Below are 56,748 nucleotides of genomic sequence, written 5' to 3' on the forward strand. Positions count from 1 at the left end.
GCAAAGGCCCATCCACCCGGCATAAGCTATCAGCAAAAGATCCCGCGTCTGGGAAAAAAGCCCTGTTATGGAAATGGAAACCGCTACGCCGATAATCGTTGCGAGCACACGAAAGACTGCCTTATCAAGGGCTTGGCCGCGAGTTGGTTCGGCGACGATTGCGACCGTTATTAACGCCATCGACGGCATCTCGATCGAAAGCCAGAAGCTTACGTGCAATGCCAGGATTGCCGCCAGCCAGATCCGGATCGCGAAAGCCCAGGAAGTAAGGGGAAAACCTAACGGCAGCAATTGCGCTTGTTGAAGCGGCATCAAACAAATCTACTCCGTGACTTCGACCGTCCGCTTCGATGGAAGAAGCGGTAAGCGGTGTTGTTCGTGTCGGGAATGAAATCGTGCACCCGCATGCGCTGCACGCCCTGGCAGACGAGGTGGGACGGCGTAGCAGTCAGATCGTGCATCGACGCGCGTTTCCTCAGATGGCCTACACGGGAGTGCCGCGGGCGGGCCGCATGCCGCCGCGCTGGGAAGAGTAAGTCTGCGGATCGCGCCGCGAATCCACAATCCGTCGCCGTTCGTCCAGACACATGACTCGCCCGCTTACCAACCGTATCCGGGACAAGGCGGCCGAGCTGCAACGGCCAGGAGGCGCCCGGCAGCGGCGCATACGAAACGGCAGGGTGGCCGTTTGCGGGAGGGCGGAATCCTAAGTTGGACGGGAGGTCTCCCGCGAGAAGCCGGCTTTCGCCTGGACGGCCAAGCCCTGGCTTAGGTGAGATCATGAGCGAGGCAGCATCGTCGCTGGTCATGCCCGCTGGCGGGGGAGCCGTTGCCAGCGTCTCATCAAACCGGTCGCGTGGCTGCTGCCTGAAGCGCTTGCGGTTGCGCACGAGTTCCTAGCTGACTGGTTCGGTGAGCGTGGAACAGGCCAAAGCGGCGTTGAGTTCTAGGCAGCCCTTGGGGGTCCGCTCGCCGTTATGCAGCTCAGTCATTCCGTAGAGCAGCCGCTCGGCGATGCGACGCGGCGTCGGCTCAGCAAGCGCGTCCAGCCGAACTTGCCGAGACCGTGGCCCCGCGCGTGCGGCGGCAGCGCGGCTGATGGTAACGGCGGCCCAGACAGGGTTCGGCCTGATGTGTCGGCCCCTACGTCGCCCGAATACGGCGCACTCCTTGAGGGCTGGTCGCTGATCACGGCCCGACGGGCCGCCGGCGCGCACAGCGCTTTTGGACGATGATACCCCACGCCTATCGAATGCATGTCCAAAGGGAATTTCTAATTTCGCCGGCTGCGTCCGATCCTAAGGTCACTGGGGCTGGCCGAACAAGCGCCTGTGTCGACATTGATTTGAAGCCATTGCACTGAGCCGCCCTGCGGCCCGTGGGCAGCAAAGGAGCCCCCATGAAATTATCGAGGACTGTCGGCCTGGCTGTCGCCGTCTCGCTGGTCGCAGCCGCCGTGGCGACGCTCGCGTAGATCAGCGAGGCGGCTCCAGCGGACCCGACGGCGAACGTGGTGTATGCTGATGGGTCACTGCTCAAGCCCTGCCCCCCACCGAACTGTTCGAGAAGCGAGGGCATGCTTCGGACACTAGCCATGGCCCCGGGCATGAGATGTCGAACGAGCTTTCTATTGCTGGATCATTTCCACAAACAGACAAATACCCGAGGAGACAATTCCCATGAAAGCGATCGTGGTGACTGACCAGGCCGCGGGAACGGCCGGGATGAAGCTGGTGGAGCGGCCCGAGCCGCAGGCAGCGATAAACGACGTCGTCGTTCAGGTTCATGCGTCGGGCTTCACCTCGGGTGAGCTGACCTGGCCCTCGACCTGGACCGATCGCCTCGGCCGTGAGCGGACGCCGTCGATTCCCGGGCAGGAGCTGGCCGGAATGGTCACCGCTCTCGGCTACGGCACGACAGGGCTGTCGGTGGGACAGCGGGTGTTCGGCCTCTCGGACTCGTATCGCGGCGGCACTCTGGCAGAGTATGTGGCCGTCGAGGCACGCAACCTCGCGCCGCTGCCGGGCGACATCGACTTCACGGTGGGCGCGAGCGTGGCGATGCCGGGCCTGACCGCATGGCAGGGACTGTTCCAGCACGGACGCCTTCAGGCGGGACAAAGCGTCCTCGTGCACGGCGCGGCCGGGGCAGTCGGTTCGATGGTGACGCAACTCGCAGGTGAGGCCGGCGCCTACGTCATCGGCACCGGACGCGTCGCCGACCGTCAGAAGGCGCTCGATTTCGGTGCCAATGAATTTGTCGACCTCCAGAACGACATCCTGGAAGACGTGCGCGGCGTCGATCTGGTGTTCGACGTCATCGGCGGCGACATCGCGAAGCGGTCCGCAGGCCTGATTCGAGCCGGAGGAACACTGGTGACCATCGCCGGGCCGACCGAGGCGCGGCCCGCCGACGGCCTGACGGTCGACTTTGTTCTCGTGCCCGATCGTGTCCAACTGGGTGAGATCGTCCAGCGGGTGCGGGTCGGACGACTGCGCACGAACATCGGCAACATCGCGACCCTCGGCGATGCCGTCGCCGCCTTCAACCCGACCGAGCGACGCACGGGCAAGACGATCGTCCGCATTCGTCCGTGAGCGACATTGCGCCATCCCGCAGCATTTCCACCAAAGAGACAAGTAACCGAGGAGACAATTCACATGAAGGCAATCGTTGTGACGGACCAGGCCGCGGGAACGGCAGGGATGAAGCTGGCCGAGCGACCCGAGCCGCCGGCAGCGATAAACGACGTCGTCGTTCAGATTCATGCTTCGGGATTCGTCGGAACTGAGTTGGCGTGGCCCTCGACCTGGACCGATCGCAGCAACCGTGAACGAACACCGTCGATTCCGGGTCACGAGCTGGCTGGAGTGGTCATCGCTCTCGGCTACGGCACGACGGGGCTGTCGGTAGGACAGCGGGTGTTCGGCCTCGCGGACTGGCATCGCGACGGCACCCTGGCGGAGTATATAGCCGTCGAGGCACGCAATCTCGCGCCGCTGCCGGGCGACGTCGACTTCACGGTGGGCGCGAGCCTGCCGATCTCGGGCCTCACCGCGTGGCAGGGACTGTTCCAGCACGGCCGTCTTCAGGGGGGCCAGAGCGTCCTCGCGCACGGCGCGGCCGGCGCAGTCGGATCGATGGTGACGCAACTCGCACGAGAGGCCGGTGCCTACGTCATCGGCACCGGACGCGCCGCTGACCGTCAGAAGGTGCTCGACTTCGGCGCGCAGGAGTTCGTCGACCTCGACAAGGACATCCTGGAAGACGTGCGCGGCGTCGATCTGGTGTTCGATGTCATCGGCGGCGAGATCCAGAAGCGGTCCGCGGCGCTGATCCGAGCCGGAGGTACGCTGGTGACCGTCGTTGGACCGGCCGACGCGCGGCCCGTGGATGGCTTGGCGGTCGACTTCGTTGTCGAGGCCGATCGTGCCCAACTGGGTGAGATCGTCCAGCGGGTGCGGGACGGACGACTGCGCACGAACATCGGCAACATCGCGACCCTCGACGGGGCGATCGCCACCTTCAACTCGACCGAGCGACGCGCGGGGAAAACGGTCATCCGCGTTCGTCCCTGAGCGGCACGCTCCCATCGATCCACGCAACCGGCCGACCGTTGTTCATGTCGGCCGGCTGCATCCCATCAGCGCCAGCCCCGAGAGGCATGCATGGCTTTCACGTTAAGGATCAACGGCACACCCCGTGAGGTCGATGTCGACGGCGACATCCCGCTTTTGTGGGTGCTGCGCGACGTATTCGGCATGACCGGCACCAAGTTCGGCTGCGGCCAGGCACTGTGCGGCGCCTGCACCGTGCATCTCGACGGTCAGCCGGTCCGCTCCTGCCAGACGCCGGTTGACAGCGTCGGCGATAGCGCGGTCACCACGATCGAGGCGATCGGCCAGGCGCCACAGGGCGCGGCCTTGCAGAAGGCATGGCTGGAACTGGAGGTGGTACAGTGCGGCTACTGCCAGTCCGGCCAGATCATGTCGGCAGCGGCGCTGTTGAAGGACACGCCGAAGCCGACGGATGACGACATCGACGCCGCCATGTCGGGCAATGTCTGCCGATGCGGCACCTATCAGCGCATCCGCGCTGCGATCAAGCACGCTGCGGGAGTTTGAGATCGTGAACAGGCTTATCCCGAGAGAGCAGATTGCCGAAGAAACAGCGATGTCGCGGCGCGCCTTCCTTCAGGGCACAGGTTTGGTGCTTGGCTTTGCGCTGACCGGCGCAAGCACGACGTCCGTCTTCGCGGCGCCTGCGTCGCAGGTGGTCGAAAACGAGGTCACGGGTACTTTCGCGCCGAACGGATTTATACGGATCAATCCAACTGGCGCCGTGGCCCTGGTCATTCCGATGATCGAGATGGGACAGGGGGTTTACACGTCGCTCTCGATGCTTCTCGCTGAAGAACTGGAAGTGAAGCTTGACGAAATTGAGGTTCAGCATGCGCCGCCAAATCATGCGCTTTACGTCAATTCGATCATAGGCATTCAAAATACAGGTGGTTCCGCCTCTGTGCGCGCCTTCTGGACACCGCTGCGTCAGGCAGGGTCAGTGGGTCGTAATCTGCTGATTGCGGCAGCCGCAAAGCGCTGGAATGTCGATCCAGCGACTTGCCGCGCCAAGGACGGCACCGTGTTCGATGCGTCGGGCTCGAAGCATCTGAGCTACGGCGAACTTGCGAAGGCCGCGGCGAAATTGCCTGTGCCGCCTGCGGCAGACGTCAAATTGAAGGATCCGAAGGATTTCACCCTGATCGGCACGCGTGCCAAGCGCGTGGATTCGTCGATAAAGGTCGATGGACGCGCGCTCTACGGCATCGATACGCGGCTGCCAGGTTTGAAAATCGCAGCGGTTGCTATTTCGCCCGTGCTCGGAGGCGAGGCGAAAACAGTGAACGAGAAGGCCGTGCTGACGGTGAAGGGCGTCCGGCAGGTGGTCAATATCGGTGAAGCTGTTGCCGTGTTGGCGGACCACACGGGTGCGGCGAAGAAGGGGCTCGAGGCCGCCGCCATCACCTGGGACGACGGGCCGAACGGCAAGGTCAGCAACGCCGATATCGTCAAACAATTGGAGGAGGAATCCAAAAAGCCGGGCGCGGTTGCCCGGAACGATGGCGATGCAGGGAAGGCTCTTGCGGAGGCGGCGCAACGGGTTGACGCCATCTATCAGGTGCCTTTCCTGGCCCACGCGGCGATGGAGCCGATGAACTGCACCGTTCATCTGCAGAAGGATCGCTGCGACATCTGGGTCGGGACACAAGCGCCTACGATCACGCAGTCTCAGGTGGCCGAACTCACCGGCCTGCCAAAGGATGCAATCAAAATTCATAATCATCTCATTGGCGGTGGCTTCGGCCGAAGGCTGGAACCCGATGGGACGATCCTCGCCGTCAAGATCGCCAGGCACGTCGATGGCCCGGTGAAGGTGATCTGGAGCCGCGAGGAAGACATCCAGCACGATATGTATCGGCCGTACTATCTCGACCGGCTATCGGCCGGGCTTGATGTGGCCGGCAAACCGGTTGCCTGGACGCATCGGATAGCCGGCTCCTCAGTCATGGCGCGCTATTATCCCCCTTACGTCAAGGACGGATTGGACCCCGATGCCGTGGAAGCGGCTGCAGCGCCGCCCTATGCGCTGCCCAATATCCACGTCGACTATGTGCGGGTCGAGCCTCCTGGTGTCCGCACGTCTTGGTGGCGCGGCGTCGGACCGACACATAATGTTTTTGTGGTCGAAAGTTTCATTGATGAGCTCGCGCATGCCGCGAAGCAGGATCCGGTCGCCTATCGCAAGGGATTGCTTGGTCACAATCCCCGAGCGCTTGCTGTTCTGTCGCTCGCCGCGGAAAAAGCAGGGTGGAGATCAGCACTTCCCGCGCGGCATGGCCGCGGCATTTCGGTACAATTCGCATATGGAAGCTACGCGTCGCAGGTCGCCGAGGTCGTAGTGGCGCCCGACGGCTCTGTCAAAGTCAAGCGGATCGTCTGTGCGATTGATTGCGGCATCTACGTCAATCCCGATACGATCGAAGCACAGATTCAGGGTGGAACGCTTTTCGGGCTGACCGCCGCGCTCCATGGCTCGATCACCTTCAAGGATGGACGCGTCGAGCAGAGCAATTTCGACAGCTATCTGCCGATGCGAATCGACGAGGTGCCGGTGGTGGAGACGCACTTGATTAAGAACGCAGAGGCTCCAGGTGGCATTGGTGAAGCTGCGACAGCCATTGTCAGTGCCGCGGTGGCCAATGCGATCTTCGCCGCCACGGGCAAGCGCCTGCGCAGCCTGCCGTTCGATACGGATTCACTGAAGTCGTCGTCCTAGTCCTTGCCCGTCATCCCGTGCGCGTCGCAGCGCGGCCGCACAGCGGGATCACTGAGCGGACGAAAAGACGGCCCGAAAACATGGAACACCCCCGAACACGAGGAGCGGCATCTATGTACCGGGCTCGCTGCGGCAGACCATCGCTGATGGGCCTGCTAACTTCTTGATGAGCGAGGCAGACAGAAGGTGGAAAGCGACATCCGGGACAATCCAGCCATGAGCCGGTTTGAAATGCCGCTGGGCGACGGTGCGCTCGCGGTCGCGTACCACAAGGTCGAAGACGGCCGCGTCGCCCTGCTCCACACGGACGTGCCGCAAGAGCGGTCCGGCCAGGGGTACGGATCGCGATTGGCGCATGGCGTTTTCGAAGCGTTGCGACGCGATGGCAAAAGAGTGATCGCGAAGTGCCCGTTATACCCACCTACGCCGCCGGCACCCAGAGTACGGCGCGCTCCTCGATGGCTGATCGCAGATGGACCGAACGTCGGCGCGCACAGCGCTTGGACGACGATACCCCATGACTATCGAATGCATGTCCAAAGGGAATTTCTAATTTCGTCGGCTGTGTCCGATCTTCGGGTCTGCTCGACCGGCCGAGCACCGCGGCCGCATCGACATTGATTGAAGCCATTGCGCCGGCCCGCCGTGCGGCGCGCGGGCAGCAAAGGAGTCCCCATGAATTTATCGAAGACCGTCGGACTGGCTGCCGCCGCCTCGCCGATCGCCGGCACCGTGGCGGCGCTTGCTGACATCAGCGGAGCGGCTCCGGCCGACCCGACCGCGAAAGTGGTGGACGCGGCCGGACACCTGCGGGTGCCGGCAGATTACCGAACCCTCTGCCAAGCGCTCGGGAGCTGGGCGATTGCCGCCGACAGCGGCCAAAGCTCGAAGGAAATGCACGCCGTCTACGCGTCCTCGGGGGGCGATCGATGCCTACCGGAAGACGGGGCACTTCCCGGACGGCACCGTTCTGGTGAAAGAGGTCCTCGCGACCTCGACGAACGAGATGACCACCGGCACAGTGAGCTATACCGACAGGCTGAAGGGCTGGTTCGTCATGGTGAAAGACAGCAAGGAAACCTTTCCGGCAACCCGTTGTGGGGCGACGGGTGGGGATGGTCGTGGTTCGACGCGGACAAGCCGCTCAAGACTAGCTCGACCGAACGACCATACCGATTGCCAGGGCTGTCACGTGCCGGCCAAGGTCACCGACTGGATTTACGTGAACGGATATCCCGTCCTGCGCCACTAGGCCGCCTCACGCTTAGGAGATCCCTTCTCGCCGCGGTTTGGCGGAGGCCATTGTCCGGCGGGCTGGAAGAATGAAGGGCTTATTGTGACATTCGTTTCGGTTAACGACCTTCGGGTTCGACCGCGGTTCAGAATACAACGATCGCATGGAGGTCAGCGTGTCCTTATCGGTCTATGACATCACAGTTCCTGTCATGGTACATGGACTGAACGTGATGGACGACTACCTCGACCGTGCCCAGGCGCTCGAGCGGGCCAAGGGGTTTGAGCCTGGGAGGATCCTTGGCGAGCGGCTCGCGCCCGACATGCTCACTTTTGGAGAACAATTCTCCGTAAGCTGCAACAAGGTCGACGCGCACATGGCGAAGTTGATGCAGCGCGACCCGCCAGCACCCCGCAACACCCCGATGATGTATCCAGCGTTGAAGGGACGGCTCCTTGAGACTCGCGGTTTCCTGCAAAACGTGCAGCCGGACGAGATTGCCGGCGCGCAGTCCCATACATACGAGCTGACGCCGCCAATCGTGCGCGGATGGTATGGCGGAGACGACTACATCCGGCACCTGGTGCTGCCCGACTTCTTCTTCCACATCTCGATTGCGCACGCGATCCTCCGGCACCTCGGAGCGAAGATCGGGAAGCGCGACTACCTCGGCAACCTCACTCAGCAGAGCGGCGGTGACTACTCGTGAGAGGCGGGCGCGGTGTGCGCCACGGGCCGAGGCCTTCAAGACAGGAAAGCAAGTTTAGAGGATACCGATAGTGAGCGAGTTGCGAGAGGTCATTGGCGCGCTGCAAAGCGAAGTTGAATTCGAGGCTGCTGTAAGCGAGTTGGGAGCCGCGGGGATCGACCGCGCTCGTATAAGCTTTCTGGCGCAGGAGGAGATAGCGGCGTCCTGTGCGGGCGCCGTCGGCTGCGACATCAAGCAGCTGCCTCGCATCGAGATCGGCTTGAGCGACGATCGGCAGCAGGTTCGCACGCTTGCGACCTCGCTCGCGGCCACTGTCGCGTCGCTCGCCGGCGCCGGTGCCGTCTTGGCAGCAACGAGCGGAGCAGCCGCTCCGGCGCTGCTGGCGGGGTTGGCTTCCGGAGGTGGTGTGGGCGGGCTGGCAGCCTTATTGGGCCGGCGACACGAAGCCCACGTGCATTAGTGGGCCGAGAGCCAGATCCTCAACGGCGGCATTGTGTTGATCGTCCACCCCGTCGATGCAGAGCAGTTCGAGGCTGCCACCGCTATTATGCGCCGGCACTGCGGGGCCGACGTTTTCCCGCCGCCATCAGCCTAGCAACGAACCTCGCCCTGACTCAGCATCGGCGCTAGACGGGTTCTGCGTTTGATGAAGACGCCGCTCTAACTCTTTGTTTTCATGCAATTCAGGGCGGAAAACCGCTACGCACTTTCTCCTGCAATTGCTCGAGCGGGCGGGTCAGTTCTCCGGCCCCTTGGTGGTTCGCAACTTCGGGGATGCATGAGCCGACGGCAGTCGCCAGCTCGACCGGATGAAATGACAGCTGTAGTCGCCCGGGTGCCGTTGCAGGTAGTCCTGGTGCTCGGGCTCGGCCAGCCAGAACCGCTCCTCGGGGTTGATTTCGGTGACCACGGGACCGGGCCACAAGCCAGAAGCTTCGATTTCGGCGATCATTTCAAGCGCCGTCTCTTTCTGGTCTTGGTCCGTGTAGAAGATCGCGGAGCGGTAGCTCGGTCCGAAGTCGCTCCCCTGCTGCTCGTAAGTCGTCGGGTCGTGGATCTGGAAAAAGTATTCCAGGACAGTCCGGTAGCTTACGACCCCGGGATCGAAGACGATCGCGATTGCCTCGGCGTGGCCCTGGTGGTTGCCGTAGCTCGGATTGGGAACGTCGCCGCCGGTGTAGCCGACCCGCGTCGACACGACACCTCTTAGGCGGTCGAACATGTCCTGCATGCCCCAGAAGCATCCGCCCGCCAGCACCGCCCGCTCCATAGCCATCTTCGCTGTCCTCCAACCGACCGGGGCCGCGGCACGAGAGTAGCGCTCGCCGGCGAAGCTGGATCATAGAAAGAGGGCATCCAATCGATAACCGCTCGCGTCCTTCACGCACCCAGGCGGCCTGAAGGCTGGCAGCCGGTATCCGACTGTCGTGATCTTGATTTCGGACATTATTTGCCTGGCGGAAGTGGAGAAATTCGTCGCCTACAATTCCAGACTGGCATGAAATCCATACAACGTTTTCATTGGCTTGGATTGGCAACTTCGGGCGAACTCTGAGCGCGCCAGAAACAACGCAATTTTCGATTCCTGGGGCAAATACACATCGCAGCTGAGAATTCTCGCAAGCTAGAAGGAATCCTATTCATGAACCTGAGACCCATCCTGTTTGGAGCATTGGCTCTCTCGACACTCGGTGGCGGGGCTTTCGCAGGCGCTCTCGACTCGCCAGCGATGATGGAGCCGTTTTTCACTGATGCATCGATGAAAACGATGAAACCGAAGGTCGAATTCGAGGCCGCTTGGAAAAGCATGTCGAAGAGCGACCAGGATTCGATGATGAAAGAGTGCCAGGATGAAGCGATGAGCAAACCTTATGCGGAATTTTGCGCGAACCTAAAGCCGCTGGGCGGCGCAAACCACTAGGGCCGAAGCCCTTGATTAGCGACGGGCCTCGCGCCCGTCGTCCACAACCTGGTTCCGGACTCCATCGAAAAGCGGTGTTGCCTTCGGGTTGGCGGTCCGGAACACACCGGGGCATGTTATGCATAACGCAGGGTTATCACCGCGCGGCTAAGTCCTGCTGTACAACGAGCCGCTTAGTGCAAAAGCGCAAGGCTTTGGCAGTGACGCCGCGGCATTGGCCCGGACCCGGCGGTCATTTCGACGAAAGCAGGCCAACCGCGGAAGTGATCCATGTCGCGTACTGTCGCAGAGGCCCTTGTCGATGTCCTCGAGGAGGTCGGCATAAAGCAGGTCTTTGGCCTGATCGGAGACTCGCTGAACCCTTTGGGCGATGCCGTGCGCCAGAGCAAGATAGAATGGGTCGGCGTACGGCACGAAGAGGGCGCCGCGCTTGCCGCGGCCGGCCAAGCGAAGCTGACCGGCCGGCTCGCAGTGTGCGCCGGAACAACGGGGCCAGGCAGCACGCATCTCGTCGCGGGCCTCTACGAGGCTGCGCGCGACCACGCTCCCGTCCTGGCATTGTCGGGGGAGATGCCGCGACGCCTGAAGGGCATCGACTACCACCAGTCGACCGAGCCGGACCTGCTCTTCCGAGACGTATCGCTCTACACTCAAACGATCACCGCGCCGGCGCAGGCGCCCAGCGTGATCCATCAGGCGATTTCGTCTGCATACGCAGGGCCCGGGGTCGCGCACCTGACTCTCCCCCAAGACGTCCTGTCCAGCAAGGTCGAGCACGCTGTTTCGAGCGTGGCGACGCTCGGCCCGCGCGCCGAGATCGCGCCGGCCGAGCGCGGAATTGACGCGGTCGCGCGCCGCATCGACGCGGCAGGCTCGGTCGCCATCCTCTGCGGGGCGGGGTGCCGGGGCTCGGCCGACCTGCTCCGAGACCTCTCGGACCGCCTGAAGGCGCCTCTCGTCCACACGGTCCGCAGCAAAGAGATCATCGCCTACGATGATCCGCGCTGGATGGGCGGCCTTGGCATGATCGGCAGCAAGCCGGCCTACGCTGCGGTGCAGGACTGCGAGCTCCTGCTCATGGTCGGCACGGACTACCCCTATTCAAACTTCCTGCCCGCGCACGGGAACGTCATCCAGATCGACGAGCGGGCCGCGGCGATCGGTCGGCGCGCGCCGACGGCACTCGGCGTAGTGGGCTCGGTACGGCCGACACTCTCCACGCTCCTGCGCAGAGTGCGACAGAAGACCGGAAGCGCCTTCTTCGACAAGGTCGCGCGCGGTCGCCGCGCTTGGGACGAGCTCCTCGACAAGCAGAGCGACTTGATGCGCAGCCGCGACAGGATCCATCCGCAAGCGGTTGCCCGCATGGTCAGCGACCTTGCGAAGGACGACGCCGTGTTCGTCTTCGATACGGGCCTCAACACGCTGTGGTCGGGCAACTGGATTCGACAGAGCGGCAAGCAGCGCATTGTCGGCTCGTTCAACAACGCCGCCGTCGGCACGGCCTTAGGGCAAGCCAACGGCATTCAGGCGCTCGACCGGTCCCGACAGGTGATCGTCCTCACCGGAGATGGCGGCTTCAACATGCTGATGAGCGAATTCCTCACCGCGGTACACCACCACCTGCCGGTGAAAATCGTGGTCTTCGACAATGCGGCCTTCGGGCTCATAACGCTCGAGGCACAGAGCGTGGGGATACTCCCGTTCCGCAAGGCAATCGAATTCACCAACCCCGATTACGCAGCGCTAGGGCGTGCCTGCGGCGCGCAGGGTTTCACGGTGCGCGATCCGGCGCTGCTCGAGGCGACCTTGATCGAGGCGTTTGCGTGCCCAGGTCCTGCGATCGTCGCGTGCGGCGTCGCGACTGACGAGATGCCGAACCTCCCCCATATCGAGCTCGAGCAGGTCGGCGGCTACGCCGTAGCGAAAATCAAGGAAGCGATCGCCGCTTTCACCGGCGGTTGACGGCTGCGGGCCATCCGTCGCTCACCGAACTCGGCCTGTAGGCCGGCGACCAATCAGTACGCAACGCGCTAAGTGAAAGGACTGCTGACATGACGACGAACGTTGAAGAGTTGCCGAACGGGGAGCAAGACCTACCAATCGATCGAAACTCGCTTGCAACGCTCTCCGGGAAGATAAACCAGGTCTTGGCCGACGCTCTGTCGCTCTACCTGAAGACCAAGAACTTCCATTGGCACGTGAGCGGCCCCCACTTCCGGGACTACCATCTCATGCTGGACGAGCAGGCGAGCGGCATTCTCGATGTGATCGACCCGCTCGCCGAACGTGTGCGCGCGGCCGGCAGAACGACGATCCGCTCGCTTGGCCAGGCGGCGCGGCTGCGGACCATCGCGGACAACGAGGCCGAGGACGTCGCGCCGGGCGCGATGCTCGCCGAGCTCATGGAGGACAACAAGGCGCTGGCCGCCTCGATGCGGGAGGCACACAAGCTCTGCGACGACCTGGAGGACGTTGCCACCGCAAGCCTCCTGGAAGGCTACATAGACGCGGCCGAGAAGAGAGCGTGGTTCCTGCGCGAGGCCGCACGGCCGCGCTGACCGCTGCCGAAAGTCCAAAACCGGACGCCGCAAGTCCGAAGTGGCGGCGCGTGCGCTAGGAACCCTGACCGTTCGAATCCAGAGTGAGAGCAGATCTAGTGCATGTCGCCCGAAAGTGACCTCGTTTTGCGAGAACGACATCCATAAAACAAAGACCTTTAGAGCAATTCCAGGAAAAGTGCATAGCGGTTTTCCGTCCGGAATTGCGTAAAAACAAAGAGTTGGAGGGGATCGGCGATTGAAACGCTGAACCGTTCTAGGCGCACGCCTGCCCTGTGTGTGCGCGGAGAATGCGATCTGCCACACATTTCGACCTCCCGCACAGAATGGATTGGATGCTGATTTGAGGGACACGGATTTATTGCAGGGACCCCCAGGCGTGTCGACATCGGCGGCCAGGCGTTCGGGGCCTTCCCGTGAAGCGGCGTTCGATGTCGACCTGTTCGTGATCGGTGGCGGGTCAGGAGGTATCCGCGCTGCGCGCGTCGCTTCGCGATACGGCGCCAAAGTGATGCTCGCCGAGGAGTATCGGCTCGGAGGAACATGCGTTATCCGCGGCTGCGTGCCGAAAAAGCTGTTCGTCTACGCGAGCCGGTTCAGCGACACCTTCGATGAGGCCGCGGAATTCGGCTGGCGCCTGTCACTCCCGCATTTCGACTGGCCCTCGTTGGTCGCCGCGAAGGACCGCGAGATCGCACGGCTGGAACGGCTGTACGGCACCGGTCAAGAGAGTGCGGGCGTCGAGGTCGTGAGGTCGCGCGCCGTGCTCGAGGACGCACACACGGTGCGCCTTGTCGAAGACGGCCGCCGCGTACGCGCGCGCACGATCCTGATTGCGACAGGCGCACGGCCCGAACTGCCTCACTTCGACGGCATCGAGCTCGGCATCACCTCGGATGCCATCTTCGACTTGAAGACATTTCCGAGGAAGCTTGTGATCGGCGGCGCCGGATACATCGCGATGGAGTTCGCCGGCCTGTTTGCGGCGTTGGGAAGCGATGTCACCGTCGTCTGCCGCGGAAGCAATGTCCTTCGCGGCTTTGACGAGGACGTGCGCCAGGCCGTCGCCGCGTCCTACATGAATCGTGGCATCAAGCTGATGCTGTGCGACAGTATCCGCCGCTGTGAGCGGCGGAACGAGCACGCCGGTGGTGGCGACCGTGCAGGAAGAATCACCGTTACGACCGAACAGGGCGGGAGGCTGGTGGCTGACCAGGTGATGCTAGCCTTCGGTCGCACGCCGAACACGGCTTCGCTCGGACTCGACCGCGCTGGGGTCAAAACTGGGGCAAACGGCTCAATCGTTGTCGACGCGAGCTCCCGCACGAATATTCCGAGCATCTACGCCGTGGGTGACGTGTCGAACCGGTTCAACCTGACGCCCGTCGCGATCCGCGAAGGCCAGGCGTTCGCCGACAGCGTGTTCGGCGGGAAAGCTTGGCAGGTCGACTACTCCAACGTGCCAACCGCCGTCTTCTCCAGCCCGCAGATCGGCACCGTCGGCCTGACCGAACTTGAAGCGAGGGCGCAGTACCCTGCTGTCGACGTCTACAAGGTCCGCTTCCGGCCGCTGAAGGCCGTCGTGACGGGCGACTGCGAGGCCTCGCTTGTGAAGGTCATTGTGGATTGCGAGACGGACCGGATACTCGGAATCCATCTCTTTGCAGAGGAGGCCGGCGAGATGATCCAGGTGCTGGCGATTGCCGTGGGCAGCGGAGCCACCATGAAAGACTTCATGTCTGTCATGGCCGTGCACCCGACGGTCGGCGAGGAGATCGTCGCAATGCAGGCGCCGACGGTGCGTTACGACCGAGGCGAGGCTTCGACCTTGCTCATCCCCAGCGCCGCCGTTTGACACCACCGGCTCGCGCCGGAAAAAGCCCGCCTGGAACGTTGCGGGTCGTCGCGCCGTTCGCTTTATGCTGCGGGCCTCAAACGGCCGGGAATGAAATCGATAACGCCGCGCCACTTCCGCGGCGGCGAAACCGCTGGCAGTGTCACGCAGGTCGCATGATTCAGCGGCCCCTACGCGGCGCGTTGCCATTGCGTGCAGCCGATCTGAACTCCTGAAGGTGAGCGCGATGATTCTCTTCTATTTCCACCCGACGCCCAATCCAGCCAAGGTCGCCCTGTTCTTGGAGGAGTCCGGCCTACCCTATGAACTGGTGCCGGTCGACACGAGCAAGGGCGAGCAACACCAGCCCTCGTTTCGCGCAGTCAATCCAAACGGCAAGGTGCCTGCTATTGTCGACACCGAAGGCCCCGCCGCGAAAGAGGCGCGGGTTTTCGACTCCAGCGCCATTCTGCTGTACCTCGCCGAGAAAATAGGCCGATTCCTCGGAGAACCGGCCGATCGGGGCGAACTCTTGTCGTGGCTTTTCTTCCTCGGAACGGGCCTTGGGCCTTTCTCGGGACAGGCCGTGCATTTCCAGTTTGCCGCCCCCGAGGGTCTCGACTATGCCGTCAACAGATATCGCCGCGAAGCGGAGCGCCACTATCGCGTCCTCGACGACCACCTGGCTGGCCGCGACTACATGGTCGGCTCCGTCTACACGATCGTCGATATGTCCGGTTGGGGTTGGATCGATCGCGCTTCCCGCGTGATGAAGGGCGCGGCCGACCCCCTCGCCGCCTTCCCCAACATCAAGCGTTGGTTCGCCGGGATCGACGCACGCCCTGCGGTTGCGAGGGCGCGCGCAGTCGGAAATGACCACGAATTCAAGACGGTGAGCGACGAGGAAACGAAGCGTGCGCTCTTCCCGTCCAACTATCCCGCCACCGGCGGCTAATGCATGTCGCCCAAAAGTGCCTTCGGTTTTGGAGGACATGCGTAAAACAAGGACCTTGAGCGCGTCGCATGAGCCCCATTTTCGATCGGCGCGCTCCAGGGTACGCCTGGGTCTCGTCGCGTTCGCGGTTGCGGGAATGGAAACGATAACCGCGCGGCATTTCCCAGTACGTTAGACGAAACATGGCGTTTCGCCTGGCGTATCCACTGGGATCGTCGGTCGCATGGCGTGGCGTCCCCCAGGCTTACCGCCGTGTTTACCAATGCAACTATCGCGGCGCGAGCGCAGCGAAATCCGGGAGAGTGCACATGAACCTCGACGCTGGCGATATGGTCGAGGCGGTTTCAGATCTCCTGAAACATGGCTACGAGCACGAGTACCGAATAAGGGATGGCGGCCTTTACGACCTGACTGCCGATCGGCCTGTGGCCGCCGGCGACGTGCACGTGGATGCCGCGTTGAGGTTCGAGAGCGCGCCCGATGCGGGCGACGGTTCGAACGTCTATGCGATTGCCGAAAGAAAGGCCCGCAGCAAGGGCCTGTTGATCGACGCCTTCGACGCCTTGGACAGAGACTGCTCGCGCGAACTTTACGAACGGCTGAACACGAACCGTCGCGCACTGCACGACACTGGCGGCGAAATAGCGAGCCGATACGGGCTGCGGAAGGTCTTCAAGGAGGAATTCGAAGCGGATCCGGAACGCTTCGTCCTGCGTATCGCGTTTCCCGATTTTCCCCCCTGCCCATACGGACAGTCGTTCTCGATGCTCGGGTTCGACACTGCGGAACAAGCCTATGTTTGGCTGGTCACCAGTATCTTGCGAGACGCGAGGCTGGAGAGAGTGCCGTACCAGGGAGCCGACGTGCCTGACAACGAATGAGCGCCCGGTGCACCCGGGTCGCTTGTGATGCACCACCATGCGGGGCCCCGCGGGCGCTTCTTACAAAGGACGTGAGATGAACAAGCAGATAGTGAAGCAAACAATGCTGTCGCTCGAGGCGCGCGACCTCGAGGACGCGAGAGAGAAATACCTGGAATATGTCGGAAGTGCCCGGCTCGATAGAAGCGAGCCGATCGAGGACGATGAGCAAGCGCAGGCAGAGCTCGCGAGCGACCTGTCCGAAGCTTTCGACGACACCGTTCACTCTCACGCCGACAAGATCGAGAAGCTCTCGGCGATGGACTTCGGGCCGAAGAGCAAGATCGAGGAAGGCGCAGTGGTGAAGCTCGGCGGACGGTTTTTCGTTATTGCCGTGTCGACAGGCAAGTTTGTCTGCGATGGCAACGAGATCATGGGCATTTCCAGCCAAGCCCCGATCTACGCTGAGTTGCAGGGCAAGCGCGCCGGTGACGCGATCTCGTTCAACGGAAGGGAGCTTGTAATCGAGGAGGTCGCCTAATATCTGCGACACCGAAGGTCGAAAAGCAGCGCCCCGATATAACGCGCGGTCACCCTCCCGAATCTGCGGTGTCTCAGAAGCGGATGGCGAATGGCACGGCTCGGGCGATCTTCCCAATCTTTGCCTGACGTCGACAGCCAGACACTGAAGCACAGTCGTGTCGTGCGGTTGAAGTTCATTCCGCCCTTGGACTGGCGGTTGACGCTTACGTACCTTTGCCGCGCGCCATCGCGGAGGCGCGGAGCGATGTCGTCTTCGATTACAACCAGCGTACAAGCGCGCAGGAGACCTGGTTGCGGTACTTCAGAGCCTGAGCAGCTCCGCATCGACACAACGCTGACCCGCTTCCCTTCGCGCCGGGCGAGTGGAATGGAAACCATAACGACCAGGCATTTCTAATGGTTGGCGTGCCGGGATAACCTTTCTGTGCGTCTAACCGGGCTGACCCGTGACGGTTGTGTAGAGTGCTTATCAGCATAGGCGACGTGATCGTCCTCTTGGGTAGATGCACTCTTCGCTTCGCAAGGACCCGCTCAAGCAACCAAGCACGTAGGAGTTACCGATGTCGTTCCGCTTCATCACCAAGGCTATCCACGCCTACCTTATCGACTATCCCGTCGCGATCCTCCTTATTGCAGCCCCGTTCGTGCTGAAGCTCGGCCAGAGCGGAGCGGTCGCAATGTGGCTTTCGGTTGTTGTCGGTGTCGCAGCGCTGCTGTTGGCCGCCCTCACCGACCATCCCACCGGTCTCATCCGCATCATCCCCTACTGGCTGCACCTATGGGTCGATCGCGCCGTCGGGGTGGTGTTTATCATCGCACCGTTTGCCGTCAAATTCGTTGGGCTCGACGCTTGGTACTACTGGGTCCTCGCTGCTGCTGTCCTGCTAACGACCTCAGTCTTCAATGCGCCTCAGGAGCCAGCCGCGACGCGTTCGGCATTGGGCACGCGTACAGCGGGTTGAGGGCGGCGACTGTCGCAGCGCTATTCTCCGCCGCTATGAAGCCATATGCAGCGGCTATAGGAAAACTTCGCACCTAGCTGCGATCGATGGTAATCGCTCGCAGTTTTTATCGAGTGACGCGCAGCGCAACCGGGAGGGAAATTACTCAAATGCGTGAGGCCTGACGATTTCCCAAGGCGGCGGGCGCCCGAGTGGAACACATGCATTAACGCCTCCACCTCATGCGCGCGTGTCTGATCAAGTCCTGCGCGCAGCAAGCCTGTTCGAAGACTTGCCTCGGTGTACTTCACCATCAGCTTACGACGTTCAGTCAGGAAGACACGTCGGGACGGCCTCGAACGGGCACCGCTCGCAAACTAGGAACTTAGGGACCCGCTCACAACCGACAGCGGCTTTAGTTTTGGTCCTGATCTCCCGCTCCCTGGAAAAAGGACCGGAGTTCCTGCATGTCGACCTCATCGTCGCCATTCTCGTCGATGGCGTTGAAAATTCGCGCGATAAAATCCTGGACTTCCGTGCGCGAAAGCGCACCGTCGCCATCAGTGTCAACAATCGCAAACATGATGCGCATCCTTGCGCCGTGCATCATACCGGCTCTGCGGCCTTCCTTCATCCGCCGCTTTTCATGTGGACCCATCTCGTCATGTGGACCCATCTCGTCGTTTCGATAGTCGCGGTCCTCGTCGCGTCGTAAATTCTCATGATCTTGGTCCTTCACCATTTTCTCTTGGAGCATTTCCCCCATCATCTGGCGCATCATTTCACGCATGGCGTCTTGATTCTGTCCGCTCGCTCCGGGGGGGTGATCCTGCGCTGGTGCTGGGGGCGCGGGAGCATTCGTCGATTGAGCGAAAGCAGATGAGGTCAGCAGGGCTAAAGCCGCGGCGAATGCTGTGGTTCTGCCAAGTCGTGTCATTGGGTTCTCCTTTGGAGGTGGCTACGCCGATTACCTCGGCACGGGAACCAAACCAGCAGCGTACTTGATAGTTCCTCCCGCATAGCGCATGACCGGCGTATGCGCGGAGCTCCGGCTCAGCGGTGGCGGGAGAGATGCGGGCGACAATCTTCCGGTCGGAGCGCCTCCTCACGACCAACGTTACGTCCGGAGCGCCGGTGAGCTGGGGCTGCGGAGCACGTGAAGCACTTGGTGTCCCGGCCCCCACGCGCGGGCAAGCGAGCCTCCCATTAGCCTGGGACGCTCGTGACTTTGTTCAAAGCCCACCCACACGCAGTCGGCGCACCGGCACCATGAGTTCAGGCGAACGCGGGCGGAGCGGTCAGAAAGTCGCAGGCGTTCAGCCAGCCACTCGGGTGAAGCGAAACGCTTTCCCCTGAACTAGCGGGAGGCCCTCGCGGGCCTGTCGGCATGACTACGACGTTCGGTTCGGTGGAATGCAAGTGGGCGTTGCTGAAAGACCACTGTCTCGTGAACTTGCGCATTCACGTGGTTGCCGACTGCGATGAATGCTGGTCCTGTGGCTTTGCGGCGGACCTGAGGTTCGTCACGGCCGACGCGGATGCTGACGCTTCCAAGCGCTGCGTCGGCCGGCTCCCCACGGAACACGCCTTGTCTTTAAATCGAGACCTGTGCTGGCGCAGATCTGCTTCGCCCTTCCAGGCGTCAGCTATTCAAGTTGTTTCCCTTCACCTTTCGAAGGTGTGCCCGGCTCTTGAAGTGGACGCGATCCCGCGCAGCGCTGGCGACGGCAGATCCAGGGCGGGTATATCATTGTTAAATGACGAAGCCGGCGCAGGGTGCGATGGAAGGTCGTCAGCGGCTCCCTCGAGCTGCTGAATGACCGCATTGGCCTGCAGAGGACTACAGGATACAGATGCATCCATCAGACATCGCCATTTACCCAAACGATCTCGCAATGCTGCAGCTGGTTCTTATCCGGTATTGCTCGGAGAGACAGTGCAGCCTGGACTCCGCCATGGCCCATGAGGCAGCATGTGAGTTGATGGCACTGTTTCAGGCCGGCATCGAGGACGAAGCCGAACTCGAACGCATCCTTTCGCGCCACACTTTGCCGTTTCGGATGGCGGGTTAGGCCGCCTGCCCTTCTATAGTCAACCGCATCTGACGGCGTGCCGGGCCAGCAAGCGCGTTTTCCGGGCCGTCATCCTGTGGCAGCCAGTATGGAAGGATGGCTCTTTTCCGATATCCAAATCTGCTTCAGGGGGCTGGTCAATTGCTTTGTCCTTTCGGCCGTCGAGGGCCAGATCGTGACGCCGAGCCGCTGCGGCCTGGGTGAAGCTTACGGTCATCGAGTCATGGCTGGGGCAATTCAAGGCCACGTGCGGCTGCGCCCCACGATCGCGGTGTCGGATTTGGCCTGCGCCATTTCGAGAATGCCCGCCCTCCCCTTTCAACGAGACACGATGTCAAGGGGCTGCGAGCTTTATGAACAGGACGCACACGCTGCTGCGAGATTGCCATGCCGAACGGGGTGCTTCGAGCCCACGTGGGTCCCCTGCCCCGATCGTGATCTCGGTGCCGGCCGCGAACGGTACAATGGCGCCGAGCCCAACCTCGTCAGGCGCTTGCTCCGATGAGCACCATAGCCGAACTCGTCTGACTTAGCGTCCCAGCGGCAGTCTGGACGCCTCCACCAGTTCTTCCTCGTCTCTCAATCCGGCCATGTGGTTCGCCAGAATCCGGCTCGCCAGTGCTTCACGTTGCTATGGGGACTGCCGCGCCATCTTCAGCCTGTCGAAGACGCGTCCCAGCAACGCGACTTCGGACGGGTCGAACACACCGGCATCTTCAGCTTTCTGATAGATCAGCATGCTGTCATTCCCTCAGCATTGCTAAGCCGGCTAATCAGATCTAAGGGAACCGCACAAGAAAAAGCCCGCCCGTCCCTCGCCACGGTGGCAGCGATCTTGGTCCGTCAGCCTTGGCCGCATGGGACCCTCGTGGCGACGGGTTTGAGGTCACTGCCCGGATTTGAGGAAGCGAGCCTCACGCACCAATGAGTTCCAGTCGCTGCCGATCAGTTCGATCAACCGGCGAGCGTCAGCTTCGGAAATAGCCGTTTCCTGCGCCAATCGCCGGACCAAAATCTCGAGCTCGGGCCTGGCTGCCGGCCTCTTCTTCCCATCGTCCTCGGCCATATGCGCCTCCTTTGGAGCCGAACGCGAAGAGAAGCCAGACGTTTCAACCTAGCCGACAGGAGAACAAAAAAAATCGCTGGCGTTTGTTGATCGATTCGGTCGGGCCATTTCCTGCCGAGGAGGACCACCCGGTTGCTCACGGGTCGACAAGGTCGCGTGAAGGGATCGTTCTGCCCTCGTCACCTTTATCGCTGGGCTCATCAGTTCTGCATCACTGTTTGCTGTGGCTAGGATCGAGGCCCGTGCAAAGGTCAGCAATCACTGCGAGGCCATGCGCAATTGATAGGCCGACGGCGCAAAGCCACTTGCACCGTAAGCTAAAGCTCGCAAGTTGGGCAAAAAAGCCTAGATACCGGGAAAGTGTACACCTCTCCAAGCATCTAAGGGGATCATGCCTGACCAGAATACCCTGATCCGCGCTGCAATCGGTCGGCTGCTGTCCGAAAAAACCGGCGCCCCTGTCATCTCGATGAAGGAAAGCATCGAAGAGCTACATGCGCAAATCGGCGCGGCGACGACGTACGACAGTCTCCAGGATCTGCTGCTCGAAATGGCCGAGGTGCGGGGCATGATGGTTGTGCTCGACGTTTAGGACCTGCGCCCGACCGCAAGTCGCCAGCGACGTAAGGCTCGGAGCCGGTTGTCAGCGTGCGCCGAGGATGAAGTCGGCACCGCGATTGGCGAGGGTTTGTCGCCGGTATGCGAAATCGAGCACTCAACGACCTGGCTGCGGCTGAACGGTGGACGCGTCAAACCGCACGGCGCCGGCAGGAGAATGTGTTCTTATTTTGTTCACAATGGATATATCAGCCGAGCTGGTAAACGCCGTGCGAACCTCCGGCCATGAAGGTCGCGGGTGGCGTCCACCACGTCGTGCCGTTTTCGGATCGCAGCGATTGCCATCCGTCGGCTCTTCTAGGCATGGACCAGCAGATCGTCACTGTTCGGCGGTATCGAGCAGCATCGCCATCTGTCGCGCGGCGGCGCTCTCCATGATCAGCTGTTCAAGTTCGAGACGGTTCATACTGGTTTTGACCCGCCGTCGGATAGCCGATGACGCCAGGGACATCGATACCGCAGTTCCCCGTCCGTGGTCATCCAAATATCGGCCAATCTCAATAACCACATCGGCATCGACATTGTTGGGCAATTCTCGCATCGGCCACATCCCCGCGCGGCAATATTGAGCAAATAATTTGCTGACTGTCGAGCACAGCCACCCCCTAAGTCGATGTGCCACTTTGCACAGGCTGGGTCGGGGCTAATTGCGGCCGAGCCGTTCGCATTCTTCACTTTGTCCGCCGATTTCCTGGCACAGGTCGATGCGCCCAAGGCGGTTGTTATCGTCGTCGATCGCCATGCGTCTGTTGTACGCGGCCACGATATCTTTCAATTGCGAAATCCTTCCGGCCCTGTGGCTGCTGGCATAGGCCATGCCGGCGATACAGCCGCAAAGTGCGATTGCGAGCGCTATTTTGATCTTCCTTTGGCTCTTGCCTTGCGAATGGATTGTCACGAAATTGCGGGAACTGAAGAATCCACTCCATTCAAGCTGCGAGCATCCCACAATGGAAGGCACATTGACCGCGTTGTTGGCGAGTTTTCAGAAACACTGGGACGAATGGGCGCCAGCTTTGGGCGTCTCCATCGCTATTGCGGTCTGCCTGGTCTGGACCGTCTACCTGCCAATCGTCGGCCTGCGCCACCTTATGGGATGGTGAGGCGGCCAACAACAAGGCTCTATCCGGAGTGCGCGCTCTAGGAAATCGTCACCCATCCGTGAGGCGGGCGAATTCCATCAACGCGTCATAAGGGGCGATCTAAGCCGCCTCGTTGCTTTGTCAATGGTGCGGCGCTGACACGAACGCCGATCCGCGCCCGCTTTTCGTCGGGCAGGCCATGTCCTTCGGGAGCCCGTGGTGCCGGTAGCCAGCTGTGCAACGCCCGGATCTACGATTTCAATGTCCCTTGTAGCGCGCGGCCCGAACGGGACAGGTGTACACCTCCCCTGCCCTCCACTCGCTATGTTTTGGCCCGCGCGCGATTCTATCTGTGGCTTTGATCTAGCTGTCCATATTGCGTCTCAAGCCACAGTGAGTCTCAAGCCATGGCCTGATCGGTTTCGCCGAGAAAGACTTGGGTCCTTGGCAGCCGCGATGAATGCATCTCGTGCCATTCTCGGCGGCTTGCGACCGTTGATCACCTCGAGGCAGACCTCCATGGCCCTGAGGCGTTTGGCCGATTGTGGCGCAGGCCATTCCCTCAGGAGCAGCCCGGCCGCATCGGCGACGGTGATCACCACCCGATCCCGATCAATGCGCCCGAGCTGAATTATCACTGGCTTGTGGAAGCGCTTCATGCCCAACCTTCCGGCCCCCCCCCCGCGTTGCGAGGCACAACAGGGCTGCCTGCAACGCTCGACGGTGCTTTTGGTTCCCTCAACACCGACACGCAGCGAATGTGGGCCTCGGCGGCCCGCGCGTCCTGTGCAGCGCCTCGTGGCAACTGGTGCACGCGAAGCGAATCGACGACCGACGCGGGCCGGCTTGCGCCGCCGATGCAACCGCAATGTCCGGCCCTCCCCGCTCCTTGACTTTGACGACTCGTCAAGCCCCGTCGGCCGATACCTTGACGCACATACTGCGAATAAAGAAGGAGATCGCCCAGAATGCGGGAGAGCGACTGGCTCCGGAAATCCAGGCGGCTTGCAACGTCGTCGAGGGTGGGTCAGCCGTTCCGATCCGCATGAGATCGTCCTTTATTCGCCGGCGGAATTTACTGCAGTAAATTCGTGCACAAATCGCAACGGAAACAATCATCTAGGCTTTCGACCGAGCGTTTTGACCGGATGGCGTTCGCGGTGGCGTTAACTTCTTGTTAAGCCAAAACTTCTTGCCGGGGCTGCCGAATCGGAGCTTAATGGCGGTTGGCGGGTCGTTTCACGGCAAAAAGCGCCAATTCAGGTTTCCAGAAGTATGAACATCGCAATGCGGCTGCCCAGCTTCGAGTTTGACGACAAGATCCTCGAACATGGGGCGGAGATATCGCGCCGGCTCAATCAGCTTCGCATGGAGAAGTTCCCTCCTAACGCGGCGAAAACCCTGCGCACGTTCTCCATGGCTGAGGTCGCCCACTATCTCGGCGTCTCGCAGAACAATCTGAAACGGCTTCATCTCGAAGGCAAGGGCCCGATGCCTGACCAGGCGGTTTCGGGCCGACGCAGCTATACGGCCGGGCAGATGCTGGAGCTTCGTCATTTTCTCGACCAGCACGGCCGAACCGAAGTCAAGAAATACGTCCCCCATCGCAAGCCGGGAGACAAGCTGCAGGTCATCGCAGTCGTCAATTTCAAAGGTGGTAGCGGCAAGACCACGACCGCGGCCCACCTTGCGCAGCATCTTGCACTTACCGGCCACCGCGTCCTTGCCATCGATCTTGATCCGCAGGCCTCGCTGTCGGCGCTGCATGGCTTCCAGCCGGAGCTCGATCGGAATCTCTCGCTTTATGAGGCAATCCGCTATGACGAGGAACGCAGGTCGATAGCCGACGTCATCGTGCCCACGAATTTCCCGGGCCTGGACATTGTCCCGGCCAATCTTGAGCTTCAGGAATATGAGTACGACACGCCCTTGGCCATGCAGGACAAAACGTCCAATGCCGGGCGCCAGTTCTTCCTGCGCATCGCCAAGGCTCTGGGCGAGGTGGACGACCGTTACGACGTCGTCGTCGTCGACTGTCCGCCGCAGCTCGGCTATCTCACCTTGACCGCCATGTCGGCTGCGACATCCGTGCTGATCACCGTGCACCCCCAGATGCTCGATCTCATGTCCATGAGCCAGTTCTTGCTGATGCTGGGCGGGATCTTGAAAACCATCAAAGGGGCGGGAGCGCAGATACAGCTCGACTGGTTCCGCTACTTGATCACGCGTTATGAGCCCACGGACATTCCCCAAGCGCAGATGGTCGGCTTCATGCAGTCGATGCTGGCTGGCCAGATCCTTGAGCATCCGATGCTCAAGTCGACGGCCATATCGGACGCTGGGCTGACCAAACAGACGCTCTACGAGGTGGAGAAATCGGCCTTCACCCGCACCACCTACGATCGGGCGATGGAGTCGCTCGATGGCGTCAACTCCGAGATCGTGTCCCTGATCCATCGTGCCTGGGGCAGAAGCTGATGTCGGTGATTTTTACTGCAGTAAAAACGGGTGGTTTTGTCCACAAAATCAGGCTCCTAGCCGATTTCGGGAACGGTTGAATGGCACGTAAAGACATATTCGGCAGTGTGATGGGCTCCTCCGCCACCGTCGAGCAAGCCAGGGACGTGTCGGGCTACGCGGTTCGCGGCGCATCGCGTTCCATCATGCAATCGTTCGAGGAGCTGTCGAAAAGCTCGGTCGTGGATCTGGATCCTGAGCTGGTCGACAATTCGTTCGTGGCGGACCGCATCGGGGACGATGAGCAAGAGTTCGCCGAACTGGTGCGTGCCATCCGCGAACGCGGGCAAGATTCTCCAATCCTGGTCAGGCCGCATCCCTCGTTCCCTGGGCGCTACCAAACGGTTTTCGGGCATCGAAGGGTCAGGGTCGCCCGTGAGCTGGGCAGGCCTGTGCGCGCCGTTGTCAAGCAAATGGGCGACGAGGAGCACGTTGTCGCCCAAGGACAGGAAAACGCCGCCAGAGCTAACCTGTCGTTCATCGAACGGACGCTTTTCGGTGAGCGCATGCTCGAGAAGGGATATTCCCCCGATATCGTCAAGTCGGCATTGGCGCTCGACGATACGACGTTCTCCAAGATGCGTTCTGTCTCCAGCAACATCGCCGAACCCATCATCCTGGCGGTCGGCGCGGCCAAGGGGATTGGCCGTGATCGGTGGTGGCAGCTGGCCAAGCTTATGGAGCATCCAGCCAATGCCGCCAAAGCCCATGACCATATCCAATCGGGCGAGTTTCTCCAGGCCAGCAGCGATGCCCGTTTCAATCAGCTTTTCGAGGTGCTGGCCGCAAACGGCAAGGCCGCAAGATCGACGCCGCCGAAAGCACAGGAGAGCGCCTGGGCGCCAAAAGACAATTCCGTGAAGGCAAAGATCACCGATGACGGCAAGGTATTCACGCTCGCCCTGAAGTCCAGGGAGGCTTCGGCCTTCGGAACCTTCATCGCCGGCAGGCTCGAGGCGCTCTTCGAGGCGTTCCGAGAGGCACAATCTGGGAAGACAACAGGAGACTAAACCGCAAAAGAAAAAGGCCCCCGAACGTCACCGTCACGGAAGCCCTTCTCAAGTCTGTCGCAAGCTGAGAATCGCAAATCCGCGAATCACTGTCAAGTGTCATGGGCGTCGTTTTGGCGAGCAGGTTTCTTTTGCCTGATTAGAGGCAGAGGGAAAATGGTAACGCATATTTCGACGACGCCGTTTGGGCGGCGGCCGATGACGCTTGGCCTGATCGCCAGCCAAGCGGCTGCAAAAGCAATAGATCGAAATACCACGGTGCCCAAATGGCAGGTGTTTCGAGACATCAGAGAGGCCAGGTCCGCCATAGGCGCGACCGATCGCGCCTTGGCGATCCTCAATGCGCTGTTGTCATTTCACCGTGACGACGAGCTTTCAGGGGAGGGCGGACTGGTCGTATTCCCCTCCAACGAGCAGCTTATCCATCGCGCCAACGGCATGTCGCCGGCGACGCTCAGGCGACACTTGTCGGTCCTGGTGACTTGCGGCCTGGTGATCAGGCGCGACAGTCCGAACGGCAAACGCTTCGCCCGCAAGGGAGAGGGCGGCCAGATCGAACAGGCCTACGGCTTCGACCTGTCGCCGATCGTGGCGCGCGCGCAGGAGTTCAAGCAATTGGCTGGCGCCGTCCAGGCCGAGCGGAAAGCCTACAGGCTGGTCAAGGAGCGTCTTACCATCTGCCGGCGAGACATCGTCAAGATGATCGAAGCCGGGCTCAACGAGGACGTCCCGGCCGATTGGCGGCGGTTCCAAAGGCAATTTGAAACGATTGTCGGGCGATTGCCGCGGACGGCGTCGCGCCAGGTGCTGGAGTCGATCGCCGATGAGCTGGAAGACCTGTGGGCTCAGGTGCATCAGCTGTTGGAAACGTTCGTAAAATCACAAGATTCGAACGCCAATGAGTCCCATTCTGAGCGCCACATACAGAATTCAAATCCAGATTTTATATCTAACGATGAAACTGAAACCAGCTTTGGAAACAAAAAAGAAGCGAGCAGCAGCGGCGCGCCACACGACAATGTGCGCAGCCTGCCCAAGCGGGACATGCCCTTGGCGATGGTGCTGGATGCCTGCCCGGAACTTCTGACCATGGCCCGCGGCGGCCAAATTCGGACCTGGCGAGACTTTGTGGCGGCGGCCGAGCTCGCCCGGCCCCATATGGGGATCAGCCCAAGTGCGTGGCAGGAAGCGGTCGGGGTGATGGGGCCGGAGAAGGCCGCCATCACCGTTGCCGCAATCCTGCAGCGGACCGACCAGATCAACAGTTTGGGCGGCTATCTCAGAAACCTGACGGAGCGCGCTCGTGGTGGCCAGTTTTCGGTGTGGCCGATGATCATGGCGCTGCTGCGGGCGAGGCTTGATGCACAGGCCGGTACTGGTCCCGCGAAATCGTCCTGGCGCGACGTCGGAGAAGGCAGTGAGTCGGTCGATGGTGGTTCCAATAGCGCCGAAATCAGTGAAGCTTTGCTGCTCAGTATGAAAAAGAAGGGCTGGGATCGATAATCGGTTGGACTTCGCTGCCGGTGTGGGAGGCGGTCAATACCGGGTTCGTCGAAGCGTGCACCAGCCAGTCTATTGGGATCAGCACCTGTTCGGATCCTAAGTCGGCAGGGGAGGGGAGCATCTTGCGTCGCTTGATCCCGAGCTGGTTCCCTAGGGGAGGGAAGCGCCCCTTTCGAGGTTGCCTAGAGGCCTGATGCCTTGGTTAGGTTGACTCGGAACCGATCGCGGCGGCGCTGGTACTTGCGGGTCATTTCTGCCGAAGCATGGCCGAGCTGCTTTTGCACATGGCGCTCGTCGACCTCTGCCGAGGAGGCGAGACCGGCGCGTAGCGAATGGCCGGCAAACAGCCTTGGCCGTTCGCCCTCCGGCAGATCGCCCCGCACACCGGCCGCCAATGCCGTCCGCTTAACGACCCGGGCTACCTCCTGGTCGTTGAGCCGATCGGCGCCGACTGCCTTGCCCTGGCAGGTGACGCGCCGAAAGATAGGACCGTGTGCGATGCGCGCCAGCTTGAGCCAGGTCTCCAACGCCACCACCGGGCAGGTGGCATCGGACGAGCCGCGCCCGACTTCCACCTCGCGCCAGCCTGTTTTCCCCCGCAAGATCACCAGCATGCCTTTGTCGAGGACGTCCACCCAGCCGCGGCCGTCCCCGGTCTGGTCGCGGCCGACATCCAGGCCCACGATCTCGGAACGGCGGAGCCCGCCAGCGAAGCCGACAAGCAGCATTGCGCGATCGCGCAGGCCACGCAACGTGCCGCGGTCGAGCGTCTCCAGCATGGCAATAAGATCCTCCGGGAGAATGGCTTCCTTCTGTAGAGGCGGTTTTGCGTGGCTGTTGCGAATGCCGGCCAGCACCGTCGCGATATGCCGGTCTTTTCTATCTAATGGCTGGCCGCGCTGGGCAAAATTCCACGTCAGCGAGGATAGCCGGCGCTCGATAGTCGCCACCGAGCTCGGCTTCTTGTCCCCGGTCGCCGTGCCGGAGGCTTGAGCCGTGATGTAGAGGCCGACCACCTGCGGATCAGGTGGAAACATTTCGACGCCTTGTCGGCGGCACCAGCTGGAAAAATGCTTCCAGTCGGACGCATAGGCGCGCCGCGTGTTGGCCGAACTCGCGGCTTCGACATAATCGCGCGCGCGAACGGCGAGGTGCTCGAGGTGGCCGGGTAAGCGCTGCCGGTCCACAAGATTTGACTCCGGTAGGGCAGGGGAGGGATCATTCCTGACGGCCGTCAACCGCGCATTTGCCCCGTCAGCGGTATCTTGCGCCATCGCGTGGACGATCTCCACGATATCAGGCAGGTCATCTTGTTCGGGCAATTGCGGATCCTCAACTACGATTCGCAACATATCATGTCAGGGACGGTTAGCTGGAACGTCATCTTCGACCGCCAAAATATGCCCTAAAATCAGAAAAAACAGATCGCGGGGGGTGATGATGTTCAACAGCTTTCATTTTTGTTGAACATGCGGTATGCTCAACAATAACCCATTTCGTTGAGCATCATGATAACACGCCATTCACCGCTCGCTCATTCGGCCTACCACGATCTGCTATCGTCCCTGCGCGACGAGGTCGTGGCCGAGATCCGCGGAACGCCGACGCGGATCGACCGCAACGGCCGCGTCTACTGGTACGACACCTACCGCGTCGGTTCGGACGTCAAAAAGACCTATATCGGGGAAGATAGCGAGGAACTTCGCCTTCGGATGCAACGCATCCAAGCGCTGCGCGACGACCGCGACGATCGCCGACGCAATCGCGCGCGGCGGGTCCGCTTGCTACGTGCGGAAGGGTTCCTTGGCGTCGATGCAGCAACCGGCAGTCTTCTGCATGCATTTGCTTCCGCCGGAGTTTTCCGCCTCGGCGGGACGGTCGTGGGAACTCAGGCCTTCCGCCTCTACGAGGGCGAGCTCGGCGTTCGCTTCACCCTTGACCAGACTGCTCAAACGAACGACGTCGATATCGCCAGCTTCGAGCGACTCTCGATCGCCCTGAAGGACAGTGTGTCGGCGCCGCTTGAACGGGTTCTCAAGGATTTCTCATTCGAACCGGCGCCGACGCTGGACCCCGGCAAGACCTGGCGCTGGAAGCAAACGCGCAACGAGACGCTCGTCGAATTCCTGACGCCGTCTTTTGCCGAGGAGGAGGGACTGCGTCCACTGCCGGCGCTTGGCGTCCATGCCCAATCCTTGCATCATCTCAACTATCTCCTGGCAGAGCCAATGCTGGCAGCCGTTACCTATCGCGACGGCGTGCTCGTGCAAATTCCGCGACCGGAACGCTTCGCAATCCATAAGGTCATCGTTGCCGATCGCCGCCGCGATGGGCCGGACAGCTTAAAATCCATTAAGGACCGGTTGCAGGCGGAATTCCTGGTCGATGTGCTCGCAACCGATAGGCCGGACGACCTGCGTGAGGCTCTCGAGGACGCTCTGGCGCGCGGCAAGCGCTGGCGGGACAGGATTGCGGCCACATTGAAACGATCGCCATCGCTGCAGGCTGCCCTTGGCGACATGATGCGATAGCAGCCGCACCAGAAAATGTTTGGCAATGAACAAATGCGCGTTCTCAATGAACGCGATTTCTCGTCGATCTGACGCCTAAACGAGCCCGTCTGCCGTGAAAAAAGGGGTCAGAGAGGCCATCTCTGAGCGGCTTTGCAAAACGAGCGATAATGCAACATTATCGTTCGTTTGTTGTCCACGACAGGCGCGGCGCTTCTACGCTTTTAGGCTTGCAGAAAGCGCCGCCACGATTCATCCTGCCAACCATGATTCTGCGGCCCAAATCCCTCCTGCGTCACACCAGCGCTCTCTCCAGCGGCATCACTGCCGCCCCGGTATCCGCCGTGCCGCATTGGCTGCGCCGCGCCGTCCCGGATGCGCAAAGCCTTGCGGGAAAAGATGTTGAAGAGGTCGCGCTCACCGCAGGCGCCGCCATCGGCGCGCTCGATGCGGTGGTCCGCCAGCAGAACCGATGGGCCGGCGCCTGGCGGCAGCGGCTGGCGCTTTCGGCGGCCGCGGTAACGGCAAAGCAGGCCGGCCGCGTCGAGGATGAAGCGGCCCTGCGCGATGCCGTTCTGCTCACACGGCCCGGAGACGACGTCGGCCCCGCTGGCCGAATGCTGTTGGCCTGGCGTTGGCTGGCTGCCCGTCCCGCCGAGGATCCTCTGACGGAGAAAAACCTCGCTGCAGTGCTGGAAGATCTCGGTCACGCCCATGACGACGAGGTGATCAGCGACCTGGCAGACGAGGTTCGACAGCTTTCCGCCAGCATCGGAATGGTCGGCATGGTGACCGGCGCGTTCCTGGCCGCCGAACGACATGGCTTCGGCCGCACTTTCGGATGCTGGCTCGTCGACCGGCTGCTGGCGCAGCGGTTGGGCTGGGCACATGCGATGCCATTGCTGGGCGCGGAGGTGGCCTTGGGCTCATCAAGTCCAGGCCGCTCCCGCCGCTCTATAACTACTGCGGCGGCGGGCACCGAAGATGAAGCCAACCTTGCGAAAAGTCTGCTAGCGGCACAGGCACGTGCGGCACTGCGCGCGATCGATTTGTCCGCCGAACTCGGGCGCCGCGCGGACCGGCTGCTTGCGGTCGCGCCGAAGTTGCGCGCCCGAGCGTCGGACCTCGTCATTGAAAGGCTGTTGTCCGACGACGCGGTCGTCGCTTCGGAACAGATCGCTGGCATGAGCGACCGCGGCCTGCGCCGGCTGTTCGACCGCTTGGTCGAACTCAGCGCGGTGCGCGAACTGTCCGGTCGTCCGACCTTCCGTATCTACGGACTCTGACAATCATGGCTGAGAGTGCGACTTGGCGACGAAAGCGAGGACCGGGAGACGACAGCCGGCCAAATGGCCATTTGTTTGATCGGGAGCTAGATCATCTGCCGCCAGAGGCGCGCTGGCGCGAATGGATGCACCGTGTCGAGGCGACCATCTTCGCCGCGAGCGAACCGGTCACGCGCGAGGTGCTTGCCCGGGTCGTCGGCAAGAGCTGCAGTATCGATCTGCTGATCGATGACATTCGCGAAGAACTGCGTGGCCGCCCTTACGATCTGGTGGCCGTCGCCGGCGGCTGGAAGCACCTGACGCGGCCGGCCTATGCCGATGCCATCCGCAGTGCTTTTGGCACAGCCGTCGGCGGTGGTCGGCGTGCCGTGGACCTCACGCAGTCGGACGTGCTGGTGCTGATGTGCATCGCCTATTTCCAGCCGATCACGCGCGGAGAACTGTCGTCGTTTTTTGGGAAAGAGATTTCGCGCGACCTGATCGGCCATCTGCGCGGCGCCGGCCTAATCGCTTCCGGCCCGCGCAGCCCGACGCCAGGCGCGCCCTATACCTATGTCACGACCAAAGAATTCCTGCTCGAGTTCGGCCTCGACACGCTACGCAACCTGCCGGATTTTGAGGCACTCGAGGACGCCGGGCTGCTGTCGAAGGAAAAGCTGCTCGCGGGGGATATTCCCGGATCACTCGCTGCTCGTTCGGACGATATGGAGCTGCCCTGACAATAGTTGAGGCCTTCTCCCCCTGCGCAGGCGTGCCGTCCAGGTCGTCGTAAGGTACGCCCAAGCTATCGCGTAGCTTGGCCGCGCTTTCAGTGTCGCTGGCCGGTATTGTGACCAACATCGCAGGCGCGGCGCTGGCGATCGTACTGATCAGCTGAAGCTCCCCCCTGTTCCTCAGAGGAACGTCGAGCAGGGCAATGGGCATCCCTGCGAAACGATGCAGGCGCTTTTGCAGTGCTTCGTCTGCGAGTGCGAGCAATCGCGCGAGATCGCAATATCTCTTTTCAGTGAGCTCAGCCTCGTAGGCTCCAACGATCGGAGCAAGGTCTGGCGCGGTCGTTGAAACAGCATCGGAGTTAACGCCGACGAGGCGGAGCTCGCTGAGCATGTCGACGATGGAGCTGTGAAAGCCGGGAGTGCCCGCGACGGATTAGTAGACACCAAGTTTGCCCTCCCCCCGAAGGCGATGAATCAAGCCGGTGACCACCGCATCCACTGAGACTCGAGTGATCGGAACAAGTTCATGCCGAGCGAGCAAAGGCCCGGCAGGGCGCGAACGAACTGCGCCCAGCTATGGCGATGCCAACCGAATGCCACACCATTCGTTCGCGCAGCATTGCGAGCGAGTTCACCCGCCGCAGCGAGCGTGGCGCCGACGATCAAAACCTCTTCGTCCTTTCCCCGCTCACGAAGCCAGGCCTGGGCATGCCCGAGCCGCCGCCCAGCCGATACGGACATGATGACTTTGGTGCTCATTGTTTCGGGCCACCCTCAGGTAAGTTCAGTATTAGCCTGTTGGATGGTTCCGCAGATCGGGCGTTGAGGTAGTTATCAAGCGCCTCGATGCTCGCCATGACGTCGGTAAAAGCGGGCGGTGTTCCGAAGATCATCGCCGACATCCGGTCGTAGTCCGCGGCGAGCTTGGCGCGCATGTCTTCCGTCGGAACCAGGCGATAGCTGCCGGGCACCGCGCGGTCGTAGCGATGATCGGGTGCGCGGAACATAAGCTCCTTGTGCTGTCGGCAGGCTTCGGCGAGTTCGCGCAGCGATGCCGTTGCGAGACCGTAGTCGGGATGTGTCCATATCTGATGGACGTCGTAGTAGTGACGCGAGTACCGGTTGAGGTCGGGCACGGGTCGTTCGGGATTGGCGTCCTGCCGACGCTTCTCCGTCATCTCCGTCATGGCATGCAGGATCAGGACCTTCTCCCAGAAGGTGCGCTCCGGCTTGACGGTGGTCACGTCCCGAACGGTGAGGTTCGCCGGTTCCGGCATCTCCGAAGCGATGTAGGGCGTGATTTCCCGCGCCTCAGTCGGCTCGGGATCGGGACGCGCGCCGCCCTCGATGCGGACGGCGGCCTGGACGTAGCTGCCCGCAGACTCGAACACGCTCGTGTAGCCTACCACGAGAATGTCGAGCGCATCCTTGTTCCGGTAAAGGTCAAACCCGAAGCCGAGCGAAAAATGTCCCGGCCGCTCGGCCACTTCCTCGACAGAAGCGATCTCCTTTGTGAGCCTCTCCTGGAGAGGCCCGGAGATGTACTGCCGCGCCGCCTCGTCGACCTTCTCGGCCAGCGCCTTCTGCTGCTGGTTGACCGAGGGGAGCGCGGCGATATCGCCCTCAAGCGGGACATGTAGATCGGCCTTGTAGATGCCGATGTCGATGTCCTCGGAGAAGCGTCGGATCAGCCCATACGCCTTGCTCAGGCTGGTGCCGCCCTTGAAATAGAGCCCGATCGGATCGTCGCTGCGACGGTTGAACAGGAAGTCGAGCACCCAGCAGACGTAGAGATCCTTTTCGACATTGCCCGCCTGGGTACCCAAATGGGCTGCGGCCGCCTCGAAGAGCGCGCGGCGTTCGTCGACGCTTGAGCGCAGGATCTCAATGAACGTCTGCTGCATGATCGCCTTTCGCCGGTTCCGATGCCGGCGCGCTTGCGGTTTGATCCTCGGCGATTCGGCGCGTGATGGTCTCGACCAGCGGATACATCCAAGCGGGGACCGCATGAATATTTTCGCGCAGATCCTCGGCGATCCTGTCTCGATCGGGATTGCGTGACAGGTAGCGGACGATGCCGTTGACGGCTGCCTCGAGGCTCGATCGCTCGTCCCGAAACCACGCCAGCGCCTGAACAACCCGCATCGCCGGCCGCCCCGCCCAGAACGCCGTCTTGGCAGAGATGCGCTTGAAGTCGAGCTTGTAGATGACCGGCATCGTCCCCTTTGGATCACCAGCGTTCGCTTCGATCTCGATTATCCTGGGATAAGTGTCGGCATGGATCGTCGAGCGCGCCGGAACCGCCGTCGTCAGGCCGAGATCGTTCGCGGCGGTCATTCCGTCGACGAGTACGCGCAGCTTGTCGCGCCGGGCAATGGCGTCGACGAACGAGGCGCGAGGCGGAAACACCATCTTGCCGGTCAGCTTGCTGACGCTGGGCTTGTCATAGAGACCGCGATAGGGTCGGCGGATATCGCCGCGCCGGGTCAGCCGCTGCAGCGCCTTCTCGACGGCGTTCGGCGTGCCGATGTCGAGAAAGTCGGCCCGTGACCACACGCCGGCGGGCGCCGCTTGGGCGATCCGGTCATGAATGCGGTCGAGCGTGTCCGATGTCGGGTCTGGCATATTTCCGTTCCTGACCGAAGATTATATACAAAAATTGGTCAGTAGCAAATTGGTAGCTCGTACTGACCAAAATTTGTATTCAAACTTTGGTCACCATTCCTATCAAGGGCGGATACTGAAAATCTGACTGAATCCGAACCTCAGCACAGGATTCCTCGAACTTCTCGGCAGGCAGGCCTTACGAAGCTGGCGCGGGCGGCTGCGTTCGCACACAGTAGCGCCATAGCCGACGCCAAGCCATGTTCACGCTCCGTACTCAAAAAGTCGCATAATTGGCAGTGTGGAATTCGGTGTGATGTCCGGAATTATTTGGCATTTCACGGGTTTATGAGTGTGGGTCGCGGGTGGGTGGCCGATGCATTGCCCGACCCATTATACTCCCTTACACAACTCGCTCCCGCATATGCAGGGCGGCCTGTTCCAGGGTCCAGTTTCTGACGATCTTGACGACGTTGCCTTTGGAGAGCTGGCTTTCCGAAAGGTAGTATGTCCACGGGCTGGCGGCGCGCACCGGGAAGGGCTCGATCAAGAGACCGCGAGCTATGTAGGTTCTGGCGAGCGAATATTGCGTAGCGACGCAGCCCGCGCCCATCGCCGCGAGTTCCAGCGCGATGTTGGAGGCATTCGTGGTGATGCCTTTCTCATAGTCGGAAATGTCGATCTGCAGCGCGTCGCCCATGCACTGCCAGTATTCCTGGCGTCCATGCACGAAGATCCAGTCGACGCCGAGTATATCGCTCGGCGCCTTCAGCGCCTTGGGGCCGGACAGCAGGCTTGGCGCGCAAAGGATGGCAAGCTGGTCGCTCCACAGTTGCACGGCGCCCGGCGGCAAGTCGTCGAAGCGGCGGGTCGAGATGGTGATGTCGGCGATCTGCTCGCTGAGGTCCTCCCAGATCGTGCCGTGCAGAACGACCTCGATCTCGGGATGGACCTGGCGGAACGCGCCCATACATCCGGCCAGCCAGTTTTCGGCAAGGCTCATCGGGCAGGAGATGACGACAGTCCGGTTGCGTGACGAGGCGACGATCGCCTCCGTGGCGTGGTCGATCTGGTCGAGCGCCTGGCGCAGGGTGGGCAGGAAGGCTTCGCCCATCTCCGTCAGTTTCAGGCTGCGCGGATAGCGCACGAAGAGCTGGCGGCCGAGATAATGCTCCAGCCCCCGGACATGGTTGCTGACGGCTGCCTGTGTGTAGCCAAGCTCGCTGGCGGCGAGGGTGAAGCTCAGGTGTCGCGCCGAGCATTCGAACGAGCGGATGTAGTTCAATGGCGGAGGTGGCTTCATGGCATCGCTCCTGATCGAGCCGAAAACTAGACCGTCGCGAACGGGTTTCGCAATCGCTTGCCCTCGTTTTTTTTGTACCATGGCGCCAAACTAATCACGTGATCGGCCCGCGAGACCAAATTATTCGTAGTTATCTGGAAGCGCGCGGTTGGCGAGAGGTGGGCATCATGGACCTGCGGTTGGAACGGGGCGAGCCTGCTTGCACCGTGTTCGGGCGTGTCGCGGAGTTCGTGCTGCGCTCCCCGGAGAATTTCTTTCCAGCCGATGTCCTGAAGGCGGCCTCACTCCAGTTCCTCGATACGATGGGCATCGCCATAGCTGCCGGGCCGATGCAGGCCGGCCGCATTGCGCGGGATGCCGCCGTTTTGCTCTACGGTTGCGGAACGGACCGGCACGCCGCAAGGATGATCTTCGATGGCAGGCGGGTCAGCATCGCGGGTGCTGCCTTCGCCGCCGCGACCCAGACCGACAATCTCGACGGCCATGATGGCTATCCGCCAACCAAGGGCCATATCGGGGTTGCGGTCATCCCAGCACTGCTTGCGCTGGCAGAGGAGAAGCCAGATTTGAGCGGGATCGAAGCGCTCGCCGCGATCGTGGTCGGCTACGAAGTCGCGGGCCGCGCCGGCATCGCGTTGCACGCGACTGTTTCGGATTATCACACCTCGGGCGCCTGGAATTCCCTTGGCGTCGCTGCTGTCGCGGCCCGCCTGCTGCGGCTGAACGACACCCAGTTGCGCGACGCCTTCGGCATTGCCGAATATCATGGGCCGCGCAGCCAGATGATGCGTGAGATCGCGACGCCGACCATGCTGCACGACGGCTCCGGCATGGGCGCACAGGTCGGCCTGTCGGCCGCGGTACTCGCGCAAGCCGGATTCTCCGGCGCTCCGGCCATCACTGTCGAGGCGCCGGAAGTGGCCCGATATTGGGCCGATCTCGGCGATTTCTGGCAGATGCCGCTACAATACGTCAAACCCTATCCCATCTGCCGCTGGGCTCACGCCGCGATCGACGCGACCCGGGCGCTATGCCTGCAGCATGGCCTGCGGCCGCAGGATATAGGCAGGGTCAACGTCAACAGCTTCCACTACGCGGCGACGTTGTTCGACGGCATGCCCGACACAACTTCCAAGGCGCAATACAGCTTGGCCTTCGCCGTGGCCACGATGATCCTGTACGGTCGGATAGCGGTGGAGCATATTTCGGGCCAGGGGCTGCGCGACGGCGCGGTTGGGGAGATGCTGGGGCGCGTCGAGGTCAGCGAATCGGCGAGGCACAGCGCTCGTTTCCCGGAAGGGCGCTGGGCTGACGTGCAGATCGAGACGACAGACGGACGCTTGCTGGATTCCGGTGACGTCCACGCACGCGGCGGTCCTGAAGCGCCCATCAGCGAGGCTGATATCGTCGCCAAATACATGGAGTTCTCGGCGCCGGTTCTGGGCGAAGCCAGGGCGGCCGCGATCCGCGATGCTATACTCGGCCTGACCGGCACGGAAAGCCGGTTCTCGGACCTGTCGGCGCTCATCTACGAACCTCCAGGCGGTCTGGGTGGCCATGCCGCTTAGGCTCCTCAAATACGGGTTCAGCCGCGATTATCCGGTGACCGGCGACATTCCCCGGACGCCCGAGCTCAAGCCGTCCTATGACGTGGTGATCGTCGGCGGCGGCGGGCATGGCCTGGCGTGCGCGCACTATTTGTCGAAATATCATGGCATCACCGACATCGCGGTGCTCGAGAAGGGCTATCTGGCTGGCGGAAACACGGCGCGCAACACCACGACGATCCGCTCCAACTACATCACCCAGGAAGGCATCGCCTTTTACAAGGAAGGCGTTTCGCTGTTCGAGACGATGTCGCAGGAGCTCGACTTCAACGTCATGTTCTCGCAGCGCGGCCAGCTCACGCTTGCCCATACGGAGGCCACGCTGCGCGCCTTCGATCTGCGCGCCGAGATGGGCAAGCACATGGGAACCCGCACCGAAGTCATCGACGCAAAGGAAGTCGAAAAGCTGGTGCCGGAACTGAATATGGATCGCGGCAACGCGCTCGAGATTCTTGGCGGCCTGTGGCACGCCGACGGCGGAACAGCGCGCCACGACGCGGTCGCCTGGGGCTACGCGGCGCAGGCCTCGCGCCGCGGTGTGGAGATTCACCAGCGCACCGAGGTCCAGGGCTTTGAGGTCGAGAGTGGCAATGTCCGGGCGGTGATGACAAACCGCGGGCGCCTCGCATGCGGCGCGGTGCTCATCGCCGCTGGCGGCATGAACTACGACGTCGCGATGATGGCTGGGGTGGAGCTGCCGATCCGCTGCTATCCTTTGCAGGCGATGGTGACGCAGCCGCTGAAGCCGTGGCTGCACACGCTGGTCTCGTCGGTATCGCTGCACACCTATCTTGTGCAGTCCTCGCGCGGCGAGGTCGTCATCGGCGGTGGTTCGGATCCGTACCAGCTCTATTCGACTCGCTCGACGCTGGGCATGAAGGAACATCTGGCCGAGGGCGCCGTGCATCTTTTCCCCTTCCTGCAAGGGGTTCGGCTGTTGCGGCAGTGGGCGGGCATCACCGACATGACGCCGGATTACAGCCCGATCATGGGCGCCAGCCCGCTTGCCAATCTCTGGCTCGACTGCGGATGGGGCACCTGGGGCTTCAAGGCAACGGCCGTGGCCGGAAAACGCATGGCCGAGACCATCGCCAAGGGCCGGGCGCCAGACCTGCTCAAGCCCTTCGCGCTGGAGCGCTTCGAGACCTTCCGGCTGCTCAATGAAATGGGCGCGACGGCGGCGAGCCATTGACCATGAAGCAGCTTGATTGCCCCATGAACGGCCTGCGCAACATCGACGAATTCCGGTCTTTCGGTCCGGTGCGCCAGACGCTCGATGCCGATGCGACCGCCGACGCCGACTGGGCGAAACATCTGTTTCGCGCGGACAATCGCAAGGGCGTCGTGACCGAGTGGTGGCGGCACGTGCCGAGCAATTTCTTTTTCCTGGCGGAGCGCGACGTCGTCACCAACGAGATCATCCGGACCTACGCGCCGGGCGAGGGCAATCAGGCATGACCCGGCTTGCGGCACCCTATGGCTCGCGCATTGATCGCACGCAGCCGATGCGCTTTACCTTCGAGGGCAAGTCCTATGAGGGCTTTGCCGGCGATTGCATTGCAAGCGCGCTCGCCGCTTCGGACCAGTGGGTGCTTTCCCGCTCATTTAAGTACCATCGACCGCGCGGCATCATGACCATGGCCGGCGCGGAAGCGAACACTTTGGTGCAGCTTCCGTCGGAGGCGAATGTCCCCGCCGACCTGACGCCGATTTGGGAAGGCATGACGGTGACGGCGCAGAACGTCAACGGCTCGCTGCGAAATGACCGCGACGCCATCATGGATCGGCTTGGGCGGTTCATGCCGGTTGGCTTCTACTATCGCACCTTCATGGGGCCGAGGCAGGATAGCTGGCTTCGCTTCTGGGAGCCGATGATCCGGCGCAAGGCCGGGCTCGGGATCGTCGATACTCGCGCCCCGCATTTAAGCTTCGATAAGGTCGATCTTCACTGCGACCTGCTGGTCGTTGGGGCCGGACCGGCAGGCCTGGCGGCGGCGATCGCCGCCGCGCAAACCGGCGCCGACGTTGTCCAGTGCGACGAGAACCCGGAAATCGGCGGTTCACTGACCTATCGCCGCTGCGATCCGGGCGTGCTCGCCAGCCTGAGGGCTGCCGCGGCGGGATTGGCCAATCTGCGCGTCATGACCGCCACCGTCTGCAACGGCTGGTACGAGGACAACTGGCTGCCGCTGATCCAAGGCAACCGGCTCTACCGCACCAGGGCTCACGAGGTGATCCTGGCAACAGGTGCCATCGAGCAGCCGGCGGTGTTCCGCAACAACGACCTGCCGGGGATCATGACCGTCGGCGCCGTGCAGAGGCTGATGCAGCACTATGCGGTGAAACCCGGCCGCCGCGCCGTCGTGCTGGCAGGCAATGACGACGGCTATGATGCCGCGTTCGACTTGATCGAGGCAGGCGTCGAACTCGCGGCCGTCGTCGATCCGAGACAGGGAGCAGGCAGCAGCGCTGGCGAGCTTCGGGCCAGGGGCGCGGAAATCATCACGGGCGCCCAGATCGATGAAGCGGCCGGAACCCGCGGCAACAAGCATGTCAGACGGGTCCGCGTCGGAAGCCGCTGGATGGACTGCGACCTCGTCGTGATGGCCGCCGGCTCGGCGCCGGCGTGGCAGGTGCCCTGTCATGCGGGCGCCAAGGTCGGCTACGACGAAGCGACCGCGCGCATGACGCTGACGCTGCCGGACGGCGCCGTCCACCTGGCTGGCGCCGTTGCCGGCAGGACGGGACTATCGTCGGCCATGGCGGATGGCCGTCGCGCAGCGCACGAGGCGCTTCATGGGCTGGGACACTCCGATCTGCCCAATGCCTCAAGTGAATTCGAACCTGAAGCCGTGGCCTGGGCGCAGAAGCTGACTGGCCACGAGAAAGGGCGCGACTTCGTCGATTTCGACGAGGATTTGCAGGTCAAGGATCTGCAGAACGCGATAAAGGAAGGCTATCGCGAACTCGAGCTCGTGAAGCGCTTTTCCACCGTCGGCATGGGGCCGAGCCAGGGCAGGCATTCGGCCCTTGCCACGGCGCGGATCGTTGCCGACGCCACCGATCGCAAGGTCGGCCAGGTCGGCGTGACCACGGCGCGGCCGCCGACGGGTCCGGAAAAGCTCGGCGTGCTCGCAGGTCATCATGAGCCGCTGGAGCGTCGCACCGCGCTGCATGCCCGGCATCTTGCGCTCGAAGCCCGCATGAAGCCGATCGGCAACTGGTGGCGACCCTATTATTACGGGCCGGAAAGCCGGAGCGAACGCCTGATCCACGAAGAGGTCGCGGCCGTTCGCGACGGCGTCGGCATGCTCGACGTCTCGACGCTGGGCAAGCTGGAGATCCGTGGTCCGGACGCCGGCGCCTTCCTCGATCGCATGTACACCATGGCCCATGCCAATCAGCCGGTCGGCCGCGTCCGCTACTGCCTGATGCTGAACGAGATGGGCACGGTCATCGACGACGGCGTCGCCTATCGCTTCGCGGAGGACCAGTTCTACGTGACGGCGACGACCGGCGCGGTCGCTCGGGTGCAGGCCGACATGTTGTTCTGGAACGCGCAGTGGCGACTGAAGGTCGACGTGCTCAACGTCACGGCCGGGTTTTCCGGCATCAACGTCACAGGCCCCAAGGCGCGGGACGTGTTGCAGGCGCTCGAGGGAGACATCGATTTTGCGCGCGACGCCTTTCCCTATCTACATGGCCGTCAGGGTCGCCTGGCGGGCGTTCCGGTGCACATCATGCGCATCGGCTTCACCGGAGAAGTCAGTTTCGAGCTGCATTGCCCGTCGAGCTACGCCGTCGCGCTATGGGATGCGCTGGTCGCGGCGGGCAAACCCTATAGTTTGCGCCCATACGGGCTGGAGGCCTCGCGCATCATGCGGCTGGAGAAGGGACATATCCTGATCGGCCAGGACACGGATGCGCTGACCACGCCCGATGAGCTCGGATTCGGCTGGGCGGTTTCGAAGAAGAAGCCGTTCTTCGTCGGCAAGCGATCGATCGAGATGCGCGCCAATCTCGGAGAATCGCGCCGGCTGGTCGGCCTTTCCTTTGAAGGATTGCGCAATGTGCCGGGCGAATCCTGCCTCGTGCTGCGCGGCGGCAACTTGGTGGGGCAGGTCACCTCGCTCGGTTTCTCGCCGACGCTCGGCCATCACATCGCGCTGGCTTATGTCCATATCGACGATGCGGCACCCGGCAGCAGGATTACGGTGAAATGCCGCGACGGTGAGCTGGTCGAGGCACCGGTGGTTGGGCATGCCTTCTTCGATCCGCAGAACGTTCGGCAGGAGCTGTAGCGATGACCGTTCCCGGATCGCGCACATTTCCCTTGTCGCCGGACGGCTCGGCAGCGGAATCCGCCTTGCCGAAGGGCCGGCTGACATTGAGCGATCTGACGGCCCGGCCGCGTTTCGGCATCAAGGGGCCTGGCAGCGCCGGCTGGCTGGCAGCGCAGGGCCTGGCTCTACCGCCCGTCAATGGCGTTGCCACGCTGGGCGGCATCCGGCTGCTGCGTCTGGGGGCCGAGGATTTTCTGGCGGTTGACGATGGTGTCGGCAACGCAGTCGCAAAATTGACCGACGCCTGGCAGGCCGCCGATGGCGCGCGCGGCTACTGGTCCTGGCGGGAGGAGGGCTGGAGCTGGATGCGGCTCTCGGGGCCGCTGACGGAACCTGTGATGGCGCGGCTTTGCGCGCTGGATTTGCGGCCCGACCGTTTCGCCGCCGACGCGATCGCGCAGACGCGGGTCGCGCATGTCGAGGCTGTGCTGGTGCGGGGCGAGGGGGGCTTTGACATCTTCTTCGACATCGCATCGACAGCGTATTTCATCAGGACAGTTGCCACGGTGGCGAAGCTAGCCGCCGACGATACGATGACCAGGGGGATCCACTGATGAACAGCGTACAAGGCGTCATTGCACCGATCCTGACGCCCTTCGAAAAAGACGGCGGCATCGCCCGCGATCTGTGGATAAGCCATGCGAAATGGGTGCTCGCCCAAGGGGCGCATTATCTCTCGCCTTTCGGCACGACCGGCGAGGCGCTGTCGCTCTCGCCGGTCGAGCGCATGGAGGCGCTGGAGTGGCTGGCCGAGGCTGGTATCCCCGCGGAAAAGATGATGCCAGGAACCGGTCTGACCGCGCTGCCCGAGACGGTCGAGCTTAGCAGACATGCGCTGGACGTAGGCTGCGCCGGCGTCATGGTGCTGCCTTCGTTCTTCTACACGGCGGCAGGCGACAATGGACAGGCGCGCTACTATTCGGAACTGATCGACAGGGTTGCCGACCCGAAGCTGAAGCTGATCCTCTATCACATCCCGCAGAACTCCGGCGTGCCGGTCTCGCCGGCACTGGCCGCCCGGCTCAACGCAGCCTTTCCAGACACGGTCGTGGCCTACAAGGACAGCGGCGGAAACTGGGACAACACTGCCGCGATCATCGCCGCGGTCCCGAACATCTCGGTTTTTCCAAGCTCCGAAGTCCAGCTCACCCAGGGGCTGGATGCCGGCGCGGCGGGCTGCATATCAGCCTCGGTCAATCTCAACGCGAAGGCGATCCGAGCGCTCTACGACAATGCGCGCGCGGGGCGAGACGTCACGGCCGCCAACATCGCCATCGAGGCGTTTCGCAAGGCGGTTCAGGATGCTGGTCTGATCCAGGGCATGAAGGCGGCTCTCGCCGTTCGTTCCGGCGATCATCGCTGGCTCAACCTGCGCGCGCCGCATGAGAACGCAACCGTGCAGGAGGGCAAGGCCCTGCTGGATGTGCTGGGGCCTCTTGCCGATCACATTCCCGGCCCGAGGCGAGGCTGAGATGTCGGCGCGCCCGACCGTCATCGTCAGTGCCGATTCGCTGGACGGGCCGCTGGCCGTGCTGGCCGAGACGCATCCCGACATCACGGTGCGTGGCTGCGAAAGTTACGAGGCGCTTCCGGCCCTGATTTCGGAAACCGGCGCCGAAGTGATCTTCAGCATCAGGTTTGGCCAGCGCTCACTCTATCCACGCAAGGCGGTGGTCGAGAACCCGACGGTGCGCTGGGTTTCTGTTGGCGGTTCCGGCACTGATCACCTGCGGCCGTGGGATCCCGCGCGGGTGACGGTCACCAATTCGGCAGGCGTTGCCGCCGACATGATGGCGGAATACGTCTTTGGCGCGATGCTGTCGTTTTCGCTTGGCCTGCGTGGCTTCGCACGCGAACAGGCGGCCGGCAACTGGATCGGCGGCAAGGTCGAGCCGATCCAGGGCAAGACGCTGCTGCTCCTCGGTCTCGGCAAGACGGGGCAGGCGGTTGCCGCCCGTGCCAAGGCGTTCGGCATGACAACGCTGGGGGTGCGAGCGAATCCGAAGCCGACTGAGAATATCGATGAAGTGCACGCCATAGCGGATCTGCCCAGACTTTGGGGCCGTGCCGATTTCATCCTGTGTGCCGTGCCCCTGCTCGACAGCACCCGCGGCCTTGTCGGCGAGGAAGCCTTCGCGGCGATGAAACCTTCGGTCGTGCTGATCGACGTGTCCCGTGGCTTCGTCGTCGACGAGGCGGCGCTTCTCGCGGTGCTCGATGCCGGACGGATCAAGGGCGCGGCGCTCGATGTCTTTGCGACAGAGCCGCTGCCGCAATCGCACCCGCTATGGGGCTACGACAACGTGATCGTCACGCCGCATTGCTCTTCGGTCTATGACGGCTGGGATGTGAAGTCGGTGCGCATGTTCGCCGACAATCTGGCCCGCTACCGGCGTGGCGAGCCGCTGAACAATGTCGTCGATCCCAAACGCGGTTACTAGGAGGACAGGCCGATGACAGCGCATGACAGGCGAAGCGGTGGACGGCGCACCAGAGCAGCGGGGCGCAGCGGCGGCGGGATCGCGCAACTGCCCTGGCAGAGCGTGACGAACCCTTACGCGCCGATGCGGATGCTGGACGAGGAGCAGATGGACAAGCTGCATCGCACCTCGATGCGGATACTTTCCGAGCTCGGCATCCGGGTGGCGGGCGAGAAGGTGATGAGCATCTTCGAAGCCGCGGGAGCCATAGTCGACCGAGAGGAAAGCACGATCCGCATCGACGAGAGCATCGTGACCGAAGCGCTGAAGAGCGCGCCGTCGAGCTTCACGATCACATCGCGCAATCCGGAGAAGAGGATCAGGCTCGGTGGCAATTCGCTGGCGTTCGGCCTCGTTGCCGGCCCGCCCAACGTGCACGATCGCATCAACGGCCGGCGGCAAGGCAATCTCGCGGATTACGAGAATTTCATCCGCCTCGCGCACCACTTCAATGCCATCCACATCATCGGCAACCAGGTCGTGGCGCCGATGGAATTGCCGGCAAACTCCCGGCATCTCGACACCTACCGCGCAAACCTGACGCTTTCCGATTTGGGCTTCCACGCCTCCGCGATAGGACGTGGCCGCGCCATGGACAGCATCAACATGATGGCGATCACGCGCGGCATTCCGGTTGAGGAGATGAGGTCTTCGCCGGGCGTCACAACCATCATCTCCGTGAATTCGCCGCGCCTGTTCGACGAGGCGATGGCGGAGGGGCTGATCGCCATGGCAGAGCACGGCCAGCCGGTGACAATCACGCCGTTCACGCTGATGGGCGCGATGACCCCGGTCACGCTGGCCGCCGCCCTGGCGCAGCAGAATGCCGAAGCGCTCTTCGGCGTGACGCTGACGCAACTGATCAATCCCGGCACGCCGGTGATGTACGGCGCCTTCACCTCGAACGTCGACATGCGCTCCGGCGCGCCTGCCTTCGGCACGCCCGAAAATGCCAAAGCCAACGTCGTCGCCGGCCAGTTGGCCCGCCGCTACAATCTGCCGTACCGCACCTCAAATGCGAATGCGTCGAACGTCGTCGACCTGCAGGCCGCCTACGAAACCGAGATGGCGACCTGGGGCGCGGTGCTCGGCGGCGCGAACCTGATCTATCACGCCGCCGGCTGGCTCGAGGGCGGGCTGACGGCCTCCTACGAGAAGCTGATCCTCGATGTCGAGATCCTGCAGAACATGATGGAGTTCCTGCGGCCGATGCCCTTCGAGGAGGACGACCTTGGCTTCGAGGCGATCAAGTCGGTGCCGACCGGAGGCCATTTCTTCGGCTCCGAGCACACCATGGCGCGCTACAAGACCGCTTTCTACCGACCGATGCTGTCGAACTGGCAGAACTACGGCGCCTGGCAGGAAGCCGGTGGCCATGACGCACTGGAACGGGCGACCCAGCTCTGGCAGCAGGCGCTGGCCGAATATGAAGAGCCCGTCCTGGACCCCGCGGTCCGTGAGGAACTGGATGACTACGTGGCGCGCCGGAGACTTGAGATCGGCGACCAGGAGCCCTGATCGACTTCAAACAGAAGGAGTGGACTGGCATGACCAAACTGCATCTGCTCGGTACCGCGATCGCTCTTGCCCTGACGGCGTCTGCGCAAGCCGCCGACGTCAAGGTCATCAACGACGACGCCTGGTTCGCGGAAGGCCCGATCTGGTACCAGGACAAGCTGTTCTACGTCGAATACGGGCGCAACACCGTCGATGTGTGGGATGGCAAGAAGAACGAAATCTTCTGGAAAATGGACGGCTGCGGGCCCTCGGCGGTCCTGCCGACCGCCAAGGGCGAGTTCGTCGTAACCTGCTACGACAGCAACTCGATCGGCCGCATTTCGGCCGATGGCAAGACCCTCGATGCCTACGACAAGGACAAGGACGGCAAGCCGTTCAGCGGCCCCAACGACTTCGCGCCGGACAAGGATGGCGGAATCTATTTCACCGGCTCGGGCAAGGGCGGCGCTGCGATCGACGCATCGGCCTACTACATCGGCAAGGACGGCAGCGTGGCGAAAGTCGCCGACGACCTGCACAACGCCAACGGCCTGGTCATGTCGAACGACGGCAAGATCCTCTATCTGGTCGAAACGGAAGACAACCGCATCATCGAATTCGATGTCGCCGCCGACCATAGCCTGAGCAACAGGCGCGTCTTCCTGCGGCTGGACGACCTGTTCCCGGACCAGCCGCATATCTGGCCGGACGGCATCAAGATGGACAACGCCGGCGAGATGTATATCGGCCAGAGCCCGCGCTCGCTCGACGCACCCGGCAAGATCATCGTCGTCGATAAGGACGCCAAGCTTCTTCGCACGCTGTCGGTGCCGTCCCCGTCGATGCCGAACTTCGCATTCGGGCCGGACGAGAAGGAACTCTACGTCATGGCCTTGGACCAGATCGACGCTGCGCCATGGCACGGCAAGGTCTACGAGATACCGAACAAGTAGCCGTTATCGAGCACGACTTATCGGTTCGCGATATGCAGGCTGGATGGCCGGTCAACCCGCCATCCAGCCGCCGTCGACCATCAGATTGACGCCGGTCATGTAAGTGGACAGGTCGCTAGCGAGGAACAGGGCTGCGCCGGCGACGTCGTTCGGCTGGCCGAGCCGCGGCCATGGCGTGCGGCGGCGCGAATAGTCGAGGGCGTCGGGATCGTTGGCGACGCCCGGCTTGCCGGTGATGATCTTGCCGGGCGCCACGGCGTTGCAGACGATCAGGTCTTCGGCGTGGTCGAGAGCGATCTGGCGCGTCATCTGGACGATGGCCCCCTTGCTCACCGAATAGGGGAAGTCGCCGGGGCAAGCCACCATGCCGTGCTGCGAGGATATGTTGACGATGCGGCCGCGCACGCCGTTCACCGGCTCCTGCCTGAGCATCTGCAATACCGCGTGCTTCGAACAGTAGAAGAAGCCGGTGACGTTGACCGCCATGACCTTCGCCCACTGTTCTAGCGTGGTCTGGGTCAAAGTCGTCGAGGTGTAGATGGCTGCATTGTTGACCAGCACGTCGAGCCGACCGAAATGGCCGATTGCCTGCTGCGTCATATCTTCGACCGCGCCGTTGTCCGAAATGTCGACGGACAGGAAGATCGCCTCGCCGCTTGCCGATTGGATGGCCTGAGCGGTCGGCTCTCCGCCTTCGATAGGCTCTTCGCGCACATCGGCCACGACGACCCGCGCGCCTTCCTGCGCATAGCGCCGCGCGATGGCCCGGCCGATGCCGGAGCTCCCGCCGGTGACGATTGCTACCTTGCCTTCCATAATACCCATGTCGCTGCCTTAGCCTTCCCGCCGCGCCACTTGGCCTTGCCCCGGCCGGGTCAAAATGCCGTGGCGGACGATTTCCACGCCTCGAAGAAATACCTGCCGCAAAGTTGCCGACACGCTCCAGCCGTCGAACGGTGTATAATTCGCTTTGGATTTCTGGTCCGCGTTGCGCACGGTGAAAGTCCGCTTGGGGTCGAGAAGCAGGATATCGGCGTCGAACCCGACGGCGAGCCGGCCTTTGCGCTTGCCCAGCCCGAAACGGTCGGCGGGGTTGGCCGCGCACATCCGCACGATATCGGAGATGCCGATCAGGCCTTCGTCTGCCAGCTTCAGCATCACGGGCAGCAGCGTCTGCAAACCTGGCATGCCACCTGGAATATCGGCGAATGCGGGATAGGCGGCGGCCTTTTCCCGTGGGCTGTGCGGCGCATGGTCTGTGCCGATGACATCGATCATGCCAGAGGCAACGGCCTCGCGCAGGCGTCGGACATCTTCCGACGATCGCAACGGTGGCGAGCCCTTCAGCGCGGCTCCCTGGGTCTCATAGTCGTGCGCCGTGAAAAACAGGCTTTGTGGCGTTGTCTCGACGCTGGCATCGGCCAGATCCCGCAGGCGGTGCCACGTCTCGACGCCGAGCGCCGAATTGATCTGACGCACATGGATACGGGCGCCGGTCTCGGTCGCTGCCAGCACGGCGCGGGCAATGCCGTTGGCCTCCGCCGCCGGTGGCCTGCTCTTCAGGAACGCCGCTATGTGGCCGTCATGGTCACGTGCCATGCTGCCTTCGAGCAGCGATTGGTCGCCGGGCGACACCCCGATTGTCGTGCCGAAAGGCACCATCACCTTCAGGGCTTGCAGCACCGCATCCGTCGTCTGGAACAGAAAATCCTTTGGGACGTCGGCGGTGAAAAGCTCGAACGAGACCGGCGCCATTTCGGCCACGGCGGCGATCAGGCCAAAATCCTTGGTAAGCACGGCCTGGAAACCCACATCGACATTCAGTTTTCCGGTCGTCAGCGCCATCTTGTCGGCGAGTTGATCCGCCGTCGCCGTCCAGGGCTCGTCTGTCGGCATGTCGAGCACGGTCGTCACCCCGCCGAGTGCGGCCGCATGCGTGCCGGATGAAAAGTCCTCCTTGTGGGTCAGTCCCGGTTCCCTGAGATGCGCATGCGCATCGATCAGCCCAGGCAACAGGAAACAGCCGGCGGCGTCGATCAGGGTGCGCGCCTCGGCGGATTCTCCGGGCTGGACCAGGGCGGCGATCCTGCCGCCATGGATCGCGACGTTGCGGGGCGCTTCTCCATCGGCATTGATGATCGTGGCGCCTGTGATGAGCGTATCAAACATGACGTCTCCGCGCTGCTAGCGGCCCTGTCTGCGGGTAAAACTGTCCTGATTGTCAATCCAGTAGCGGGCGATGTCGGCCCGGCGCATGAAGATAACGCCAGGCGTTTTCTGTATATGCTCGATGACCGCCCGCAGGCCCGCAGCCCGGTTCGGCTGACCCATCCAGCGCGCGTGCACGCAGATGTTCAGCATGCGCCCGCCGGTCTCGTCGGCTTCCCAAAGCATGTAGTCGATCGCCGAGCGGCAATCCTCGGCGAAGTCGCGCGGGTTGCTGTAGCCCGGCGCGATGAGGAAGCGGCTGTCGTTGAGCGTCTTGGAATAGGGCACGACCAGGATGCGCTGGCCGCCATGGTCGACGAAATAGGGCAATTCGTCGTTGCAGGGGTCGGAGTGATAGAGAAAGCCGCCCTCTCGCACCAGCAGGTCACGTGTGTTGACACTCGGGAACGACCGGCAATTCCAGCCCAGCGGCCGGCGGCCAAGCACCTTCTGGTAGAGCGCGATCGCCTCGTGCAACTGCCGGTCCTCTTCCTCGCGCGGCATGCCGGGATAGTCGGTCCAGCGCAGCCCATGCCCGAGCAGGTCGTGGCCGCGCGAATTCATCCATTCGGCGACGGCGCGGTTCTTCTCCAGCGCCACCGCGCAGGCCGAAACCGTGATCGGCACGTTGTAGCGGTCGAAAAGCCGGGCGAGCCGCCAGACGCCGACCCGGCTGCCATATTCGAAATGCGTCTCGGTGCCGAGGTCGCGGTGCGGAGATGTGCCGTTGTTGTTGTACTCGCCCCAATTGTCGTTGCGGCCGTCGTCCAGCCAGTTGTATTCCGAGCCTTCCTCGTAGTTCAGCACGAGGTTGATCGCGACCTTTGCGCCACCCGGCCAGATCACATAGGGTGGGTTCGCCCCATAGCCGACGAAGTCGCGCGGCTGGGCGTTTGCCGGATGTGAAGCAGCGTTCGGCGCCATGGCAATCCCTCTCAATTCGTCTCGTTGGCGGAAATCCAATCCATATAGGCGTGGAAGGCTTCCTTGCCGGGGCGCGGCCGCCACCCGGTGTCGCGCATGATCCGGGCGATATCGTAGGCCCCCCACATGCCGCCTTTCAGTGACGTGTCCTGGACGATATTGGCATCGTCGCCGGCGCTGACCTCGGCCTTCAAACCTGGAACCCGCTCGCGCGTCCACCCGATGATGTCGCCGATCGTCTGGCCGCCGCCGGAACCGATATTGTAGTGGCGATAATTGAGGCGCGGCGCGTCGATCAGCGCCAGAATGGCAGCGGCGACATCGGTGGAAGTGACGTAGTCACCGACCGGTTCAAGGCTGTTCGGCCTGATCGTCTCGCCGGCCAATGCCATGTGCGCGACGCGGTTTGGAACATGGCGGAAATTCCGGCTCTCCGTGGCGCGGTCCATCGGCCCGTACACGGACGCGAGACGCACCGAGATCGCCGACAGACCGAACAGGTCGGCGTACCGATTGGCCACCATTTCGGAGGCGAATTTGGAGATGCCGTAGAGCGTGAGCGGCGCGACATAGCCGTCCTCTGGCAGCGGCTCGCCGCTCCAGTCCGGCCCGTTGTGCCGGTAGACGGAGCCGGAACTGACATAGACGAAGCGCTTCAGGGCAGGCCGCGTGCGCGCCCAGTCCAGCATGTGCACCGTGCCCATGAGATTGACGTCGACGATGCGCGCCGGGTCCTCGGCCTCAGGCTGCCGCTTGGCTTCCGAAGCGCTGCCGCGCGAGATCGGGGTGATGGTCGCACCGTGCACGATGGCCGAGATGTTCTGCCCGTCCAGCGCGGCGGACCATGTCTTCGGGTCGAGAATATCGGCGCTGACGACGGTGAGCCTATCGCGCACCGGCGCGAAATGCTTTTCGGCGGCCGCGTCGAGATTAGACCGGTCCAGGACCACAGCCCGCGCGGTCGGGTCGCGGTCGAGCCAGGCGCGGGCGACGACGCTCATGACGAAGCCGGTGCCGCCAGTGACGAGCAGGGTCATCGGATCAACCTCCAATACCGGAAAGGGGTTCAGCGTACGGCATAGCCGCCATCCACGAGAAGGTCCGTGCCGGTGACGAATGAGGCATCGGACGAAAGCAGGAAGGCGCAGGCGGCGGCGATCTCTTCAGGTTGGGCAATGCGCCCGAGCAGATGCGCCGGCCCGAGACCCTCGTCGGCCGCCTTCAGGTCCGGCCAGCGTTGCAGCAGGCGCGCGGTCGCGACAGCGCCGGGCGACAGGCTGTTGACGCGGATGTGTTGCCCGGCATGGTCGACGGCCATGGCCTTGGCGAGATGGATGAGGCCGGCCTTGGCCGCGCAATAGGCCACCGCCTTGCCGACGGCCACGCGCGCGAATTGCGAGCCGATCAGGACGATCGAGCCGCCGCCGCCGGCCGCCATCAGGGGCACTGCGAATTTGGAGACCAGGAAGGCGCCGGTGAGGCTGACGTCCAGCTCCAGCCGCCATTTGTCGAGCGCGAGATCGGCGACCGTGCCGTCGGTCGATGGGGCGGCGGCATTGTGGACCAGACCGTCCAGCCCACCGAATGCCCGGCCTGTAGTGGCGACCGCGGATTTGACCGAATCCAGATCGGTGACGTCGCAGCCGACCGCCAAGGCGTTCGATCCGAGACTGGCGACAAGCGCCTGCGTTGCCGCCATGTCGCGATCCGCGCAGGCGACGCGAGCGTTCTCCTCGACGCATCGGCGTGCGATCGCGGCGCCGATCCCGCTTGCGGCGCCGGTGATCAGAATGACCTTGCCGGTCAGGCGGCCGGGCAGGGGGGATGCAGCGGCTGTCACGGCTCGCCTCCCGAGGGCTGCACGACCACAATCCCCACCGGGCGCTGCCGCAAGTTGATGCAAGCCGCGATTGCCACCAGAATGCCGCCGGTGCCGAGCACGAACAGCATGGCCTGCGGGGCGGTGTGCTCCATGAGCGCCGCGGACAGGCCGGGCGTCAGGATATTGCTGATTGAATAGAGCAGCAGCAACGTGCCGGAAGCGGCAACCATATGACGGCTGTGCGTTCGCGAATTGGCGAAGGCGATCGCCACCGGATACACGGTCAGCGCCGTGGCGCCATAGAGGAAGAACAGCAGGAAGAGGAATGGCAGCGGCCTGGTTCCGATCCAGGCGATCGATGCGCAGAGCGACACCGAAAGCAGGCCCTGGATGAGCAGTATCACACGCCTGTCGAACCGGTCCGAGAGCCATCCGACTGGCGTTTGCGCCAGCATCCCGGCGATGCTGACGGTCGTCACCAGGCCGACGGTCGCGCTGGCGGATAGCCCGATCTTGGCGCCATAGATCGGGGTCAGAACGAAAACGTTCATGTTGGTGACGCCGGCCTGGAAGACGCTGACCACCGTAACGGGCGCCAGCCGCAGCAACTGGATGACGCCGTAACGCTCTTCCTTCGCCGGGATGTCCGGCACGGACGGTTCATACTGCGGAGCGGGCAGGGCAGGCCATGGCTTTGAGACGAAGCGTGCAAGCACTGCCATTAATACCGTGGCCGCGCTGACCCCGAACAGATGGGGCGAGTGTGCCCCGACGATCTCCAAAAGCACCTGGCCGAGCAGCACGGCGATCGCTGTTGTCATCATGTAGACGGAAAACAGCCTGCCGCGATTGTGCTGGTCAGCATAAAGATTGATCCAGCTTTCGCACACGACGAACATGGCCGCCATGGCCAGCCCTCCGAGCAGGCGGAAGCAGAACCATGCCGGCAGCAGATCGGTGAACACGAAGCCTGATGTGCCGATCGCCGCGATCACGGTTATGATGAAAAAGGCGCGCTCGTGGCCTACCCGCGACACCAGTGGACGAGCAATGAGACAACCGACGAGGAACCCGAGCGGGTAGGCGGTGAGCACCAATTGCACGTTTCGGGGCGCGATGCCCGGCGCGCTCAAGGCCAGTGACACGGCCGTCGTCAGCATGGAGCTGCCGATGCCGGCCAGGCAGATGAGCGCCATGATCGGCAGGATGGCGCGCGATCGTTCCGCCTGACGCCAGAGACGGGCCAGCGACCATGTCCTCATTCAGGGCCACGCGCCTCGTCCATGAGGGTGAGCGCGGCCAGATCCGTCTTCGGAATATGGCAGGCGATCTCGTGCGTGGGGGACATTGTGCGGATCGGCGGCGGCTCGCTGTCGCAAATAGGACCCACCTTGCGATGGCATCGGCTGGCAAAGCGGCAGCCGGCAGGAACGTTGACGGGACTAGGCGTGTCTCCGGTCAGCGTGATCCGCCTGCGCCCGGCGCCTTCCGCTTTCATGCTGCGGATCGCCGAAATCAGTGCCTCGGTGTAGGGATGGGTGGCGCCGCCGAAGATTTCATCGACCGTGCCTTTCTCCATCACCTTGCCGAGGTACATGACCACGACCTTGTCGGCGACATGGCGCACCAGCGCCAGATCGTGGCTGATGAACAGCATCGTCGCGTGGCGGGTCCGCTGGATATCGAGCAGCAGCGTCACCACCGCCGCTTGCACCGAGACGTCCAGCGCCGATACCGGCTCGTCGGCGACGATCAGCGACGGGTCGGAAGCGAAGGCGCGGGCAATGGCGATGCGCTGTTTCTGTCCGCCCGACAACTGGCTTGGCTTACGCGCCGCGAAGTCCGGCGAAAGCCGCACCATCTCGAGCAGTTCGCGCATGCGCTGGTCGATGGCTGTCTTGCCCGTGCGAATGCCGAATTTCTTCAACGATCGGCGGATGGAGAAGCCGGCGCTGTGCGAGGGATTCAGCGTCGAATCCGGATTTTGGAACACCATCTGGATCGATTGCAGCAATTGTTTAGGCCGAGAGGCTGCTTCGATCTTTGCGATGTTTTCGCCGGCCATGCGGATTTCACCCGACGTGGCGCGGTCGAGGCCGGTGACGATGCGCGCAAGGGTCGACTTGCCGCAACCGGACTCGCCGACCAGCGCGACGATTTCGGCCTTGCCGGCCTCGAAAGATACATGCTCGTTGGCCTTCAGCGTCCTGTGGTTGCTGAGGTGGTAGAGCTTGGTGACATCCGATACGGCTATTGCGGCCTCCGGCGCCGTTCTCTCTTCGGCCAGCGTCGGCAGGTCGCGGCGACCGGGGTCGAGTTCAGGCCAGCGCACGCAGCGCACCAGATGGTGCTCTCCCGCCGGTTCGAGGATGATTCCGGGCTGGTCGCACAGGCCGGCCTTGAAACCGGCGCAGCGCGGCCCGAACAGGCAGCCGCGCGGCCGCTCCGAGGGCAGCGGGATGTGACCCGGAATGGCAGCCAGCGTGCGGCTGTGCTTGCCGTGGTCGATGTCGGGAATGCAGTCGATCAGCCCTTGCGTGTAGGGGTGCCGCGGTTGGCCGAACAGCTCGCCTGTCGGCGCTTCTTCGACCAGTTCGCCGGAATACATGATGCCGACGCGGTCGCAGCTCTCGGCGATCAGGCCGAGATTGTGCGAGATGAACAGCAGGCTGGTGCCGTAGCGCTGGCGCAGCTCCCCAATCAGGTCGATCACCGCCGATTCCACCGTGACGTCGAGGCCGGTGGTCGGCTCGTCGAGCAGCAGCAGCGAAGGCCTGCCCAGAAGCGCCATGGCGATCACGACCCGCTGCTGCTGGCCGCCGGAAAGCTGATGCGGATACCGCTTCAGCATGTCGCCGGCGTCTGGCAGGCGCACGTCCTTCAGCATGGCTGCCGCCATGTCGAGCGCGTCGGTTCGGCTGGCGTCGAGATGGAGCATCGGCACTTCGGCAAGCTGCGCGCCGATGGTCTTGACCGGATTGAGCGCGCTCATCGGATCCTGATAGACCATGGCGATGCGCCGCCCGCGCATGGAGCGCAGTCTGTGTGCCGGCGCGCCGACCAGATCCTCGCCTTCGAAGCGGATGCTGCCGCCGGCGATCAGGCCGGTGGCGCCGAGATAGCCCATGATGGCTATCGCGGTCGTGCTCTTGCCGCAGCCGGATTCGCCGACCAGCCCATAACTTTCGCCCGGTCTGACCTCGAACGACAAGCTTGGCACGGCAACGACGGTCTCCGCCTTGGCGCGAAACTCGATGCGCAGGTCTCGGACCTCGAGCAGCGGGGCGTCCGCGGCTTGCCCCTTCGGCGCTGGCGCCAATATGTCAGCAGTCGGAATCATGGCTTCCAGGCTTCCCGCAGGCCGTCGGCCAGGAGGTTGAAGCCGAGCACCAGGCTGACGATTGCAATCGACGGCAGCACCGACATCAGCGGCCAGACGTTGAGCACGGTCGTGCTTTCCTTGACCATGCCGCCCCAATCGGGGTTGGGCGGCGGCAGGCCGAGGCCGAGGAAGCCGAGGATGCCGATGGTGATGATCGTGTAGCCGATGCGCAGGCAGGCATCGACGATCAGCATGCCGCGGCAGTTGGGCAGCAGCTCGACCAGCATGATGTAGAGCGTGCTTTCGGCGCGCAGCCTAGCCGCAGCGATGTATTCCTGCTCCTTCAGGCCGAGCACCAGCCCTCGCGTTATTCGCCCGATGCCCGGGGCCGAAGCGACGGTCGAGGCGATGACGATGTTGAAGACGGACGGGCCGATATTGGCGATCAGTATGACGTAGAGGACCAGCACCGGGAAGGCGAGGATGATGTCGGACAGCCGACTGATGAGGGCATCGATCCAGCCCCCGTAATAACCGGCGATCATTCCCAGCGTGATGCCGACTATCATGGCGACGGCGACGGAGAGCGGCGCCACCACCAGCACGGTGCGTGCGCCGAAGATCAGCCGCGACAGCTCATCGCGGCCGAGGATATCGACGCCAAGCCAATGCGCGGCCGAAGGCGTCGGGTCGGCGAGCGCCATCACGTCCTGTTCGGTCGGCGAGTAGAGCGGCAGGACGGGCGCGAGGATCGCTGCCAGTACCCAGAAGCCCACCAGGAATAATCCGATCATCGCGGTCGGCGAGCGCAGCATCCGCGCCCATTTCAGGCGCGTCCTGCCCGTCGGCTTGGCAGCCGTCCCGTCCATCGCTCTCTGTTCGGCCACTGCGTTCATTTCAACCTTATGCGTGGGTCAAGCAGCATGTAACCGAGGTCACCAAGGAACTGCGTCGTGACCGCGATGGCGACGGTGATCAGCGTGGCGGCTTCGATGGTCGCGATGTCGCCGAACAGGCTGGCGTCGAGCAGCAGCCGACCGAAGCCGGGATAGGCGAAGACGAGTTCCGTCACCACCACGCCGCTGATGAGGAAGTTGATCTGCAGCAGAAGCACCGTGAAAGGCGTGATCATGGCGTTGCGCAGGGCGTGGCCCATCACCACTTGGCGCGTGCTCATGCCCTTCAGCACCGCGGTGCGGATGAAAGGTTTTTCCATCACGCCGATCATCGAGACTCGGATCATGCGCGCGACATAGCCGAAGTCGTAGATGACGAGCACCGCGACCGGCAGCACGAGTTGCGATGGAATGGACCAGCCGCCGTCGGAATCCAGCGGACTGGTGCCCGGCAGCACCGGCCACAGGATGACGAACAGGGTAACCAGGAAAACCCCGGAAGCGAATTCGGGGAT

General features: G+C 62.8%; 55 protein-coding genes (2 of these 55 only partly in view). 34 read left to right on the forward strand and 21 right to left on the reverse strand.

Annotated features, from left to right (window positions below; translation table 11 throughout):
* A protein-coding gene (locus FJ964_RS19060; RefSeq protein ID WP_140551829.1) for an FUSC family protein crosses the window boundary here: on the reverse strand, positions 1-312 show its 5' end (the start). It extends 1,623 nt beyond the left edge of the window; only the first 312 of its 1,935 coding nucleotides appear in the window; it begins with the start codon at positions 310-312; its stop codon lies beyond the left edge, outside the window.
* A gap of 1,367 nt (positions 313-1,679) precedes the next feature.
* Between FJ964_RS19060 and FJ964_RS19070 the strand changes: the two genes are divergently transcribed.
* The 8 genes from FJ964_RS19070 (at position 1,680) to FJ964_RS19105 (ending at position 8,739) form a co-directional block, all read left to right on the forward strand.
* A complete protein-coding gene (locus FJ964_RS19070) occupies positions 1,680-2,597 on the forward strand; it encodes an NADP-dependent oxidoreductase (protein ID WP_140551830.1) in 918 nt (305 codons plus the stop codon).
* A gap of 63 nt (positions 2,598-2,660) precedes the next feature.
* Positions 2,661-3,578, forward strand: a complete 918-nt coding sequence (locus tag FJ964_RS19075) for an NADP-dependent oxidoreductase (protein ID WP_140551831.1) — start codon at positions 2,661-2,663, stop codon at positions 3,576-3,578.
* 90 nt (positions 3,579-3,668) lie between these two features.
* A complete protein-coding gene (locus FJ964_RS19080; protein WP_140551832.1) occupies positions 3,669-4,124 on the forward strand; it encodes a (2Fe-2S)-binding protein in 456 nt (151 codons plus the stop codon).
* Positions 4,125-4,128: 4 nt separating this feature from the next.
* Positions 4,129-6,336, forward strand: coding sequence for a molybdopterin cofactor-binding domain-containing protein (locus FJ964_RS19085; protein WP_318013069.1), 2,208 nt, complete (start codon positions 4,129-4,131; stop codon positions 6,334-6,336).
* Positions 6,337-6,567: 231 nt separating this feature from the next.
* On the forward strand, positions 6,568-6,957 hold the full coding sequence (locus FJ964_RS31215; RefSeq protein ID WP_246676200.1) for an N-acetyltransferase: 390 nt from the start codon (positions 6,568-6,570) through the stop codon (positions 6,955-6,957).
* 241 nt (positions 6,958-7,198) lie between these two features.
* Positions 7,199-7,588 carry a cytochrome P460 family protein gene (locus FJ964_RS19095; RefSeq protein WP_181172529.1) on the forward strand — a complete coding sequence of 130 codons (390 nt, stop codon included), beginning with the start codon at positions 7,199-7,201 and terminating at the stop codon, positions 7,586-7,588.
* 145 nt (positions 7,589-7,733) lie between these two features.
* Complete coding sequence (locus FJ964_RS19100) at positions 7,734-8,279, forward strand: DUF1993 family protein (protein WP_140551834.1); 546 nt, start codon at positions 7,734-7,736, stop codon at positions 8,277-8,279.
* 70 nt (positions 8,280-8,349) lie between these two features.
* On the forward strand, positions 8,350-8,739 hold the full coding sequence (locus FJ964_RS19105; RefSeq protein ID WP_140551835.1) for a hypothetical protein: 390 nt from the start codon (positions 8,350-8,352) through the stop codon (positions 8,737-8,739).
* A 276-nt stretch (positions 8,740-9,015) separates the two neighbouring features.
* Here FJ964_RS19105 and msrA read toward each other — a convergent pair whose 3' ends face one another.
* Positions 9,016-9,555, reverse strand: a complete 540-nt coding sequence (gene msrA / locus FJ964_RS19110) for a peptide-methionine (S)-S-oxide reductase MsrA (RefSeq protein ID WP_140551836.1) — start codon at positions 9,553-9,555, stop codon at positions 9,016-9,018.
* A 366-nt stretch (positions 9,556-9,921) separates the two neighbouring features.
* Here msrA and FJ964_RS19115 point away from each other — a divergent pair, with 366 nt between their 5' ends.
* The 8 genes from FJ964_RS19115 (at position 9,922) to FJ964_RS19150 (ending at position 17,915) form a co-directional block, all read left to right on the forward strand.
* Entirely contained in the window at positions 9,922-10,200 is a 279-nt protein-coding gene (locus tag FJ964_RS19115) for a hypothetical protein (RefSeq protein ID WP_140551837.1), read from the forward strand.
* A gap of 270 nt (positions 10,201-10,470) precedes the next feature.
* Entirely contained in the window at positions 10,471-12,165 is a 1,695-nt protein-coding gene (locus FJ964_RS19120; protein ID WP_140551838.1) for a thiamine pyrophosphate-binding protein, read from the forward strand.
* Positions 12,166-12,254: 89 nt separating this feature from the next.
* Positions 12,255-12,761 carry a DNA starvation/stationary phase protection protein gene (locus FJ964_RS19125; protein ID WP_140551839.1) on the forward strand — a complete coding sequence of 169 codons (507 nt, stop codon included), beginning with the start codon at positions 12,255-12,257 and terminating at the stop codon, positions 12,759-12,761.
* Between the two features lie 379 nt (positions 12,762-13,140).
* Positions 13,141-14,616 carry a glutathione-disulfide reductase gene (gene gorA, locus FJ964_RS19130; RefSeq protein ID WP_140551840.1) on the forward strand — a complete coding sequence of 492 codons (1,476 nt, stop codon included), beginning with the start codon at positions 13,141-13,143 and terminating at the stop codon, positions 14,614-14,616.
* A 226-nt stretch (positions 14,617-14,842) separates the two neighbouring features.
* Positions 14,843-15,550 carry a glutathione S-transferase N-terminal domain-containing protein gene (locus FJ964_RS19135; RefSeq protein WP_140551841.1) on the forward strand — a complete coding sequence of 236 codons (708 nt, stop codon included), beginning with the start codon at positions 14,843-14,845 and terminating at the stop codon, positions 15,548-15,550.
* A 182-nt stretch (positions 15,551-15,732) separates the two neighbouring features.
* The gene (locus tag FJ964_RS19140) at positions 15,733-16,431 is read left to right on the forward strand and encodes a hypothetical protein (RefSeq protein WP_224713250.1); all 699 of its coding nucleotides are present in this window, start codon (positions 15,733-15,735) and stop codon (positions 16,429-16,431) included.
* A 103-nt stretch (positions 16,432-16,534) separates the two neighbouring features.
* A complete protein-coding gene (locus FJ964_RS19145; protein ID WP_224672481.1) occupies positions 16,535-16,951 on the forward strand; it encodes a hypothetical protein in 417 nt (138 codons plus the stop codon).
* Positions 16,952-17,513: 562 nt separating this feature from the next.
* Entirely contained in the window at positions 17,514-17,915 is a 402-nt protein-coding gene (locus tag FJ964_RS19150) for a hypothetical protein (protein WP_140551842.1), read from the forward strand.
* 394 nt (positions 17,916-18,309) lie between these two features.
* Here FJ964_RS19150 and FJ964_RS19155 read toward each other — a convergent pair whose 3' ends face one another.
* Positions 18,310-18,831 (reverse strand): EF-hand domain-containing protein, encoded by a 522-nt coding sequence (locus tag FJ964_RS19155; RefSeq protein ID WP_140551843.1) that lies wholly within the window; start codon positions 18,829-18,831, stop codon positions 18,310-18,312.
* Between the two features lie 916 nt (positions 18,832-19,747).
* Here FJ964_RS19155 and FJ964_RS19160 point away from each other — a divergent pair.
* Complete coding sequence (locus FJ964_RS19160) at positions 19,748-19,966, forward strand: hypothetical protein (RefSeq protein WP_140551844.1); 219 nt, start codon at positions 19,748-19,750, stop codon at positions 19,964-19,966.
* Positions 19,967-20,852: 886 nt separating this feature from the next.
* Here the strand turns inward: FJ964_RS19160 and FJ964_RS19170 are convergent.
* Entirely contained in the window at positions 20,853-21,032 is a 180-nt protein-coding gene (locus FJ964_RS19170; protein ID WP_140551845.1) for a hypothetical protein, read from the reverse strand.
* A gap of 391 nt (positions 21,033-21,423) precedes the next feature.
* On the opposite strand from FJ964_RS19170, the gene FJ964_RS19175 reads away from it, so the two are divergent.
* The gene (locus tag FJ964_RS19175) at positions 21,424-21,624 is read left to right on the forward strand and encodes a hypothetical protein (protein WP_140551846.1); all 201 of its coding nucleotides are present in this window, start codon (positions 21,424-21,426) and stop codon (positions 21,622-21,624) included.
* Between the two features lie 345 nt (positions 21,625-21,969).
* Here the strand turns inward: FJ964_RS19175 and FJ964_RS19180 are convergent, their stop codons facing one another.
* Together FJ964_RS19180 and FJ964_RS31680 are read right to left on the reverse strand one after the other, a co-directional pair.
* Complete coding sequence (locus FJ964_RS19180; protein ID WP_140551847.1) at positions 21,970-22,191, reverse strand: hypothetical protein; 222 nt, start codon at positions 22,189-22,191, stop codon at positions 21,970-21,972.
* A 102-nt stretch (positions 22,192-22,293) separates the two neighbouring features.
* Positions 22,294-22,425, reverse strand: a complete 132-nt coding sequence (locus FJ964_RS31680) for a hypothetical protein (RefSeq protein ID WP_263493260.1) — start codon at positions 22,423-22,425, stop codon at positions 22,294-22,296.
* A 40-nt stretch (positions 22,426-22,465) separates the two neighbouring features.
* Here FJ964_RS31680 and FJ964_RS19185 point away from each other — a divergent pair, with 40 nt between their 5' ends.
* Positions 22,466-22,753, forward strand: coding sequence for a hypothetical protein (locus FJ964_RS19185; RefSeq protein ID WP_140551848.1), 288 nt, complete (start codon positions 22,466-22,468; stop codon positions 22,751-22,753).
* Between the two features lie 362 nt (positions 22,754-23,115).
* Here FJ964_RS19185 and FJ964_RS19190 read toward each other — a convergent pair whose 3' ends face one another.
* Positions 23,116-23,391, reverse strand: coding sequence for a DUF982 domain-containing protein (locus FJ964_RS19190; protein ID WP_140551849.1), 276 nt, complete (start codon positions 23,389-23,391; stop codon positions 23,116-23,118).
* Positions 23,392-24,007: 616 nt separating this feature from the next.
* Between FJ964_RS19190 and repA the strand changes: the two genes are divergently transcribed.
* The 3 genes from repA to repC all read left to right on the forward strand — a co-directional run bounded on the left by repA (position 24,008) and on the right by repC (position 27,762).
* Complete coding sequence (gene repA, locus FJ964_RS19195) at positions 24,008-25,210, forward strand: plasmid partitioning protein RepA (RefSeq protein ID WP_140551850.1); 1,203 nt, start codon at positions 24,008-24,010, stop codon at positions 25,208-25,210.
* 80 nt (positions 25,211-25,290) lie between these two features.
* Positions 25,291-26,259, forward strand: coding sequence for a plasmid partitioning protein RepB (gene repB / locus FJ964_RS19200; protein WP_140551851.1), 969 nt, complete (start codon positions 25,291-25,293; stop codon positions 26,257-26,259).
* Positions 26,260-26,415: 156 nt separating this feature from the next.
* Positions 26,416-27,762 carry a plasmid replication protein RepC gene (gene repC, locus FJ964_RS19205; protein ID WP_140551852.1) on the forward strand — a complete coding sequence of 449 codons (1,347 nt, stop codon included), beginning with the start codon at positions 26,416-26,418 and terminating at the stop codon, positions 27,760-27,762.
* A gap of 182 nt (positions 27,763-27,944) precedes the next feature.
* Here the strand turns inward: repC and FJ964_RS19210 are convergent, their stop codons facing one another.
* Complete coding sequence (locus tag FJ964_RS19210) at positions 27,945-29,036, reverse strand: site-specific integrase (RefSeq protein WP_181172543.1); 1,092 nt, start codon at positions 29,034-29,036, stop codon at positions 27,945-27,947.
* 306 nt (positions 29,037-29,342) lie between these two features.
* On the opposite strand from FJ964_RS19210, the gene FJ964_RS19215 reads away from it, so the two are divergent.
* From FJ964_RS19215 to FJ964_RS19225, 3 genes are all read left to right on the forward strand, one after another.
* Complete coding sequence (locus FJ964_RS19215; RefSeq protein WP_224660062.1) at positions 29,343-30,293, forward strand: GSU2403 family nucleotidyltransferase fold protein; 951 nt, start codon at positions 29,343-29,345, stop codon at positions 30,291-30,293.
* A gap of 245 nt (positions 30,294-30,538) precedes the next feature.
* The gene (locus FJ964_RS19220; RefSeq protein ID WP_140551982.1) at positions 30,539-31,558 is read left to right on the forward strand and encodes a DUF1403 family protein; all 1,020 of its coding nucleotides are present in this window, start codon (positions 30,539-30,541) and stop codon (positions 31,556-31,558) included.
* Positions 31,559-31,563: 5 nt separating this feature from the next.
* Positions 31,564-32,277 (forward strand): SMC-Scp complex subunit ScpB, encoded by a 714-nt coding sequence (locus FJ964_RS19225; RefSeq protein WP_181172530.1) that lies wholly within the window; start codon positions 31,564-31,566, stop codon positions 32,275-32,277.
* A gap of 471 nt (positions 32,278-32,748) precedes the next feature.
* Here FJ964_RS19225 and FJ964_RS19230 read toward each other — a convergent pair whose 3' ends face one another.
* From FJ964_RS19230 to FJ964_RS19245, 4 genes are all read right to left on the reverse strand, one after another.
* Complete coding sequence (locus tag FJ964_RS19230; RefSeq protein ID WP_140551855.1) at positions 32,749-33,033, reverse strand: hypothetical protein; 285 nt, start codon at positions 33,031-33,033, stop codon at positions 32,749-32,751.
* Positions 33,030-34,178, reverse strand: coding sequence for a nucleotidyl transferase AbiEii/AbiGii toxin family protein (locus FJ964_RS19235; RefSeq protein WP_140551856.1), 1,149 nt, complete (start codon positions 34,176-34,178; stop codon positions 33,030-33,032). The genes FJ964_RS19230 and FJ964_RS19235 overlap by 4 nt, the downstream gene beginning before the upstream one ends.
* Positions 34,159-34,899: a DUF6088 family protein gene (locus FJ964_RS19240; protein ID WP_140551857.1), complete on the reverse strand. Its 741-nt coding sequence runs from the start codon at positions 34,897-34,899 to the stop codon at positions 34,159-34,161. The genes FJ964_RS19235 and FJ964_RS19240 overlap by 20 nt, the downstream gene beginning before the upstream one ends.
* Positions 34,900-35,281: 382 nt before the next feature.
* Positions 35,282-36,181 carry a LysR substrate-binding domain-containing protein gene (locus FJ964_RS19245; protein ID WP_140551858.1) on the reverse strand — a complete coding sequence of 300 codons (900 nt, stop codon included), beginning with the start codon at positions 36,179-36,181 and terminating at the stop codon, positions 35,282-35,284.
* Positions 36,182-36,348: 167 nt separating this feature from the next.
* Between FJ964_RS19245 and FJ964_RS19250 the strand changes: the two genes are divergently transcribed.
* From FJ964_RS19250 to FJ964_RS19290, 9 genes are read left to right on the forward strand one after another with little or no spacing between them, the layout of a single operon-like run.
* Positions 36,349-37,749 (forward strand): MmgE/PrpD family protein, encoded by a 1,401-nt coding sequence (locus FJ964_RS19250; RefSeq protein WP_140551859.1) that lies wholly within the window; start codon positions 36,349-36,351, stop codon positions 37,747-37,749.
* Positions 37,739-38,980 carry an FAD-dependent oxidoreductase gene (locus FJ964_RS19255; protein WP_140551860.1) on the forward strand — a complete coding sequence of 414 codons (1,242 nt, stop codon included), beginning with the start codon at positions 37,739-37,741 and terminating at the stop codon, positions 38,978-38,980. The genes FJ964_RS19250 and FJ964_RS19255 overlap by 11 nt, the downstream gene beginning before the upstream one ends.
* 2 nt (positions 38,981-38,982) lie before the next feature.
* On the forward strand, positions 38,983-39,246 hold the full coding sequence (locus FJ964_RS19260) for a sarcosine oxidase subunit delta (RefSeq protein WP_140551861.1): 264 nt from the start codon (positions 38,983-38,985) through the stop codon (positions 39,244-39,246).
* Positions 39,243-42,089, forward strand: coding sequence for a 2Fe-2S iron-sulfur cluster-binding protein (locus FJ964_RS19265; RefSeq protein WP_140551862.1), 2,847 nt, complete (start codon positions 39,243-39,245; stop codon positions 42,087-42,089). The genes FJ964_RS19260 and FJ964_RS19265 overlap by 4 nt, the downstream gene beginning before the upstream one ends.
* A 2-nt stretch (positions 42,090-42,091) precedes the next feature.
* Positions 42,092-42,685, forward strand: coding sequence for a hypothetical protein (locus FJ964_RS19270; RefSeq protein ID WP_140551863.1), 594 nt, complete (start codon positions 42,092-42,094; stop codon positions 42,683-42,685).
* Positions 42,685-43,602 carry a dihydrodipicolinate synthase family protein gene (locus FJ964_RS19275; protein ID WP_140551864.1) on the forward strand — a complete coding sequence of 306 codons (918 nt, stop codon included), beginning with the start codon at positions 42,685-42,687 and terminating at the stop codon, positions 43,600-43,602. The genes FJ964_RS19270 and FJ964_RS19275 overlap by 1 nt, the downstream gene beginning before the upstream one ends.
* A gap of 1 nt (position 43,603) precedes the next feature.
* Positions 43,604-44,572: a D-2-hydroxyacid dehydrogenase gene (locus tag FJ964_RS19280; RefSeq protein WP_140551865.1), complete on the forward strand. Its 969-nt coding sequence runs from the start codon at positions 43,604-43,606 to the stop codon at positions 44,570-44,572.
* 12 nt (positions 44,573-44,584) lie between these two features.
* Positions 44,585-46,129, forward strand: a complete 1,545-nt coding sequence (locus FJ964_RS19285) for a trimethylamine methyltransferase family protein (protein WP_140551866.1) — start codon at positions 44,585-44,587, stop codon at positions 46,127-46,129.
* 29 nt (positions 46,130-46,158) lie between these two features.
* Positions 46,159-47,061 carry an SMP-30/gluconolactonase/LRE family protein gene (locus FJ964_RS19290; protein ID WP_140551867.1) on the forward strand — a complete coding sequence of 301 codons (903 nt, stop codon included), beginning with the start codon at positions 46,159-46,161 and terminating at the stop codon, positions 47,059-47,061.
* A gap of 51 nt (positions 47,062-47,112) precedes the next feature.
* Here the strand turns inward: FJ964_RS19290 and FJ964_RS19295 are convergent, their stop codons facing one another.
* The 9 genes in view from FJ964_RS19295 to FJ964_RS19335 are tightly spaced (at most 29 nt apart) and all read right to left on the reverse strand, a layout consistent with a single transcriptional unit that may run on beyond the window.
* Entirely contained in the window at positions 47,113-47,886 is a 774-nt protein-coding gene (locus FJ964_RS19295; RefSeq protein ID WP_140551868.1) for an SDR family NAD(P)-dependent oxidoreductase, read from the reverse strand.
* Positions 47,887-47,895: 9 nt separating this feature from the next.
* Positions 47,896-49,230: a dihydroorotase family protein gene (locus FJ964_RS19300; protein WP_140551869.1), complete on the reverse strand. Its 1,335-nt coding sequence runs from the start codon at positions 49,228-49,230 to the stop codon at positions 47,896-47,898.
* Positions 49,231-49,245: 15 nt separating this feature from the next.
* Entirely contained in the window at positions 49,246-50,193 is a 948-nt protein-coding gene (locus FJ964_RS19305) for a polysaccharide deacetylase family protein (protein WP_140551870.1), read from the reverse strand.
* An 11-nt stretch (positions 50,194-50,204) separates the two neighbouring features.
* Positions 50,205-51,230, reverse strand: a complete 1,026-nt coding sequence (locus tag FJ964_RS19310) for an NAD(P)-dependent oxidoreductase (RefSeq protein ID WP_140551871.1) — start codon at positions 51,228-51,230, stop codon at positions 50,205-50,207.
* 29 nt (positions 51,231-51,259) lie between these two features.
* Positions 51,260-52,033: an SDR family oxidoreductase gene (locus FJ964_RS19315; protein WP_140551872.1), complete on the reverse strand. Its 774-nt coding sequence runs from the start codon at positions 52,031-52,033 to the stop codon at positions 51,260-51,262.
* Positions 52,030-53,277, reverse strand: coding sequence for an MFS transporter (locus tag FJ964_RS19320; RefSeq protein ID WP_140551873.1), 1,248 nt, complete (start codon positions 53,275-53,277; stop codon positions 52,030-52,032). The genes FJ964_RS19315 and FJ964_RS19320 overlap by 4 nt, the downstream gene beginning before the upstream one ends.
* Positions 53,274-55,355, reverse strand: coding sequence for an ABC transporter ATP-binding protein (locus FJ964_RS19325; protein ID WP_140551874.1), 2,082 nt, complete (start codon positions 55,353-55,355; stop codon positions 53,274-53,276). The genes FJ964_RS19320 and FJ964_RS19325 overlap by 4 nt, the downstream gene beginning before the upstream one ends.
* Positions 55,352-56,233 (reverse strand): ABC transporter permease, encoded by an 882-nt coding sequence (locus tag FJ964_RS19330; protein WP_224626857.1) that lies wholly within the window; start codon positions 56,231-56,233, stop codon positions 55,352-55,354. Before FJ964_RS19330 ends, FJ964_RS19325 begins: the two co-directional genes overlap by 4 nt.
* On the reverse strand, positions 56,230-56,748 hold the 3' portion of the coding sequence (locus FJ964_RS19335) for an ABC transporter permease (protein WP_140551875.1). 495 nt of this gene lie beyond the right edge of the window; only the last 519 of its 1,014 coding nucleotides appear in the window; the start codon falls outside the window, past its right edge — the gene reads right to left on this strand; the stop codon is at positions 56,230-56,232. The genes FJ964_RS19330 and FJ964_RS19335 overlap by 4 nt, the downstream gene beginning before the upstream one ends.

Source organism: Mesorhizobium sp. B2-3-2 (assembly GCF_006442295.1).
Classification (GTDB): domain Bacteria; phylum Pseudomonadota; class Alphaproteobacteria; order Rhizobiales; family Rhizobiaceae; genus Mesorhizobium.

Bases quoted from the DNA above. Each gene is read 5' to 3' on its own strand.
- FJ964_RS19070 (WP_140551830.1), top strand. From the start codon at position 1,680: ATGAAAGCGATCGTGGTGACTGACCAGGCCGCGGGAACGGCCGGGATG.
- FJ964_RS19075 (WP_140551831.1), top strand. From the start codon at position 2,661: ATGAAGGCAATCGTTGTGACGGACCAGGCCGCGGGAACGGCAGGGATG.
- FJ964_RS19080 (WP_140551832.1), top strand. From the start codon at position 3,669: ATGGCTTTCACGTTAAGGATCAACGGCACACCCCGTGAGGTCGATGTC.
- FJ964_RS31215 (WP_246676200.1), top strand. From the start codon at position 6,568: ATGCCGCTGGGCGACGGTGCGCTCGCGGTCGCGTACCACAAGGTCGAA.
- FJ964_RS19100 (WP_140551834.1), top strand. From the start codon at position 7,734: ATGGAGGTCAGCGTGTCCTTATCGGTCTATGACATCACAGTTCCTGTC.
- msrA (WP_140551836.1), bottom strand. From the start codon at position 9,555: ATGGCTATGGAGCGGGCGGTGCTGGCGGGCGGATGCTTCTGGGGCATG.
- FJ964_RS19115 (WP_140551837.1), top strand. From the start codon at position 9,922: ATGAACCTGAGACCCATCCTGTTTGGAGCATTGGCTCTCTCGACACTC.
- FJ964_RS19120 (WP_140551838.1), top strand. From the start codon at position 10,471: ATGTCGCGTACTGTCGCAGAGGCCCTTGTCGATGTCCTCGAGGAGGTC.
- FJ964_RS19125 (WP_140551839.1), top strand. From the start codon at position 12,255: ATGACGACGAACGTTGAAGAGTTGCCGAACGGGGAGCAAGACCTACCA.
- FJ964_RS19135 (WP_140551841.1), top strand. From the start codon at position 14,843: ATGATTCTCTTCTATTTCCACCCGACGCCCAATCCAGCCAAGGTCGCC.
- FJ964_RS19140 (WP_224713250.1), top strand. From the start codon at position 15,733: ATGGCGTTTCGCCTGGCGTATCCACTGGGATCGTCGGTCGCATGGCGT.
- FJ964_RS19145 (WP_224672481.1), top strand. From the start codon at position 16,535: ATGCTGTCGCTCGAGGCGCGCGACCTCGAGGACGCGAGAGAGAAATAC.
- FJ964_RS19150 (WP_140551842.1), top strand. From the start codon at position 17,514: ATGTCGTTCCGCTTCATCACCAAGGCTATCCACGCCTACCTTATCGAC.
- FJ964_RS19155 (WP_140551843.1), bottom strand. From the start codon at position 18,831: ATGACACGACTTGGCAGAACCACAGCATTCGCCGCGGCTTTAGCCCTG.
- FJ964_RS19160 (WP_140551844.1), top strand. From the start codon at position 19,748: ATGCATCCATCAGACATCGCCATTTACCCAAACGATCTCGCAATGCTG.
- FJ964_RS19170 (WP_140551845.1), bottom strand. From the start codon at position 21,032: ATGGCCGAGGACGATGGGAAGAAGAGGCCGGCAGCCAGGCCCGAGCTC.
- FJ964_RS19175 (WP_140551846.1), top strand. From the start codon at position 21,424: ATGCCTGACCAGAATACCCTGATCCGCGCTGCAATCGGTCGGCTGCTG.
- FJ964_RS19180 (WP_140551847.1), bottom strand. From the start codon at position 22,191: ATGCGAGAATTGCCCAACAATGTCGATGCCGATGTGGTTATTGAGATT.
- FJ964_RS19185 (WP_140551848.1), top strand. From the start codon at position 22,466: ATGCCGGCGATACAGCCGCAAAGTGCGATTGCGAGCGCTATTTTGATC.
- FJ964_RS19190 (WP_140551849.1), bottom strand. From the start codon at position 23,391: ATGAAGCGCTTCCACAAGCCAGTGATAATTCAGCTCGGGCGCATTGAT.
- repA (WP_140551850.1), top strand. From the start codon at position 24,008: ATGAACATCGCAATGCGGCTGCCCAGCTTCGAGTTTGACGACAAGATC.
- repB (WP_140551851.1), top strand. From the start codon at position 25,291: ATGGCACGTAAAGACATATTCGGCAGTGTGATGGGCTCCTCCGCCACC.
- repC (WP_140551852.1), top strand. From the start codon at position 26,416: ATGGTAACGCATATTTCGACGACGCCGTTTGGGCGGCGGCCGATGACG.
- FJ964_RS19210 (WP_181172543.1), bottom strand. From the start codon at position 29,036: ATGGCGCAAGATACCGCTGACGGGGCAAATGCGCGGTTGACGGCCGTC.
- FJ964_RS19220 (WP_140551982.1), top strand. From the start codon at position 30,539: ATGATTCTGCGGCCCAAATCCCTCCTGCGTCACACCAGCGCTCTCTCC.
- FJ964_RS19225 (WP_181172530.1), top strand. From the start codon at position 31,564: ATGGCTGAGAGTGCGACTTGGCGACGAAAGCGAGGACCGGGAGACGAC.
- FJ964_RS19230 (WP_140551855.1), bottom strand. From the start codon at position 33,033: ATGAGCACCAAAGTCATCATGTCCGTATCGGCTGGGCGGCGGCTCGGG.
- FJ964_RS19235 (WP_140551856.1), bottom strand. From the start codon at position 34,178: ATGCAGCAGACGTTCATTGAGATCCTGCGCTCAAGCGTCGACGAACGC.
- FJ964_RS19240 (WP_140551857.1), bottom strand. From the start codon at position 34,899: ATGCCAGACCCGACATCGGACACGCTCGACCGCATTCATGACCGGATC.
- FJ964_RS19245 (WP_140551858.1), bottom strand. From the start codon at position 36,181: ATGAAGCCACCTCCGCCATTGAACTACATCCGCTCGTTCGAATGCTCG.
- FJ964_RS19250 (WP_140551859.1), top strand. From the start codon at position 36,349: ATGGACCTGCGGTTGGAACGGGGCGAGCCTGCTTGCACCGTGTTCGGG.
- FJ964_RS19255 (WP_140551860.1), top strand. From the start codon at position 37,739: ATGCCGCTTAGGCTCCTCAAATACGGGTTCAGCCGCGATTATCCGGTG.
- FJ964_RS19260 (WP_140551861.1), top strand. From the start codon at position 38,983: ATGAAGCAGCTTGATTGCCCCATGAACGGCCTGCGCAACATCGACGAA.
- FJ964_RS19265 (WP_140551862.1), top strand. From the start codon at position 39,243: ATGACCCGGCTTGCGGCACCCTATGGCTCGCGCATTGATCGCACGCAG.
- FJ964_RS19270 (WP_140551863.1), top strand. From the start codon at position 42,092: ATGACCGTTCCCGGATCGCGCACATTTCCCTTGTCGCCGGACGGCTCG.
- FJ964_RS19275 (WP_140551864.1), top strand. From the start codon at position 42,685: ATGAACAGCGTACAAGGCGTCATTGCACCGATCCTGACGCCCTTCGAA.
- FJ964_RS19280 (WP_140551865.1), top strand. From the start codon at position 43,604: ATGTCGGCGCGCCCGACCGTCATCGTCAGTGCCGATTCGCTGGACGGG.
- FJ964_RS19285 (WP_140551866.1), top strand. From the start codon at position 44,585: ATGACAGCGCATGACAGGCGAAGCGGTGGACGGCGCACCAGAGCAGCG.
- FJ964_RS19290 (WP_140551867.1), top strand. From the start codon at position 46,159: ATGACCAAACTGCATCTGCTCGGTACCGCGATCGCTCTTGCCCTGACG.
- FJ964_RS19295 (WP_140551868.1), bottom strand. From the start codon at position 47,886: ATGGGTATTATGGAAGGCAAGGTAGCAATCGTCACCGGCGGGAGCTCC.
- FJ964_RS19300 (WP_140551869.1), bottom strand. From the start codon at position 49,230: ATGTTTGATACGCTCATCACAGGCGCCACGATCATCAATGCCGATGGA.
- FJ964_RS19305 (WP_140551870.1), bottom strand. From the start codon at position 50,193: ATGGCGCCGAACGCTGCTTCACATCCGGCAAACGCCCAGCCGCGCGAC.
- FJ964_RS19310 (WP_140551871.1), bottom strand. From the start codon at position 51,230: ATGACCCTGCTCGTCACTGGCGGCACCGGCTTCGTCATGAGCGTCGTC.
- FJ964_RS19320 (WP_140551873.1), bottom strand. From the start codon at position 53,277: ATGAGGACATGGTCGCTGGCCCGTCTCTGGCGTCAGGCGGAACGATCG.
- FJ964_RS19325 (WP_140551874.1), bottom strand. From the start codon at position 55,355: ATGATTCCGACTGCTGACATATTGGCGCCAGCGCCGAAGGGGCAAGCC.
- FJ964_RS19330 (WP_224626857.1), bottom strand. From the start codon at position 56,233: ATGAACGCAGTGGCCGAACAGAGAGCGATGGACGGGACGGCTGCCAAG.